The following is a 57,369-nucleotide window of genomic DNA, read 5'->3' as shown; positions in this document are numbered from 1 at the left end:
CGACGGCAGCAGCACGTCGCCGCACCTGCGGCGGGCTGCGACGACGGACGAGGGCGGCCGCGGGCTGTTCCTGGTCGCGCAGTTCGCGGAGCGCTGGGGGACGCGGTATACGGCCGAGGGGAAGGTCATCTGGACCGAGCAGCCGCTGCCGCAGTCGGCCGTGAACGCCTGAGCAGCCGCTGCCGTCGTGGGCAGCGGCTGCTCGGGCTCGCTCATCCGGGGCCGCGCGTACGGTTCCGCTCGTACGGTCGGCCCGTACAGCTCACTTCACCGGCTGGGGCTCCGGCTCCTCGGCCGTCTCGCCGTCGCCCTCCGGCTCTGCCGGGGTCTTCACGGAGTCCAGCAGCAGCTGGGCCACGTCCACGACCTGGAGGTCCTCCTTGGCCTTCCCGTCGTTCTTCTTGCCGTTGACCGAGTCGGTCAGCATGACCAGGCAGAACGGGCAGGCGGTCGAGACGATGTCCGGGTTGAGGGACAGCGCCTCGTCCACACGCTCGGTGTTGATGCGCTTGCCGATCCGCTCTTCCATCCACATCCGCGCACCGCCGGCGCCGCAGCAGAAGCCGCGCTCCTTGTGCCGGTGCATCTCCTCGTTCCGCAGGCCAGGCACCTTGGCGATGATCTCCCGCGGCGGCGTGTAGACCTTGTTGTGGCGGCCCAGGTAGCAGGGGTCGTGGTACGTGATGAGGCCCTCGACCGGGGTCACCGGGATCAGCTTGCCCTCGTCGACGAGGTGCTGGAGCAGCTGGGTGTGGTGGATGACCTCGTACTCGCCGCCCAGCTGCGGGTACTCGTTGGCGATCGTGTTGAAGCAGTGCGGGCAGGTCGCGACGATCTTCTTCTTGGACTTCTCGACGACGACACCCTCGTCCGCGTCCTCACCGAAGGCCATGTTCAGCATCTCGACGTTCTGCTGGCCGAGCTGCTGGAAGAGGAACTCGTTGCCCAGGCGGCGGGCCGAGTCACCGGTGCACGCCTCGTCGCCGCCCATGATCGCGAACTTGACGCCCGCGATGTGCAGCAGCTCCGCGAAGGCCTTGGTGGTCTTCTTGGCCCGGTCCTCCAGGGCGCCCGCGCAGCCGACCCAGTAGAGGTAGTCGACCTCGGTCAGGTCCTCGATGTCCTTGCCGACGACCGGGACCTCGAAGCCGACCTCCTTGGTCCACTCCAGCCGCTGCTTCTTGGCCAGGCCCCAGGGGTTGCCCTTCTTCTCCAGGTTCTTGAGCATCGTGCCCGCCTCGGAGGGGAAGCTGGACTCGATCATGACCTGGTAGCGCCGCATGTCGACGATGTGGTCGACGTGCTCGATGTCCACCGGGCACTGCTCGACGCAGGCGCCGCAGGTGGTGCAGGACCACAGCACGTCCGGGTCGATGACGCCGTTCTCCTCGAGGGTCCCGATCAGCGGCCGCTCGGCCTCGGCGAGGGCCGACGCCGGGACGTCCTTGAGCTGCTCCTCGGTCGCCTTCTCCTCGCCCTCCATGTCCTTGCCGCCGCCCGCGAGCAGATACGGGGCCTTGGCGTGCGCGTGGTCGCGGAGCGACATGATCAGCAGCTTGGGGGAGAGGGGCTTGCCGGTGTTCCAGGCGGGGCACTGCGACTGGCAGCGGCCGCACTCCGTACAGGTGGAGAAGTCGAGAATGCCCTTCCAGGAGAAGTGCTCGACCTGCGAGACGCCGAACTGGTCGTCCTCGCCCGGGTCTTCGAAGTCGATCGGCTTGCCGCCGGAGACCATCGGCTGGAGCGCGCCGAGCGCGACATCGCCGTCCGCCTCGCGCTTGAACCAGATGTTGGGGAAGGCCAGGAAGCGGTGCCAGGCCACGCCCATATTGATGTTGAGCGAGACCGTGATCATCCAGATCATGGTCGTGCCGAGCTTGATCATCGCGAAGAGATAGACGAGGTTCTGCAGCGTGGAGAGGCTCAGCCCGTCGAGGGCCGCGGTGATCGGGTACGACACGAAGTACGCGGCTTCGTAGTGGTCGACGCCGTGCAGCGCGCCTTCGAGGGCGCGCAGCATCAGGATGGCGAGGCCGATCAGGAAGATGACGTACTCGACGAAGTACGCCTGCCATGCGGTCGAGCCTGCGAAGCGCGACTTGCGGCCGGCCCGCGAGGGCAGGTTGAGCAGCCGGATCACCATGAGTGTGCCGATGCCGAGCGTCGTCATCGCCCCGATGAACTCGATGTAGAGCTCGTAGGGGAGGAAACCTCCGATGAGCGGCAGCGTCCAGTCCGCCTCGAAGAGCTGTCCGTACGCGGTGAGGATCGTCGGCGGCAGCGTGAGGAAGCCGATCGCCACGAACCAGTGGGCGATGCCGACGATGCCCCACTTGTTCATGCGGGTGTGCCCGAGGAACTCCCTCACCAGCGTCACGCTGCGCTGGTACGGGTTGTCGGTCCGGCTGCCCGCCGGGACGGGCTGGCCGAGCTTGAAGAAGCGCACGAACTGCGCGACGGCGCGGCCGAGCAGGGCAACGCCGACTGCCGTGAGGACCAGCGACACGATGATCGCGGCGAGTTGCATGGGAGGGCTCCTCGGGCCTGCGAGAGCGAGATTACTAAGCGGTAACTTATCTCTAGTCTGCCTGACATTACCCAGGATCGCAGGCCGCCTGAAGTCGCCCGGCCGGTGATCTGTGTCGCCCAGGCAACCCTTTCCCTCCATGCCTCGTCTCGCTTGACAGGGCACTGACAGGATCCAGGGCACAAGAGTTGAGCAAGGCTGACTCAGGTCTGTTGACAGGGAGATGTGGATCATGCACGCTTGAGCCTGTTCGGCTCAAGTCAGCAGTCAGCTGGAGGAAAGTAACCATGGCACGTGCGGTCGGCATCGACCTGGGCACGACGAACTCCGTCGTCAGTGTTCTCGAAGGCGGTGAGCCCACCGTCATCACCAACGCCGAGGGCGCCAGGACCACGCCGTCCGTCGTGGCCTTCGCCAAGAACGGCGAGGTGCTGGTCGGCGAGGTGGCCAAGCGCCAGGCTGTCACCAATGTGGACAGGACGATCCGTTCGGTCAAGCGCCACATGGGCACCGACTGGAAGATCAACCTGGACGGCAAGGACTTCAACCCCCAGCAGATCTCCGCGTTCGTCCTGCAGAAGCTGAAGCGGGACGCCGAGTCGTACCTGGGCGAGAAGGTCACCGACGCGGTGATCACCGTTCCGGCGTACTTCAACGACCACGAGCGCCAGGCCACCAAGGAGGCCGGCGAGATCGCGGGCCTGAATGTGCTGCGGATCGTGAACGAGCCGACCGCGGCCGCGCTCGCGTACGGCCTGGAGAAGGAAGACCAGACCATCCTGGTCTTCGACCTCGGCGGTGGCACCTTCGACGTCTCGCTCCTGGAGATCGGCGACGGCGTGGTGGAGGTCAAGGCCACCAACGGCGACAACCACCTCGGTGGTGACGACTGGGACCAGCGCATCGTCGACTTCCTGGTCAAGCAGTTCGCGAACGGCCACGGCGTGGACCTGTCCAAGGACAAGATGGCCCTCCAGCGCCTCCGTGAGGCCGCGGAGAAGGCCAAGATCGAGCTGTCCTCGTCCACCGAGACCACGATCAACCTGCCCTACATCACGGCGTCCGCCGAGGGTCCGCTGCACCTGGACGAGAAGCTCACCCGCGCTCAGTTCCAGCAGCTGACCACCGACCTGCTCGAGCGCTGCAAGACCCCGTTCCACAACGTCATCAAGGACGCCGGCATCCAGCTGTCCGAGATCGACCACGTGGTCCTGGTCGGCGGCTCGACCCGTATGCCGGCCGTGGCCGAGCTCGTCAAGGAGCTGACCGGCGGCAAGGAGGCCAACAAGGGCGTCAACCCGGACGAGGTCGTCGCCATCGGCGCCTCGCTCCAGGCCGGTGTCCTCAAGGGCGAGGTCAAGGACGTCCTGCTGCTGGACGTCACCCCGCTGTCCCTCGGCATCGAGACCAAGGGCGGCATCATGACCAAGCTGATCGAGCGCAACACGACCATTCCGACCAAGCGCTCGGAGATCTTCACGACGGCCGAGGACAACCAGCCGTCCGTGCAGATCCAGGTCTACCAGGGCGAGCGGGAGATCGCGGCGTACAACAAGAAGCTCGGGATGTTCGAGCTGACCGGCCTGCCGCCCGCCCCGCGCGGTGTCCCGCAGATCGAGGTCACCTTCGACATCGACGCCAACGGCATCATGCACGTGGCCGCGAAGGACCTCGGCACGGGCAAGGAGCAGAAGATGACCGTCACCGGCGGCTCCGCGCTGCCGAAGGACGACATCGACCGCATGATGCGCGAGGCCGAGCAGTACGCGGAGGAGGACCACAAGCGCCGCGAGGCCGCCGAGACCCGCAACCAGGCCGAGCAGCTGGTCTACCAGACCGAGAAGTTCCTCAAGGACAATGAGGACAAGGTCCCGGGCGACGTGAAGACCGAGGTCGAGGAGGCCGTCGGCGAGCTGAAGGAGAAGCTCGAGGGCGACGACACCGCCGAGATCCGCACCGCGACCGAGAAGGTCGCCGCCGTCAGCCAGAAGCTGGGCCAGGCGATGTACGCCAACGCCCAGGCCGAGGGCGCGGGCGCGGCCGGGGCCGGTGCGGGCGCCGCGGGTCCTGACGGCGCGAAGCCCGAGGACGACGTGGTGGACGCCGAGATCGTGGACGACGAGAAGCCGAAGGATGGTGCCGCGTGACGGAGGAGACCCCGGGCTTCGAAGAGCGGCCCGACGTCCCTCCCTCCTCGCCCCCCTTCGGCGAGGAGGGGCCCACCTCGCCTGCCCAGGGTCCGGGCCGCCAGGGTCCGGACGAGGCAGCGAAGGCCAACGGGTCCGCCGAGCAGGCGGGCCCGGCGGCCCGGGCCGGGGACGAGCTGCAGACAGTGGGCCTGCAGGCACAGCTGGACCAGGTGCGCACGGCGCTGAACGAGCGCACGGCCGACCTCCAGCGGCTCCAGGCCGAGTACCAGAACTACCGCCGCAGGGTCGAGCGGGACCGGATCACGGTCAAGGAGATCGCCATCGCGAACCTCCTGACCGAACTGCTTCCGGTGCTCGACGACATCGGACGCGCGCGGGAACACGGTGAGCTGGTCGGCGGGTTCAAGTCCGTCGCCGAGTCGCTGGAGACCATCGCCGCCAAGATGGGCCTCCAGCAGTTCGGCAAGGAGGGCGAGCCCTTCGACCCGCTGGTCCATGAGGCGCTGATGCACAGTTATGCGCCGGACGTCACGGAGACCACGTGCGTGTCCATCCTGCAGCCGGGGTATCGCATCGGCGAACGGACGATCCGCCCCGCGCGGGTCGCGGTCGCCGAACCGCAGCCCGGCGCGCAGCCCAAGGGCGGTGCGGCCGGTGGTGCGGAAGGTGACGACCGGGCGCCGGACGAGGAGAGCGGTGGCCCGGACGAGGGCTGACGCAGCAGCTGGTGTGAGAGCAGGAGAGGAGGGACGTCGGGGATGAGCCTGAGCAGGGACTTGCTGGAAAAGGACCTCTACAAGGTCCTCGGCGTCCCCAAGGACGCCACCGAGGCGGAGATCAAGAAGGCGTACCGGAAGCTCGCCCGCGAGTACCACCCGGACGCCAACAAGGGCGACGCCAGGGCCGAGGAGCGCTTCAAGGAGATCTCCGAGGCCAATGACGTGCTGGCCGACCCCAAGCGCCGCAAGGAGTACGACGAGGCGCGCGCGCTGTTCGGGAACGGCGGCTTCCGCCCCGGCCCCGGCGCGGGCGGCCCCGGCGGCTTCAACTTCGACCTGGGCGACCTCTTCGGGGGCACTCCCCAGGGCGGGGCAGGCGGCGCGGGCGGCTTCGGCGGCGGTCTCGGTGACGTCTTCGGCGGGCTGTTCAACCGCGGCGGTCCCGGGACCCGTACCCAGCCGCGGCGCGGCCAGGACATCGAGTCCGAGGTCACGCTGAGCTTCACCGAGGCGGTGGACGGGGCCACGGTCCCGCTGCGGATGTCCAGTTCGGCGGCGTGCAAGGCCTGCTCGGGCACCGGCGACAAAAACGGTACGCCTCGGGTGTGCCCGACCTGCGTGGGCACCGGCCAGGTCTCGCGCGGCGGCGGTGGCGGCTTCTCGCTCACCGACCCCTGCGTGGAGTGCAAGGGCCGCGGGCTGATCGCCCAGGACCCGTGCGAGGTCTGCAAGGGCAGCGGGCGGGCCACCAGCTCCCGCACCATGCAGGTCCGGATCCCGGCGGGCGTCGCGGACGGCCAGCGGATCCGGCTGCGCGGCAAGGGCGCGCCGGGCGAGCGCGGCGGCCCCAACGGCGATCTGTACGTGGTCGTGAACGTCGACCCGCACCCGGTGTTCGGGCGCAAGGGCGACAACCTCACCGTCACCGTGCCCGTCACGTATCCGGAGGCGGCGCTCGGCGGCGAGATCAAGGTACCCACCCTCGGCGGGCCGCCGGTGACGCTCAGGCTGCCGCCCGGCACGCCGAACGGGCGGACGATGCGCGCCCGCGGCAAGGGCGCGGTGCGCAAGGACGGCACCCGCGGCGACCTGCTGGTCACCGTCGAGGTGGCCGTTCCCAAGGACCTCGGCGAGAAGGCGAAGGAAGCCCTGGAGGCGTTCGCCGAGGCCACCGCGGGTCACGACCCGCGGGCGGAGCTGTTCCAGGCCGCGAAGGGAGCATGAGATGGACGGCCGAGGAATGCCAGGAGGCAGGGGCGGCAGGAGCCGGAACCCCTACGAGCTCACCGACGACTCGCCCGTCTACGTCATCTCGGTGGCGGCCCAGCTGTCGGGTCTGCATCCGCAGACCCTGCGGCAGTACGACCGTCTCGGCCTGGTCTCCCCGGACCGTACGGCGGGGCGCGGCCGCCGCTACTCGGCCCGGGACATCGAGCTGCTCCGGCAGGTGCAGCAGCTGTCCCAGGACGAGGGCATCAACCTCGCCGGCATCAAGCGCATCATCGAGCTGGAGAACCAGGTGACCGCGCTGCAGGCGCGCGTGGCCGAGCTCCAGCAGGCGCTGGAGGGCGCGGCGGCGACGATGCAGCAGCGCGAGGCCGCGGTGCACGCCTCGTACCGCCGCGACCTGGTGCCGTATCAGGACGTCCAGCAGACCAGCGCGCTGGTCGTCTGGCGCCCGAAGCGGCCGGAGTAGGAGTAGCCCGGCAAGGCCTGGTCGGCCCGCATTGCCTGGAAAGGGACCGTCAGCCCCTCCTTGGGGCCGACGGTCCCTTTGTGCCGTATGGGCCCCGAGTCGCACGATGGAGGTATGTCTTTGAAGGGAGGTACGGACATGCTGGAAGTCAAGACGATCGACAAGCCGGATGAGCGGCGCGACTTCCCCCGCGGCCACCTCGAAGCCCTACATCTGACCGGGCTGGACTTCGCCGTGGCCACCTTCGAGCCCGGCTGGCGCTGGTCGGAGTCCGTGGCACCGATCGCCGGGACGAAGAGCTGCCAGGTGCACCACAACGGGTTCATCGTGCACGGCCGGATGCGCGTCCGCATGGACGACGGCCAGGAGTCCGAGGTCGGACCCGGCGACGTGTTCGTCGCCTCGCCCGGGCACGACGCCTGGGTTGTGGGCGACGAGCCGGTCGTGGCGTACGACTTCGCCGGACAGACGGCGACGGAGTACGCAAAGCCGAGGGAAGGCGAGTAATCCCCATGACGTTCGTACAGGTCATCGAGTACGAAACGGAGCGCGAGGACGAGATGGAGCGGGTCTTCGACGAGTGGCTGCGCGCCACCGAAGGCAAGCGCACCATGACGCGCGAGGTCCACGCCAAGGACCGCGACAACCCCGCCCACTACGTCGACATCGTGGAGTTCCCCTCGTACGAGCAGGCGATGGTGAACAACGACCTGCCGGAGACGCAGCGCGTCGCCGAGCAGTTCCGGAGCCTGTGCACCAGTGAGCCCCGGTTCATCAACCTGGAGGTCCTCGAGGACGAGCGGACCTAGCCGCGGTGCCGGCTGCGGCCGGACACACCCCAGTGCCGCCCGGCCGCGATCCCCATGAGGATGCGGCCGGTCGGGGTGCTGGGGTGCATCCGTGGCGCTGTCCGGGCTTTCTTGAGCGAGGTAGACTCAAGTTACTGCAGGTTGAGTTTGGCAGGTCTGGCAGGATGGAAACCGGCCGGACGACCTGACGCAGACGAGGAGGAGCGCACACCCGTGGATGCCGAGCTGACCACCAGGAGCCAGGAAGCCATCAGCGCCGCCAGCAGCCGCGCCGTGTCCGCAGGGAACCCCGACATCACCCCGGTACACCTGCTGCTCGCCCTGCTGGAAGGCCAGGACAACGAGAACATCCAGGACCTGCTGGCCGCCGTAGAGGCCGACATGGCGGCCGTACGGTCCGGCGCGGAGCGGCTGCTCGGCGCGCTCCCCAGCGCCCAGGGCTCCACCGTCGCCGCCCCCCAGCCCGACCGCACCATGCTCGCGGTCGCCGCCGACGCCGCACAGCGCGCCAAGGAGCTGGGCGACGACTACATCTCCACCGAGCATCTGCTCATCGGCGTCGCCGCCAAGGGCGGCCAGGCCGGTGCACTGCTCGACCAGCAGGGCGCGAGCGCGCAGAAGCTGCTCGACGCCTTCGAGAAGATCCGCGGAGGACGACGCGTGACCACGCCCGACCCTGAGGGCACGTACAAGGCCCTGGAGAAGTTCGGCACCGACTTCACCGGCCTGGCCCGCACGGGCAAGCTGGACCCGGTCATCGGCCGGGACACCGAGATCCGCCGTGTCATCCAGGTGCTGTCCCGGCGTACGAAGAACAATCCCGTCCTCATCGGCGAGCCCGGCGTCGGCAAGACCGCCGTCGTCGAGGGGCTGGCGCAGCGGATCGTGAAGGGCGACGTACCCGAGTCGCTGAAGAACAAGCGGCTTGTCGCGCTCGACCTGGGCGCGATGGTCGCGGGCGCCAAGTACCGCGGCGAGTTCGAGGAGCGGCTGAAGACCGTGCTCGCCGAGATCAAGGCCAGCGACGGCCAGATCATCACCTTCATCGACGAGCTGCACACGGTCGTCGGCGCGGGCGCCGGCGGCGACTCGGCGATGGACGCGGGCAACATGCTCAAGCCCATGCTCGCCCGCGGTGAGCTGCGCATGGTCGGCGCGACCACGCTCGACGAGTACCGCGAGCGGATCGAGAAGGACCCGGCGCTGGAGCGCCGCTTCCAGCAGGTCCTGGTCGCCGAGCCGTCCGTCGAGGACTCCATCGCGATCCTGCGCGGCCTCAAGGGCCGGTACGAGGCCCACCACGGCGTGCAGATCGCCGACTCCGCCCTGGTCGCGGCCGCGACCCTCTCCGACCGCTACATCACCTCCCGCTTCCTGCCCGACAAGGCCATCGACCTCGTCGACGAGGCCGCGGCCCGCCTCCAGATGGAGATCGACTCCTCACCCGTCGAGATCGACGAACTCCAGCGCGCCGTCGACCGGCTGCTGATGGAGGAGGAATCGCTGCTGGCGGCCCAGGCCGGGGAGAAGGAGCGCAAGCTGCTGAAGAAGCAGGACCGCGAGAAGGACCTCTCCCCGGACGCCCGCGAGCGGCTGGACCGGCTGCGCAAGGATCGCGCCGAGAAGGAGGAGAAGCTGCGCGGCCTGCGCGCCCGCTGGAACGCCGAGAAGGAGATCCACACCCGGGTCGGCGACCTGAAGAAGCGCCTCGACGAGCTGGAGACCGAGCTCGAACTCGCCGAGCGCAAGGCGCCCGAGACCGGCGACTGGGTCACCCCGGGACGGCTGCGCTCCGAGGTCATCCCGCAGACCCGTAAGGAGCTCGACCAGGCCGTCGCCGAGCAGAAGGCCCTGGAGGGCATGGTCGGCGAGGAGGTCGGCCCGGACGACATCGCCGACGTCGTCTCCTCCTGGACCGGGATCCCCGCCGGGCGGCTGCTGGAGGGCGAGACCGAGAAGCTGCTCCGCATGGAGGACGAGATCGGCAAGCGGCTGATCGGCCAGGCCGAGGCCGTACGGGCCGTGTCCGACGCCGTACGCCGCTCGCGGGCCGGCATCTCCGACCCCGACCGTCCGACCGGCTCCTTCCTCTTCCTCGGCCCGACCGGCGTCGGCAAGACCGAGCTGGCCAAGGCGCTCGCCGACTTCCTCTTCGACGACGAGCGGGCCATGGTCCGCATCGACATGAGCGAGTACAGCGAGAAGCACTCCGTGGCCCGGCTGGTCGGCGCCCCGCCCGGCTACGTCGGTTACGAGGAGGGCGGCCAGCTGACCGAGGCCGTGCGCCGCCGCCCGTACAGCGTGGTGCTGCTCGACGAGGTGGAGAAGGCCCACCACGAGGTCTTCGACATCCTGCTGCAGGTGCTGGACGACGGACGGCTCACGGACGGCCAGGGCCGGACCGTCGACTTCCGTAACACCATCCTCATCCTCACCTCCAACCTCGGCTCCGCCTATCTGGTCGACCCGGCGCTCAGCGAGGACGTGAAGCGGGACAAGGTGCTGGAGACCGTACGGGCCTCCTTCCGCCCCGAGTTCCTCAACCGCCTCGACGACGTGGTGGTCTTCCACCCGCTCGGCACCGGCCAGTTGAAGCGGATCGCCCAGCTCCAGATCGACCATCTGCAGCGCCGGCTCGCCGACCGCCGCCTCACGCTCGACGTCACCGACGAGGCACTGGAGTGGCTGTCCCGGCTCGGCCACCAGCCGGTGATCGACGCGCCGGACGCGGGACCCGACCTGACGTACGGTGCCCGGCCGCTGCGCCGCCTGGTGCAGACGGCGATCGGCGACCAGCTGGCCCGCGCGATCCTGGCGGGCGAGGTCCAGGACGGCGACACCGTGCGGGTCGGCCTCGACGAGGGCGCGAACCGGCTGACCGTCGCCGCAGCGGAGCACGCCGGACAGGCCGGGGTTGCAAGCACCGGGCGGGTGTGAGGGAGGATGGCAGGAACCGTACGAAGGGAAATCCACGGTGACTATCGACCCGTCCTCGATTCCGAATTTCGGGGGCCAGCCCGAACCGCAGCCGTCGGGGCCGGTGGGCCCCGTCATTCCAGATCAGGACCTGGTCAAGCAGCTCCTCGACCAGATGGAGCTGAAGTACGTGGTCGACGACGAGGGCGATCTCGCCGCGCCGTGGGAGCAGTTCCGCACGTACTTCATGTTCCGGGGCGAGGACGAGCAGCAGGTCTTCTCTGTCCGTACGTTCTACGACCGGCCGCACCCCATCGAGTCCAAGCCGCTGCTGCTGGAGTCGATCGACGACTGGAACCGCCGCACGCTGTGGCCGAAGGTTTACAGCCACACCAACGACGACGGCACCGTCCGCCTGATCGGCGAGGCGCAGATGCTGATCGGCACCGGCGTCAGCCTGGAGCACTTCGTGTCCAGCACGGTCAGCTGGGTGCGGGCCTCGATCGAGTTCGACCGGTGGGTCGTGGAGCAGCTCGGCCTGGAGAAGGAGATCGACTCCGCAGGTCCTGATGAGGACAAGGACGGCGACGGCGAGGACTGACGCCGTCCGATGTCATGACGTGATGCGGGTGATGCCGCTGATGCCCGGCGCCGCTAGGGCGCCGTGGCGGCGATCGCCAGCAGATACGTCCCGTAACACCAGGAGAGCCCGGCCAGCGCGCCGACCGTGACCACGACGGTGCGCAGCCGGGCTCTCGCCATGCCCACCGCCAGCGGCAGCAGCAGCGGGAAGGCGGGCAGCAGAAAGCGCGGCTTGGAACCGAAATAGCGGGCGCCGCCGAGCGTGATGAACAGCAGCACACCGCTGTAGGCGATCAGCGCGAGCGGCGGCCGGTCCAGCAACAGCAGCACGAACAGCAGCACCGCCAGCACGACCACCGCGACCGTCATCGGGTACGTGATGTGCTCCTGGCCCAGGACCATGTTCCGCACCGACCCCCATGCGTCGGCGCCGAAGTCGAACTCCGAGCCCCAGCGCCGCTGCACCCGGAAGTAGCCGAAGAGCGGGCTGCCCTTCTGCCACCCCACCCACACGACGTAGCCGAGCCAGCCCAGCGGGGCGAGGGTCGCCCCCGCCCACAGCCGCCAGTCCTGGCGGGCGCGCAGCGAGAGGCTGTCGGGGGTCCGGTTCCGCCACAGCTGGCAGATCTGCCATGCGGCGCCCAGCGCGACCGCGGCCGCGACCGCGATGCCGTTCGGGCGGGAGAGCCCGGCGAGAACGGCGCACGTCCCCGCCCACAGCCAGCGGCCGGTCAGCGCCGCGTAGAGCGCCCAGGCCGCGAAGGCGGTCATCAGCGACTCGGTGTACGCCATCGACTGGACGATCGCGTGCGGCAGTGCGCCCCACAGGACGACGAGCAGGGTGGCGGCCCTGCGGCCCTGCAACCGTTCGCCCACCGCGTAGATCCCCCAGGCCGCGACCCCCGCGGCCGCCCAGGACACCAGCAGCCCGGCGTTGACGAAGCCGAGGGACAGCACGGCGCGGACGCCCCGGACCAGGGCGGGGTAGAGCGGGAAGAAGGCCAGATCGCTGTAGAGGCGAGTGGGGTCGTCGCTGTGCACGACGGTGCCGTAGCCGTGGTCGACGAGCCGCTCGTACCAGATGGCGTCCCAGGAGTGGCCGAGCAGCATGCGCGGGTGCTTCCCGGCGTGCCAGGACCAGATCGCCATGGAGAGCATGCCGCCCAGCCGGAGAGCGGCGTAGAGCGCGAGCGCCGGCGCGGCCCGCAGCAGCGCGCTGCGCACCCGGGTGCGCCACCGGGGCCGCAGCCGTGCGGGGGGCCGCGGTCTGCTGGCGCGTACGGGCAGGTGGGTGTCGGCTGACACGGGGGCACCTCCGGTGCGGCGCAGCGGGCGGAAGCGGACCCTCCCCCATAGCCTGAACGGCATGGGGGGACCCCCATCGCCGCCACGGGAGGAGGGACCCGGCACCTCCGACCTTGCGCGGCACCTCCGCCCGCAGCGACTGCTGACGCCCGGCGGTGGCGCGAAGTGCACCCACTCGGCCGCGACGTCCGCACCCACTCGGCCGCATGCGCGTGCGGCCGTCGGCCCCGGCCCCGAAAGAACGTCCCGCCGCGCCAGGGCAGAGCCTCGTGGGCTGCGGCTCGCTCTGGACCGCCGGTTGCCGCCGTCGTGGTCGGCCGCCGCGGCGGCGGGCAGTTTCTGTCGCCGCGACGGCGAGTGACCACCATGGTGGAGAGCGGCGGTGGTGAACCAGCCGTACCGGGCAGAGCTGCGTGGGTTGTGGCTCGTTCGGCGCCGCCGGTTGCCGCCGTCGTGGTCGGCCGCCGCGGCGGCGAAAGACGTGCGGGCGGCCGGAACGCCGGAGCGCGTTACGCCGCGAGGCTCTTCAGGCGGCCGACCGCTTCCTCCAGGACGTCGGCCCGCTTGCAGAAGGCGAAGCGCACGAACGGCGCGCCTTCGCCCTGGTGGTCGTAGAAGACCGCGTTCGGGATGGCGACGACCCCGCAGCGCTCGGGCAGGGCGCGGCAGAAGGCGAAGCCGTCGCCGCCCTTCGACTCCCTCTCGCCCAGCGGCCGGATGTCGGTGGTGACGAAGTACGTGCCCGCCGGGCGGAACACCTCGAAGCCCGCCTCGGCGAGGCCACCGCTCAGCAGGTCCCGCTTGGCGCGCAGGTCCTCGCGCAGGGAGTCGAAGTACGCGTCGGGAAGGCGCAGCGCCTCGGCGACCGCGTACTGGAAGGGCCCGGCCGACACGTAGGTCAGGAACTGCTTCGCGGACCGCACGGCCCTGACCAGCTCGGCCGTCGCCGTCACCCACCCCACCTTCCAGCCCGTGAAGGAGAAGGTCTTCCCGGCCGAGCCGACGGTGACGGTGCGCTCGCGCATGCCCGGGAAGGTCGCGATCGGGAGGTGCTCGCCGCCGTCGAAGACGAGGTGCTCGTAGACCTCGTCGGTGACCACCAGCAGATCGCGCTCGCAGGCCAGCTCGGCGACGGCGGCCAGCTCGGCGCGGGTGAGCACGGTGCCGGTGGGGTTGTGGGGGGTGTTGAGGAGGATGAGCCGGGTGCGGTCGGTGACCGCGCCGCGCAGCTCGTCCAGGTCGAGCCGGTAGGTGAGGGACGCGGCGTCGGGCCGCAGCGTCACCGGCACCCGGGTGCCTCCGGCCATCGCGATGCACGCGGCGTACGAGTCGTAGTACGGCTCGAGCGCGATGACCTCGTCACCCGGCTCGAGCAGCGCCAGCAGGGACGCCGCGACGGCCTCGGTCGCACCCGCCGTGACGAGGACCTCGTGGTCGGGGTCGAAGCCGAGCCCGTAACGCCGCCGCTGGTGCTCGGCGACGGCCGTGCGCAGCTCGGGGATCCCGGGGCCCGGCGGGTACTGGTTCCCGCGCCCGTCCCGCAGCGCACGCACCGCGGCCTCCCTGATCTCCTCGGGCCCGTCGGTGTCGGGGAAGCCCTGTCCCAGGTTGATCGAGCCGGTGCGGACGGCGAGCGCGGACATCTCGGCGAAGATCGTCGTACCGAATTCGGCGAGGCGGCGATTGAGGAGTGGTCGTCCCATGCGGGACATCCTGCGCGGACCGGATGGTTTCCTCAACCTTGGAACCTTGGAACCTTGGAACCTTGGAAACCTTGGCCTGCGCCGAATTGGGCCGGCCGTCGAATGCGGGCATGCTGCGCGGACCAACTGCCGGCCGCACCGCCCCGAGGCGGCCGCCTCTCCTGCGCGCCGCGCCCAAACCTCTGGACTTCCTCAACTCTGCTTTGGGCCTTCGGGACCGGGGGCATCAGGTCCCCACGCAAGGAGCGGAGCCTCGCTTCGGGGGGATTTGAAAGGAGAGTGAGGACGATGGAGATCTTCTTTTTCGCGGTTTTCGCGGTCATTGTGTTCGCCGGCGTCGTCGGTGCGGCGAGCGGCCGGGGCCGCTCGAGGAACCGGCGCGGAGGCAGGGGCAGCAGCGGCAGCTGGTGGGCGGGTGGCGGCGGGGGCGCCTCCTGTGGCGGTGGCTCCTCGTGCGGAAGCAACTCGTCCTGCGGCGGGGGTTCCTCCTGCGGTGGAGGCGGCGGGGGCGGCGGGGGATGCGGCGGCGGGGGCGGCGGCAGCTGATCCGGGCGGCCGCCGGGAACGGGGGGCTCGGTGGCCGCATCTGACCGGAGGTTGTGCGGCTGTCCCATGCAACACCGCATATGCGCCCGGCGGGCCCAACTCCCGCCGGGCGCTTCAGTTTTGAACAGTTGAACCGCGTGGCCCTCTGAAGGATGGAAACCCGGCGAAGTTGGGTAAAAGCGCTGTGGGCCCCGAGCATCTCATGATTTCGTATCCCCCCGGACCCCACGCTGGCGCGAGCCGCCCAGCGTTGCTCCCCCGCACCCTTCTGCCGGGGCGGGCCGGCCCACCCATTTTCCTTGCGTGATTCCACTGCGTGCTGTTTGCGGAGCCGACCCATGCTCACCACCCTCAAGACTGCATACACCGATACCCGCGCCGCCGACCTGGCCTGGGCGCTGAACAGAGAGCCGCTGCCCGCCCTCGCCGAAATGAAGCTCCAACTGGGGTCCGCCACCGTTCAGTTGAGGCTGCTCGGCGCCTCTCACCAAGTACTCGTCGAGGAGGAGCGCGGCCAGTGCTCGGAGACGGTGGCCTGCATGCCCGGCAGCGCGACCCCGCTGCCCCTGGGCGTCGCCAAGCGCATCGGGGCCTGGGAGTACGAGTTCGCGGCCCACGTGGAGACCCTCTCGCAGTCCTCCTTCGCCGGGCGCGCCCAGGACCTGCTCGCGCTGGTCGCCGACCATCCGTACGGCCTCGCCGGGACCTTCCCCGGCAGCCCGTACGCGTTCACCGCCATGCTGGCGCAGTTCCGCGAGGGCCAGTTGGGGTGGCGGACCTGGCACTCCTATCCGCAGGAGGGGAGGCTCGTCACGACCTGGACGCAAGTCGCCGGGTACGGCTGCCGGGGCACACGCCGGGACAAGCCCGCGCACGGGTAGCGCGCGCGGCCGCAGCCCATGCCCCCATCGCACCCGTGTGGGTGACATGTCCGACGATTCGCCTCACGTAGCGTTCTTCGCATGATCGATCCGCCTGTGGCCGGCGTCCGTCCAGCCGTGCGGCCGCGGGAGCGGCAGGGCCCGGCGCCGCTCCCCGTACCGGCAGGCCTCGGCCGCTTCCTGGTCCTGGCCGCGGTCTTCGTCTGCGCGGCCTGCGGACTGGTCTACGAGCTCGAACTCGTCGCCCTCGCCTCGTACTTGTCCGGCGACTCCGTCACCCAGGCGTCCGTCGTGCTGTCCGTGATGGTCTCCGCGATGGGCGTCGGCTCGCTGCTCGCCAAGCGGCTGCGGTGCCGGCCCGTCGCGGGCTTCGGAGGTGTCGAGGCGGTGCTCGCGCTGGTCGGCGGCTCGTCGGCGATGGCGTTGTACGCCGCGTTCGCCTGGCTCGGCCAGTCCCGCGCCGTGATGGTCGCCTTCTCCGCCGCCATCGGGGTGCTCATCGGCGCGGAGGTGCCGCTGCTGATGACGCTCATTCAGCGGATCAGGAAGCAGGATGCGGGCGGCGCGGTCGCCGACCTCTTCGCGGCGGACTACGTGGGCGCGCTGGCCGGCGGTCTCGCCTTCCCCTTCCTGCTGCTGCCGGCCCTCGGGCAGCCGCGCGGCGCGCTGCTGACGGGCGCGGTGAACGCGCTGGCGGGCGGCGCGGTGGTGCTCTGGCTGTTCCGCCGCGACCTGACCGTACGGGCGCGGTGGCTGCTGCTCGGCGCCAACGTGCTCGTGCTGGCGCTGCTCGCTGCCGGGACGGTCCTCACCGAACCCTTCGAGCGTGCGGCGCGGCGCGCGGTGTACGGGGCGGACGTGCGCGTGGCCGTGGGGACGGGGGTGCAGGAGGTCGTCGTCACCGGGGGAGCCGGGCGGTCCGTCTTCGTCGACGGCCGGCTGCGGGTCAGCGGCCGCGACGCGCTCCGCTGCCACGAGGCGCTGGTCCACCCGGCGATGGCCGGACCCCACCGCCGGATCCTGGTGCTCGGCGGCGGCGACGGGATCGCGCTGCGCGAGGTGCTGCGCCACCCGGACGTCGCCGCGGTGACGCTCGTCGAACCCGACCCGGAGCTGGTCCGGCTCGCCCGCACCGACCCGGGTCTCTCCGCGCTGAACGGGGACGCCTTCGGCGACCGGCGGGTGCGGGTGGTGGCGGCCGACCCCTTCGACTGGCTGCGGGAGGCGGTGCGCCAGGGACAGGGCCCGTACGAGGCGGTGCTCTCCGATCTGCCCGATCCGGACCTCACGCCGAGCACGAAGCTCTATTCGCAGGAGTTCTACGGGCTGGTCCGGCGCGTCATGGTCCCGGACGGCCGGTTCGCCGTCCACGCGGGGCGGACGTCCGTACGGCCGCGCGTCTTCTGGACGGTGGACGCGACGCTGCGGTCCGCGGGCCTGCGGACGGCGCCCTATTGGACGGCGGGGCCGCGGGGCCGGGGATTCGTCATGGCGTCGGCGGGACAGCGGCCGGTGCGGCTGGAGTTGGCACGCCACGGACCCCGGCTGCGCTCGCTGACCGCGGCCTCGCTGCGGGCGGCGGGGCGGGCCGCGGAGCGCGAGCGGGTGACCGGGCTGCCCGCGTCCACGCTGATGCACCCGCGGTACCTGGACTGACGGCCCGTCGGGTGTAGAAACGGGTGGCATGCGACACATGCCAGCAATCCGGACGTACGACCGCTTTCACGGCGGCGCGATCGGGCCGGCCGCCGCGGCCGCCGTAGCCGTCGCGGCGGCCGCGGCCGTCCTCACGGGCTGCGCGAGCTCCGGCACCTCCGACTCCGGCGGCGATTCCGCTCCGCGCGCGTGGGACCGCAGGGCGGACCGCGCCCCGCGCACGATGCCCGCCCCGGAGGCCACGCCGGAGTCGGTGCTGACCGCCATCAGGGCGCTGAACACCGCCGACCTGGCCGTGCCGCGCGGCGCGTCCTTCGAGGTGGAGGGGGAGCGCGACGCACGGGGCGAACGGATCTGGGAGGTCGTCGTCGCGTCCAAGCGCAACGACGAGTACGCGGACGAGTACGAGGTGACGGTCTCCGGGGACGGCTCGAAGCTCCTCAGCAGGCACCGCGATCTGACGCCCGACGACGACGTCGCCAAGCTGCGGTTCTCGAAGACGACCGCCCAGCAGGCCGTACGCCTCGCCTACGCTTACCGGCCGTCGGAGCTGGACTCCCTGGAGATCGACACCCGCTCCGACGGCAGGATCGTCTGGCAGGTCACCCAGACCACGCCCGGTGCCGGCGACGACGACGCGGGCCGCGAGGTGATCCTCGATGCGACCACGGGCAACGTCCAGACGTCCGGGGCGGACGGCTAGGGCGTACCCGACTTCCCGGCAGGTCTTACGGCCCGGCCTCACCGGCTGCGGACGATGTGCGGCTCCGCCGCGTGTGGACAGGATCCATGCGGGCGGCTGAGCGTGCGGGGCGCACGGTACGTACGAGAGGGCGGACGGGAAGGCGGAAGTCGCGTGGCGGATGCGAACGGAAGTCGTCGGGCAGATGTCGGACGGATGAGGGTGCCGGACGGGGATGGCTGGGTAGGCTCGGTCCCCATGGAGCATGAGGTGTTCGTTCCGTTCTCCGCCGACACCGTGCGGCAGGCCCTCGCCGATCCCGCACGCGTCTCCCGCTGCATCCCGGGCTTCCAGAGGGATTCCGACGAGTCGTCGGACGCGCCGGACGCCCTCGCGGGGCCCGTCGCTCTCGCGGGCCGGCTGCGGCTGCGCATCGGCAGCTCGACCATCACCTATCGCGGCCGCCTCCGTATCACCGAGCAGGACGGCGGCGACCTCGCGGTGGAAGGCGAGGGGACGGAGGCGCGCGGCAGCGGCTCCGTGAAGGTCGCGATGAACGTACGGCTGTCCGCGGCGGACGGCGGGTCGCGGCTGGCGTGCACCGGGACGGTACGTAGTGAGGGCCGCCTCGCCGACCTGGGCGAAACGGCGGCCGCGACGGCAGGGCGCCGTCTGCTGGACCGTTTCGCCGCGGAGCTGGCCTCGGGCCTCGAATCGGCGCCCATCGGCACGGGCGACCCGGAGGACGACAATCAGCGCGTCATCCCCGGGATCCCGTCGCCGGAGAAACCGAAGAACGACCGGCCGGGCGACACCACCTCTACCACCTCTGCGGAGGCCGCCGCACCGGAGGCGGAAGGGGCGGAAGGCGCCGAAGGCGGCGCGGACACGGGGCCGGGCCCCGGGCCCGAGCGGCCCGAGTCGGCGTCCGTCTTCGAGACCGAGGTGCCGCCCCCGTCGCTGGACCCGCACTCCGGCACGGACGACGAGCTCGGCCTCGCCGACGACGAGGTGGACGGCGGCCCGGAGGGCGACACCGCGGCCGGCGGCTTCGACGAATCGCTCGACGGCGGGCTGGACGAGGAGCTCGACGGCGGGATCGGCGCCGAGCCGCCCGCCGAGGCCGCGCACGCCCGCCGCACGATGATCGGCCGCAGCGCCGAGGAGGTCGACCACGCGCCCCCGCGCGGCCGGTACGCCCCGGTCCCCGCCCCCGAGGCCACCGCCACCACCGTCCCCCTCCGCTGGGCCGCACCCGCCGCGGCCGCGCTCATCGCCTCCGCCGTCGTCGTCAGCCGTATCCTGCGCCGCCGTCGCTGACCACCGCCACCGCCCGCGGCTAGGGTCAGGGGTGTGAGCACCCAGGACACGACGGACACCGGCTCCGGCACCCGAGGCATCCGACTCGAGGCCGGCGAAGCCGAGTTGACCCTTCTCCCCGCCCTCGGCTGCCGGATCGGTTCGCTGCGCATCGGCGGTACGGAGCTGCTGCGGCAGGGCGCGAAGTACGGCGCGTTCCCGATGGTGCCGTGGTGCGGCCGGGTCGACCACGGTCGGTTCCTCGACGGCGCCGTGCAGCACCAGCTGCCCGTGAACAACCCGCCGCACGCGATTCACGGCACCGGCCGCGACACCGCCTGGCGCACGGCCCGGACCGAGAAGGCCTCCGCCGTCTGCACGTACGACCTCGCCGACCCGTGGCCGTACGCGGGCCGGGTCACCCAGCTCGTCGAGCTCGCCGAGGACTCCCTGACCCTCACCATGGGGATCGAGACGATCGACGACTCCTTTCCCGCGCAGGCGGGCTGGCACCCCTGGTTTCTGCGGAATCTGGGGGGCGGCGGCGCCGATGTCGAGATCGCCTTCACGCCCGCGTGGCAGGAGGAGCGCGGGGACGACCACCTGCCGACCGGCCGCCGTATCGAGCCGCAGCCCGGGCCGTGGGACGATTGCTTCGGCATGCCGGACGGGGTGGACGTCACCCTCACCTGGCCCGGGCAGCTGGAGCTGAAGGTCACCAGCCGCGCCGAGTGGGTCGTCGTCTACGACGAGCAGGCCGAGGCGGTGTGCGTCGAGCCGCAGTCAGGACCGCCGAACGGCCTGAACACGCTGCCGCGCCTGGTGACCCCCGTCGATCCGCTGGAGGTCTCGACAACCTGGAGCTGGCGCAGGCTGTAGCGCGGAGCGCCGGGGCGGGGTTGCTGGGGGGCGGGGGGCGGAGCGCCGGGGCCGGAGCACCGGGGTCCGTGGACCGCTTAGGCTCAGGGGCATGAGCGATGCGCGTGACGCCCTGCTGCAGCAGATCAAGGACAAGGCCGTGGTCCACGGCAAGGTGACCCTCTCGTCCGGGCTTGAGGCCGACTACTACATCGACCTCCGCCGGATCACCCTCGACGCGGAGGCCGCGCCGCTCGTCGGCCAGGTGATGCTGGACACCACGGCCGACGTGGACTACGACGCCGTGGGCGGGCTGACGCTCGGCGCGGACCCGGTTGCGGCCGCGATGCTGCACGCCGCCGCCGCGCGCGGCCGCAAGCTCGACGCCTTCGTCGTACGGAAGGCGCAGAAGACGCACGGCATGCAGCGCCGTATCGAGGGCCCGGACATCAAGGGCCGCCGGGTCCTGGTCGTCGAGGACACGTCGACGACGGGCGGCTCGCCGCTGACCGCCGTCGAGTCGGCGCGCGAGGCGGGCGCCGAGGTCGTCGCCGTCGCGGTGATCGTCGAGCGGGGCGCCGCGCCCGCGATTGCGGAGGCCGGGCTTCCGTACTACCAGGCGTACGGGCTGGTGGACCTGGGCCTCGGCTGAGTCGGTCGGTCACGCTTCTGACCTGCAGGTTTCCCGAGGGGTGGAGAGTTTCACGTGAAACTCTCCACCCCTCGGTGCGTCTGCCGGGGCGGTTTCGCGGCGGTTCGAGGCCGGGCCGGGTGGACCAATCGTCCGCGTCTGGGAAGATGGGGCCGACGATGACGTCGCCCCCTAGGTCAGGGCCACTATCCGGAAACCCCGCACATCACAAGGAGCGGACAGATGCCCATCGCAACCCCCGAGGTCTACAACGAGATGCTCGACCGGGCGAAGGCAGGCAAGTTCGCCTACCCGGCCATCAATGTGACCTCGACCCAGACGCTGCACGCGGCGCTCCGCGGCTTCGCCGAGGCGGAGAGCGACGGCATCATCCAGATCTCCACGGGTGGCGCGGAGTTCCTGGGTGGCCAGTACAGCAAGGACATGGTCTCCGGCGCGGTCGCGCTGGCCGAGTTCGCGCACATCGTCGCCAAGAAGTACCCGGTGAACGTCGCGCTGCACACCGACCACTGCCCGAAGGACAAGCTCGACGGGTACGTACGGCCGCTGCTCGCCATCTCGCAGGAGCGCGTGGCCGGCGGCCAGAACCCGCTCTTCCAGTCCCACATGTGGGACGGCTCCGCCGAGAAGCTCGACGAGAACCTGGCCATTGCGCAGGAGCTGCTCGCCGAGGCCGCCAAGGCCAAGATCATCCTCGAGGTCGAGATCACCCCGACCGGCGGCGAGGAGGACGGCGTCTCGCACGAGATCAACGACGAGCTCTACACGACCGTCTCCGACGCCGAGCGGACCGCCGAGGCGCTGGGCCTGGGCGAGAAGGGCCGCTACCTGCTGGCCGCGTCCTTCGGCAACGTCCACGGCGTCTACAAGCCGGGCAACGTCGTGCTCCGCCCCGACCTGCTGCGCGAACTCCAGGACGGCATCGCGGCGAAGTACGGCAAGGCCGACCCGTTCGACTTCGTCTTCCACGGCGGCTCGGGCTCCACGGAGGAGGAGATCCGTACGGCGCTGGAGAACGGCGTCGTGAAGATGAACCTCGACACGGACACGCAGTACGCGTTCTCGCGGCCGGTCGCGGACCACATGTTCCGCAACTACGACGGCGTGCTGAAGGTCGACGGCGAGGTCGGCAACAAGAAGATGTACGACCCGCGCAGCTGGGGCAAGCAGGCGGAGGCGGGCATGGCCGTGCGCGTGACGAAGGCCTGCGCGGACCTCCGCTCCACGGGCACGAAGCTGAAGTAACGCGCTTCGCGCGTCGTATGTCGGGGGCGGTCGGCCTCCGGGCCGGGCACGGGGGGCGCCAGCGGTGCCCGCCGCAGGCGCAGGGGCCGATTGGGCCGCTGACCGTGGGGTTCCTCTGCTGGGCCCGGCACCTCATATGGGGTGCCGGGCCCAGTGCGTTGCGTGGTGTTGAGCGGGCGGGTCGGCGCGCGGACCTCCGTTCCACGGCATGAAGCTGAAGTGACGCGCTCCGCGCGTCGGCGCCGACCGCGCCGTTGATCGCGGGGTTCGCCTGTTGGGCCCGGCACCTCATGCGGGGTGCCGGGCCCGGCGTGTTGGGTGGTGTTGAGCGGCCGGGGTGGATGTGTTGTGGGCGTCCTGCTCGGCGCGGGTGGCCGTCGCTGGGGGCGGCCGGGTCGCGGTTTGGGCGGCTGGGCGCGGTGTGGGGGGCGGGGTGGCCTCGTTGGGGTGAGGCGAGGATGATCCAGGTATGAGCGACTCCTCGCGCGGCGCGGCGAGCGAGCCCGGCCGCGAGCGGCCCCGTGCCGGGCCGGAACCCGGTCCCCGAAACCCGCCGGAGGCGGGCGGACCGGGCCCGGAGCCCCGGCCGACCGCCGGCGCGGAGGAGCCCGCGGCGGAGGAGCCCCTGGTGGCGGGGCCGCTCGCGACCGTGCCGGGGCGGGCCGGGACGATCCGGCTGTCCGAGGCGACCGGGCGCTGGGTGGTGCTGACCACCGTCCTCGGCTCCGGTATGGCCCTGCTCGACAGCACGGTCGTCAACGTCGCCCTCCCCCGTATCGGCGCCGATCTCAACGCCGACCTGGCGGTCCTGCAGTGGACCGTCAACGCCTACTTGCTCACCCTCGCCGGGCTGATCCTGCTCGGCGGTGCGCTCGGCGACCGGTTCGGCCGGCGCCGGGTCTTCGTCGTAGGGATCGTCTGGTTCGCGCTGGCGTCTCTGGCGTGCGGGCTCGCGCCCAACGCCGTCATGCTGATCGCCGCGCGCGCCCTCCAGGGCATCGGCGGTGCGCTGCTCACGCCCGGCTCGCTCGCCCTGATCCAGTCGACGTTCCACCCCGATGACCGGGCGCGGGCGGTCGGCGCGTGGTCCGGGCTCGGCGGGGTCGCAGCGGCGGTCGGACCGTTCGTCGGTGGCTGGCTGGTCGACGGGCCCGGCTGGCGCTGGGTCTTCCTGCTGAACGTGCCGTTGGCCGCCATCTGCGTGCCCGTGGCGATGCGGCACGTCCCAGAGACGCGCGATCCGCAGGCGCACGGGCGGTTCGACGTGGCTGGTGCTGCGGTCGGCGCGCTGGCGCTCGGCGCGATCACGTACGCCCTGATCGACGCGCCCGAGCAGGGCGCCTCCCCGGTCATCATCGGCGCGGCAGTCGCCGGGCTGCTGCTCGGCGCCGTTTTCGTACGGATGGAGCGACGGCGCGCCGACCCGATGGTGCCGCCGCAGATCTTCGCGTCACGCCAGTTCACAGCCGTCAACGCGGTGACCTTCTGCGTGTACGCCGCCTTCGGCGGGTTCTTCTTCCTGTCCGTGCTCCAGCTGCAGGTCGTCCTCGGGTACTCGGCGCTCGCCGCCGGAACGGCGCTGCTGCCCACGACCCTGCTGATGCTGCTGCTGTCCGCGCGCTCCGGGGAGCTGGGGCAGCGGATCGGGCCGCGCATTCCGCTCACCGCGGGGCCGCTGCTGTGCGCGTGCGGGATGCTGCTGATGCTGCGGGCCGGGCCCGGCTCCTCGTACTGGGCCGATGTGCTGCCCGCGCTGCTGGTCCAGGGCTTCGGCATGGTGCTGCTGGTCGCGCCGCTGACCTCGACCGTGCTGGCGTCGGTCGTCGTGGAGCGCGCGGGGCTCGCGAGCGGCGTCAACAACGCGGTGGCGCGCGCGGGCGGGCTGATCGCGGTGGCGGCGCTGCCGCTGCTCGCGGGGACGGGCCCGGAGGCGTACCGGTCGGCGACGGAGTTCGACCAGACCTTTGAGCGGGCGATGACGATCTGTGCCGGGGTGCTGGTGGTGGGGGCGCTGATCGCGTGGCTGGCCGTACGGTCCGATGTCCTGGCGCCTGCGGCGCCGGGCGAACCGCAGGTCTGCCGCGCGGAGTGCCGCACCCACTGTGCGGTCGCCGCACCCCCGCTCGACCCCGGCGAACCCCGCCCCACCCCGGCGCCGGGCACGGTGGGCGCCTAGGGCACGCGTGGCCGGCGACCCCAGGCCTTGGGTGCCGGCAGGGCCCGCCCCGGCGGGTCCGGCGCCTCGTCGCGCGTGACGGCCTTCCGTTGTCGGTCCAGTCTCGGTCCAGCAGCGTGACCTGCAGGTACGAGATCGGGACCGCACGGCCCCGACGGGCTGAGGTAGGCGTCGCGGACCCGGAAGGTCTGCCGACTGCCTGCTCCTTGGGAAGGGGCGCGTGGGTCGGAATTCCCGGGGTGGAGGCTTCGCGTTCGCGGCGCGCTGATCCGACTGCCCGCTCTTGAAAGGGGCGGGCGGGTGGGGATTGTCGGGCGCGGGGCGCCCGGGGTCCGTGGCCGCAGCAGGGGTCCGGGCACCTGGCCGAGCGCAGCCGCCGGGTGGTGGCCTCGATCCGTGTGGCTGAGTGGGGACGCCGGCGTGGTGGGCGCGGCAGGGCGGTACCTGCTCGACCGGCCGCCGTCGGTGGCCGGCCGTGGTCGCCGGGCCTGTGCTGGGGGCCTGCGCGGTTGGTGGTCGGCAGGGTGGCGTCCGCTCGAGCGCACGCCGTCGCGGCTGGGCACGCGGGAGCGGCATCCGGGTCGGCCGATCCGGCAAACTTGGGGGCATGGCCATTCACGAAGACCTCCTCGGGGGCCCGCCCCCGACCCACCTCCCCGACGACCCCGAGCCGCGCGACCTGCTCGCCTCAGGCGCAGCGCCGGCCGACGTGGCGGCGAAGTACCCGGCCTCCTCTCTGGCCTGGGCGCAGCTCGCCGACGACGCGTTCGAGGCCGGTCGGGTCGTCGAGTCGTACGCGTACGCCCGTACCGGCTACCACCGCGGGCTGGACGCGCTGCGCCGCAGCGGCTGGAAGGGACACGGCCCGGTGCCGTGGGAGCACGAGCCGAACCGCGGCTTCCTGCGGGCGCTGCACGCCCTCGCGCGCGCCGCACAGGTCATCGGTGAGCAGGACGAGTACGAGCGCTGCACCACCTTCCTGCGCGACTCGTCCCCGACGGCCGCCGACACTCTCTCCTGATCACGCGGCCGGGCGCGCGGGTACCCGCGGTGGTACCCGGGCGGCCGGCCCAAGGGCCCGCCTGCGGTAATCGCCCAGGCGGGCCCTTGCCGTACCGCGCGGGTGCCACGGATGATGCCCTCGTCGATGCGGCGAATCCGGATCGACGAGGGGACCGGGGCTCCGATGCCGAGAGGAAGGAGCGGACCGCTACCCGGTAGCTCGTACGAGGAGACAGCGATGTCGCAACAGCCCGACGCGCGCAGAACCGGTCCGGAAGCGAGTCCCGTAACGGGTACCGAAGTCGGCCCCGGGGCCGACCCCGGAGCCGGCCCCGAAACCGGTGCCGAAGCCGGTGCCGAAGCCGGACCGGAGACCGGGTCCGAAGCCAGTCCTTGCACCCCGAATCTGGACTTCGCGGGCACGACCCCCTACGAGGACTACGTCCAGGCGGACGTCCTCACCCACCTCCAGCACCCGCTCTCCGACGACCCCGGCGAGATGGTCTTCCTGGTCACCACCCAGGTCATGGAGCTGTGGTTCACCGTGATCGTCCACGAGTGGCGGACCGCGGCCGAGGCGCTGCGCCAGGACGACCTGCCGGTCGCGATGGCCGCACTCCGGCGCTCCACCTACGAGCTGGAGTCGCTCAACGCTTCCTGGAAGCCCCTCGCGCACCTCACCCCCGCGCAGTTCAACTCCTATCGCAGCGCCCTCGGCGAGGGCTCCGGCTTCCAGTCCGCGATGTACCGCCGGATGGAGTTTCTGCTCGGCGAGAAGTCCGCGTCGATGCTCGTCCCGCACCGGGGCGCGCCGCGCGTCCACGCCGAGCTCGAGAAGGCGCTCACCGAGCCGAGCCTCTACGACGAGGTGCTGTGGCTGCTCGCCCGCCGCGGGTACGGCATCCCGGCCGCAGTCCTGGAACGCGACCCGGGCCACCGCCACCAGCCCGACCCGGCCGTCGAGCGCGCCTGGCAGGAGATCTACTCCGGGCCGCAGGACGCCGAGCTGGTCCAGCTCGGCGAGGCGCTGACCGAGGTCGCCGAGCTGGTGTGGCGCTGGCGCAACGACCACCTCGTCGCGACGCGGCGGGCCATGGGCGCCAAGGCCGGGACCGGCGGCTCGGCGGGGGTGGCCTGGCTGGAGAAGCGGGCGCAGAAGTACGTCTTTCCCGAGCTGTGGACGGCGCGCAGCCATGTCTGATGCCCACTCCGAGCCCTACGCCGAGACCTCCTCCGGACCCTGCTTCGAGGCTCGCTCCGAGGCCGGCTCTGCACCCCGCTCCGAGCCTCGCGCGGAGTCCCTTGAGGCCGAGGCCGCGCGGCGCGACGCCGCGGACGAACTCGCCACGGTGCGCGACCGCTTCGCGCTCGACGACGGCGTCACGTATCTGGACGGCAACTCGCTGGGCGCACTGCCCCGCGCCGTGACGGCGCGGATGGCCGACGTCATCGAGCGCGAGTGGGGCCGCCTGCGCATCCGCTCCTGGGAGGAGAGCGGCTGGTGGGCCGCACCCGAGCGGATCGGCGACCGGATCGCCCCGCTCATCGGGGCCGCGGCCGGGCAGGTGGTCGTCGGGGACTCGACGAGCGTCAACGTCTTCAAGGCCGTTGTCGCGGCCGTCCGGATGGCGGGCGACGTACGCGCGGAGGGGCGCGTGGAGGGACGCGCAGAGGGGCGCGTCGCGGGGGGCGCCGAGAAGCGCGACGAGGTGCTGGTGGACGCCTCGACCTTCCCCACCGACGGCTACATCGCCGAGTCCGCCGCCCGGCTCACCGGCTGCCGCATCCGGGCCGTCGAGCCCGGCGCCGTGCCGGACGCGGTCGGGCCGCGCACCGCCGTCGCGCTCGTCAACCACGTCGACTACCGCACCGGGCGGCTCCACGACCTGCCCGGCACGACGGCGGCCGTGCACGAGGCCGGGGCGCTGGTGGTGTGGGACCTGTGCCACAGCGCGGGCGCGCTGCCGGTCGGACTCGACGCGCACGAGGCCGACTTCGCGGTCGGCTGCACGTACAAGTACCTCAACGGAGGACCTGGCGCACCGGCGTATCTCTACGTGCGCAGAGACCTGCAGCCGCGCTTCGACTCCCCGCTCCCCGGCTGGAACTCGCACGCCGACCCCTTCGGCATGGCGCCCTCCTACACCCCGGCGGACGGCGCCGTTCGCGGCCGCGTCGGCACGCCCGACATCCTGTCGATGCTCGCTCTCGAGGCGGCGCTCGAGGTCTGGGACGGCGTCCCGATCGAGGCGGTGCGGGACAAGAGCCTGGCGCTGACGGACTTCTTCCTGCGGTGCGTGGGGCGGTACGTGCCGCTCGGCCGGGTCGAGTCCGTTACTCCGGCGGCGCACGCGGAGCGCGGCAGCCAGGTCGCTCTGCGCTGTGCAGGGGCGGGCGAGGTGATGCGCGAACTGATCGCCCGCGGCGTCGTGGGCGACTTCCGCCACCCGGACGTCCTGCGCTTCGGCTTCACCCCGCTCTATACGACCTTCGCGGACGCGGAGCGGGCGGCACGGGTGCTGGCGGACGTCCTCGCCGAGGACGGGGGTGCCTGACCCGTGCCGGTACCGGACGCACCGGGTCTCCCCGCCCACCCGCCCCGCGAAGGGCGGGTGGGCGCGGACGGCCGCGCCGAAGCCGGTCCCGGCGCCGGGGCCGCCGGGCCGTCCGCGCCGGACCTGCGGCCCGCCGGTCCGGGCGCATCGGACGCGGGCGCAGCGGAGCCGATGGGCGCAGCTGCTGAATCTGCCGGTCAGCAACTGCCGGATTCTGGGCAAGATCGCCCAGCCGAAGGCTCCGCCCGAACCGCCCGAACGGCCAGAACCGCTCGAACCGCCAGAACCGCTCGAACTGGGCTGACCGCCCCGAGCGGCCGGACCGCCCGGACCGGAAAGACCGGCCACGCTGCCCAGGCCGGCCACGCCGCCCAGGCCGGCCACGCTGCCCAGGCCGGCTACGCCGAGCACAGCGCGGCAGCCGCAGGTGGCCAACAGGGTCCGGATGACGCGGAGATGGCGGCTGTGATGTCGCTCCCGCCCGTGCCCGCGGACGCCACCGTGGCGTACGGCGAACACCCCGACCAGCTCGTCGACTTCTACGCGCCGCGCGTCGGTGAAGGACCTGCCCCGCTCGTCGTCGTGCTCCACGGCGGCGCCTGGCGCGCCCCGTACGACCGGCAGCACATCTCGCCCTTCGCCGCCCACCTGGCGGCGCACGGCTTCGCCGTCGCCTCGGTGGAATACCGCCGCGGCCCGGCCGACGAGGCATCGGACCTCCACCAAGAGATGCACCAGGCGGCCGAGTCGGCGCCCTTGCCGGGGGGCGGCCGCGCCTCCTCTGCCGACTCGCTGCGGAGCAGCGGAACCGGGGCTCCCCCGGACGTCGCGGCCGTTCGGCGAGCGGACCAGACCGCTCCGTCCGCCGGCCGGTGGCCCGAGACGCTGGACGATGTGGCAGTCGCCATCGACCGAATCCCCGAGTCCATCCACGCCTTGACCACCACCGAGGCCGCCGAAGCCGCCCAAGTCTCCCGGCATGCCCGCCCGGACCAGGTGCGGGCGGGTTGGGGCCGCGTCGATACCGCGTGCGTTGTGCTCGTCGGGCATTCCGCCGGTGGGCACTTGGCGTTGTGGGCCGCCGCGCGGCATCGGCAGCCCGTCGGGTCCCCCTGGCATCGGACATCGCCTCCCCCCGTCCGCGGCGTCGTCGCCCTCGCCCCCCTCGCGGACTTTGCGTCCGCCCGGGCGCTCGGTGCGTGCTCCGACGCCGTCGTGCAGTTCCTCGGCGGGCCGGGGGAGTACGCGGCGCGGCAGCCGTACGCCGACCCCGCCGCTCTGCTGCCCACCGGCATCGCCACCACCATCGTGCAGGGCGCCACTGACAACGACGTCCCGCCGCAGGTCGCGCGTGCTTTCGCCAGTGCGGCGGAGCGGGCGGGTGAGCCGGTGCGGCTCGTGGTCCTCGACGGGGCCGGGCACTTTCCGCTCATCGATCCGGCGCGGCCCGAAGCCCGTACCGTCACCGAGGAGATCGGGCGGCTCGCCCGCTGAGTCCGCCCAAACACGTCCGCTGAGCTCGCCCGCCGCACACGCCCGCCGCACACGCCCGCCGCACACGCCCGCCGCACACGCCCGCCGCACACGCCCGCCGAGCAACACTCGCCGAGCACACTCACCGAGCCCGCCCGCTCAGCACACCCGCCGTCCCCCGAGTCATCCCTGAGAAGGACACCGAAAAGTCGGCTGCACCGGTGACGACGTGGCCCCGCCCCATGCGTAGCGTTCTTCGCGTGAACGAGACGACGACACCCACGTGGACCGAGTCCCGCATAGCCCGCGCCGCCTGGCAGGCCCTGCGCGAGGATCTGCTGCAGTCACCGTGGGCCTTCCGGCCTCTGCCGCCGCTGCGCGCCGAGCGGTTCGCCCGCTGGCCGCGGATCGAGCGGCTCGGCGGGCGCTGGCTGCCGCATGCCGCCGTGGGCGCGTGGGCGCTGTTGTTGTGGCTGGTCGATGTCGCCACGTCCAGCAGCTGGTCGCCGTTCGGCGACCTGATCGCGATGGTGGTCGCGGCCGTCCACATCGTCCCGTTGTTCGTGGTTCTCTTCCGGCCCGTGGGCGCGTGGTGGCTGTCGCTCGCCATCACCACCGTCACCGCCTTCGCCGGGGGGTGGCCGGGCGCGGACGCCGTCACGCACCTGACCGTGATGATCCTGGTGACGCTGCGGTCGAAGCCAAGGGTGGCTGCCGAGATGTGGCTGATCTCGCTGATCGTCGTCGGCACGGTGCAGGCCGTCCTCGGCAGCATCAACAGCGGCGAATTCGTCCCCGGTCTTGCGGTCTTCTCCGGATTCACCCTCGCCATCGCCGTCGCCGTACGCGGCTGGTGGCTCGCCCGCGGCAAGGTCGTCGAGCAGGAGACGCTGGTGGCCGACGTGCGCGGCCAGCACACGCTGCTGGAGGAGCGCGCCCGGATCGCCCGTGAGCTGCACGATGTCGTCGCGCACCACATGTCGGTGATCGCGATCCAGGCGGAGGCGGCCCCGTACCGCGTGACCGACCCGCCCGAGGAGCTGACAAAGAGCTTCGCCACGATCCGCGGGAGCGCGGTGGAGGCGCTGGCCGAACTGCGCCGCGTGCTCGGCGTCCTGCGTTTCGAGAGCCCCGAGGCCGACGGCATCCCCGACGCCCCGCAGCCCGACCTGTCCCGGCTGGACGAACTCGTTGACGGCGTACGGGCCGTGGGCCTGGACGTCCGCATCGCGCGCACCGGCGCCGAGCGGCCCCTGCCGCAGGGCGTGGAGCTGTCGGCGTACCGGATCATCCAGGAGGCGCTGAGCAACGCGCTGCGCCACGCCCCCGGTTCGCAGGTCCGCGTCGAGGTGAGTTACGTCCTCACCGGCCTCGGCCTGCGCATCGTCAACACGCCCCCGACCGAGGCCGTCCAGCCCTCCCCCGGCATGGGCCACGGCGTGATGGGCATGCGCGAGCGGGCGTCGATGCTCGGCGGCGAGCTGACGGCCGGGCCCACGACGGACGGCGGCTACGAGGTCGCGGCCTTCCTCCCGGTCGACCAGCCCGCCGACCGGCCCGCCGACCGGCCCGCCGACCGGCCCGCCGACCGGCCCGCCGACCGGCCCGCCGACCGGCCCGCCGACCGGCAGACCGACCGGCCCGCCGACCGGCCGACCGACCAGCCCGCCGACCGGCCGACCGATCGACCTGCCGCCCACGAGGAGTCCGCATGACGATCCGCGTGCTGATCGCGGACGACCAGCTGATGGTCCGCGAGGGTTTCTCCGTACTGCTGGGCGCCCAGCCGGACATCGAGGTGGTCGGCGAGGCCCTGGACGGCCGCGAGGCGGTCGCCCAGGTCGCGGAACTGCGCCCGGACGTCGTCCTGATGGACATCCGGATGCCCGGCATGAACGGCCTCGAGGCCACCCGCAAGATCGCCGCCGACCGGGAGGAAGGCGAAGGCGCCCGAGTCCTCATCCTCACCACCTTCGACCTCGACGAGTACGTCTACGAGGCCCTGCGCGCCGGTGCGTCGGGCTTCCTCCTCAAGGACGCCTCCGCCCGCCAGCTCGCCGACGCCGTGCGCATCGTGGCGGCGGGCGAGGCGCTGCTCGCGCCGACGGTCACCAAGCGGCTGCTGTCCGAGTTCACCCGGCTCGGCGCACCCCGCGCCCCGCGCATGGACCGGATCGAGGCGCTGACCGAGCGCGAGACGGAGGTGCTGGCCCTGATCGCGCAGGGCCTGTCGAACGGCGAGATCGCCGCCCGTCTCGTCGTGAGCGAGGCGACCGTGAAGACCCATGTGAGCCGCGTCCTCGTGAAGCTGGGCCTGCGGGACCGCACTCAGGCGGCGGTGTTCGCGTACGAGATCGGGCTCGTGACCCCGGGCGGATGACGGAGGGTGCCGGGCCGCATGGGGCCGGGGGCTCGCGGGGGCTCGCGGGGAGTACGCCCGGAGCCCTCGGCGGTAGCGTCTGCGCATGAATCCAGCGGTTTCGTGGTTCGATCCGTGGTCCCCCGCATTCGTCGCGGACCCCTACCCCGCGTACGCGCAGCTCCGGGCGGCCGGGCGCGCGCACTGGTTCGAGCGCACCGGCCAGTGGCTGATCCCGCACCACGCCGACGTCAGCGCGCTGCTGCGCGACCGCCGCCTCGGCCGCACGTATCTGCACCGCTTCACGCACGAGGAGTTCGGGCGCACCCCGCCGCCGCCCGAGCACGAGCCGTTCCATGTCCTCAACGCATACGGCCTGCTGGAGCTCGAGCCGCCCGACCACACCCGTATCCGCCGCCTGATCTCGAAGGCCTTCACGGCGCGCACGGTGCAGCGGCTGACGCCGACGGTGGAGCGGCTGGCGGGGGAGCTGGTCGAGGACCTGTGCGAGGCGGGCGGCGGGGACCTGATCGCGGGGCTCGCGGAGCCGCTGCCGGTCGCGGTGATCGCCGAGATGCTCGGGGTGCCGCGCGAGGACCGGCGGCTGCTGCGGCCCTGGTCGGCGGACATGGTCGCGATGTTCGAGATGAATCCGGGCGAGGAGACGGCTCGCAGGGCGGTCCAGGCCTCCGTCGAATTCTCCGCCTACCTCCGTGAGTTGATCGCCGAACGCCGGAAGTCGCCAGGCGAGGACCTGGTCAGCGCGCTGATCGCGGCGTACGACGATCAAGGGGTGGGGCGCGAAGCGCCTCGTTGGAAGGGTGGCGGTGGGCGACAGGCGGGCGAGCGGCTCAGCGAGCAGGAGATGATCTCCACCTGTGTGCTGCTGCTGAACGCCGGCCACGAGGCGACGGTCAACACCACGGCCAACAGCTGGCTGACGCTCTTCCGCCACCCCGAGCAGCTGTCCTGGCTCCGCGCCGCCCCGGCGGCGCTGCTCCCCCGCGCCATCGAGGAGCTGATGCGGTACGACACCCCGCTGCAGATGTTCGAGCGCTGGGTGCTGGACGACATCGAGGTCGGTGCAGCCGGGTCCGATTCGCGCGCCTCCGGCACGACGATCCCGCGCGGCTCGGAGGTGGCGCTGCTCTTCGGTTCCGCGAACCGTGACCCCGCCCGCTTCACGGACCCCGACCGCCTGGACCTCACCCGCGCGGACAACCCGCACATCACCTTCGGCGGCGGCATCCATTACTGCCTGGGCGCGCCGCTCGCCCGGATCGAGCTCGCGGCCTCCTTCGGGGCGCTGCTCCGACGGGCGCCCGGCCTGCGGCTCGCGGCGGAGCCGCGGTGGAAGCCGGGGTATGTGATCCGGGGGCTGGAGGAGCTGGTCGTCGAGGTCTGACCCCGACGAGCGGTCATGGAGATCAGACCTCGACGACCAGCTCGTCGGCGGTCCCTGCCAGGCCGTCTCGAGCCTTCGGCGGGAATTCCGGGCGCGCAATGCCCGGGTGGCGTCAGTTCAGGTCGCGGCGGCGGAAGACCGCCACGCCCGCGGCCGTCAGGAGCGCGGTGAGCACCAGCAGCCACCCGTAGGGCGCCGCCGTGAACTCGCCGCCCGGCAGCTTCGGCAGGTGCCCGAAGGGCGAGATGTTCATGACCGGCTGCGGCAGCTTCAGCGCGGGGCCGATCCACCCGATCGCCAGGCAGGTCCCGACCGCCGCCCAGGCCGCCACCGACGCCTTCGGGAAGGCGCCGAAGAGCAGTGCCGCCACCGCGGCCGGCGCCCACACCGCGGGCAGCTGCGCGAGGGCCGCGCCCAGCACCGGCGGCAGCTGCCCGCCGACGTCCTCGGCCGCGATGCCGTAGCCGATGCCCATCCCGAGCCCGCCGACGAGCATCACGACCGCCGAGCCCGCGAAGGCGAAGACCAGGTGGCTCGCGGCCCAGTGGAACCGGCTCACCGCGCCCGAGAGGACCGGTTCCGCGCGCTCGCCCGTCTCCTCGCCGCGCATCCGCAGCACACAGCCCACCGCGTAGATCGCGGCGACCATGCCGAGCATGCCGGTCATCGAGGCGAGGAAGGCGTCGGTGAGGCCCTCCTGGCCGCCCATCCGCTCGAAGATCTCGCGGGTGTCCTCGTTGCCGCCGACCAGGTCGGCCACGCCGTCGGTCATGCCGCCGAAGACCACGCCAGAGACGGCGAAGCCGAGCGACCAGCCGAGCAGCGTGCCGCGCTGCAGCCGCCAGGCGAGGCCGTACGCGCTGCTGAGGTAGCCCGGTGCGAACGGGACTCCCGGGCGGGCGGGCAGGAAGCTCGCGCCGATGTCGCGCCGCCCCGCCAGGACGTACGCGGCCCCTGCAGTCGCCGCCGCGGCGGCGTACAGCAGGAGCACCGCCCACCAGCGGTCGCCGGCGAAGGGGCGGACGTTCTCGGCCCAGCCGATGGGGGAGAGCCAGTTGAGCGGGGACGACGCGTCGGTGGTCGCCGCGTCACCGGCCGCGCGGAGCAGAAAGGCCAGGCCGATGGCCGCGCCCGCCAGGCCCTTGGCGAGCCGTGCGCTCTCGGTGAGCTGCGCGGTGACGGCCGCGATGCCCGCGAAGCACAGGCCCACACCGGCCAGGGTCAGGCCGAGGGCCAGTGCGCCGCCGCCCGGCAGGCCGAGGCCGCGCAGCCCGAGGGCGACGAAGAGGGCGACCAGGCCGTTGGCGGTGAGGCCCGCGAGCAGCGCCGAGGTGAGCGGTGCCCGGCGGCCCACGATGGCGGAGGAGAGCAGCTCCTGGCGGCCGGTCTCCTCCTCCTCGCGGGTGTGCCGGACCACGACGATCAGGCTCATGACCGCGGCGAGCACGCTGACGAAGGGGACCATGCGCCAGCCGACGATGCCGCCGAGGGAGTCGCTGAACATCGGCCCGTACAGTGCGCGGAGCGAGCCGGTGGTGGTCACCGAGCGCGCCAGGTCGGCCCGTTCGGCTGCGGTGTCGTAGAGCGTCCTGAAGGAGTTCGCGGAGCTGACGACGGAGACGGTCAGGGCGAGGACCCAGACCGGCAGCATCACCCGGTCGCGGCGCAGCGCGAGCCGCAGCAGCGCGCCGGTGCCCGCCAGGTTGTGCGCGCCGCCCGCGCCGCGGGGCGCGATGCCCGCTTCGGCCACGGCGGTCATCGGGACACCGCCCCTTCCGTGGCTTGCGCCCCTTCCGCGGGTTCCGCCCTGTTCGTGTCCGCGCGGACGTCGTCCTGGTAGTGACGGAGGAACAGCTCCTCCAGGGTGGGCGGGGTGCTGGTCAGACTGCGCACCCCGGACTCGCTGAGCTGCCGCAGCACGGCGTCGAGCTTGTCGGTATCGACCTGCAGCCGGACGCGCTTGCCCCGGTCCCCCTGAATCGGGTGGATGGCGAGATCGTGGACGCCCGGGAGCCGGGACAGGCCGTTGGGGGCGCCTGCCAGCTCGGCGCTCACGGACGTACGGGTCAAGTGCCGCAGGTCGGCCAGCGATCCGGTCTCGACGGTCACGCCCTTGCGGATGATGCTGACCCGGTCGCAGAGCGCCTCGACCTCGCTGAGCATATGGCTGGAGAGCAGGACCGTACGGCCGCGCTCGCGCTCCTCATCGACGCAGCCCTGGAAGACCTCCTCCATCAGCGGGTCGAGGCCGGAGGTCGGCTCGTCGAGGATGAGCAGGTCGACGTCGGAGGCGAAGGCGGCGACCAGGGCGACCTTCTGGCGGTTGCCCTTGGAGTACGTGCGTCCCTTTTTGGTCGGGTCGAGCTCGAAGCGCTCGAGCAGCTCGGCGCGGCGGGTCCTGTCCAGCCCGCCGCGAAGGCGCCCGTAGAGGTCGATGACCTCGCCGCCTGAGAGGTTGCGCCACAGGGTCACGTCGCCGGGGACGTACGCAACGCGGCGGTGCAGTTCGACCGCGTCGCGCCAGGGGTCCATGCCCAGCAGCTGGGCGGCTCCGCGGTCGGCCCGGAGGAGGCCGAGGAGGATGCGGATGGTGGTGGACTTCCCGGCGCCGTTGGGGCCCAGGAAGCCGTGGACCTCGCCGGCTTCGACGCCGAGGTCGAGGCCGTCCAGCGCGTGGGTGCGGCCGAAGGACTTGTGGAGGCCGGATACGGTGATCGCCTTCGTCATGCTTCAGAACGTACGCTGATTTCAGAAACTTGTGAAGATTGGGGGAGCTATAAATTGGTCCTCGGGCTCCGGTCGGCGTTCTGAGCAGGGGAGATGACGAAGCGATGGGCGATACGGGCGAAACAGTGGAGAACGGCCGCGAACGGGACGACGACGCGGTGTCCCGCTTCATCGAGCGCTTCGCCGCGGAGCTGACGGACGCGGGCATGCAGCGCATGGCCGCCCGGGTCTTCGCGGCGCTCCTCGCCTCGGACTCGGGCACGATGACCTCGGCGGAGCTCGCGGAGCGGCTGCGGATCAGCCCTGCGGCGGTCTCGGGCGCGGTCCGCTACCTCTCGCAGGTCAACATGGTCGGCCGCGAGCGCGAGCCGGGATCGCGGCGGGACCGCTACCGGCTGCACAACGAGCTCTGGTACGAGACCTTCACGCGCCGCGACCAGCTTCTCGCCCGGTGGGAGAAGCTGCTGCGCGACGGGGTGGAGTCGCTGGGGTCCGGCACGCCGGCGGGCGAGCGGGTGGCCGAGACGGCGGAGTTCTTCGGGTTCCTCCAGAAGGAGATGCTCGGAGTCATGGACCGCTGGCGCACCCACGTATCCGCTCGCCACGACGGCCGCTCCACGCCGCAGTAGCCAAACGGCGCCGCGCGGTTCGCGCCCCGAGGCCGGGTCGCGCGCTCGCGACACCCGCGGCCGGGCCGCGCGCCGTTCGCGACCCTGCGGCAAGGCCGCGCCGTAGGCGCGGGCCCTCGGCCGGGCCTGGCGGAGCCCGGCTTCGGCCGGGACGTCAGTCGCGGGGGAGCGTCAGGCGCCAGGCGGCCGACTGGAGGGTCCAGGTGCGCGTGCGGACCGGGCCGCCGACCCGGGTGTCCGCGTGGTAGCGGAAGTCCGGCCCCGACACCGTGACCGCGCGGGCCCGCGCAGTACGGGGAGCGCCTCCCCCACCCTCCGCGCTGGGCTGTACGACGACCCGGGCGAGCCCGTCGTCGTCCGAGTGCGCCCCAGCGGTCGTCACCGACACCGCCTCGACCGGCTGGTCGAGGTCGGCCAGCAGCACCCCGTCCGCCTCGACGCGCAGCCGGTGCCCTCCGCGCTCACCCCTGCCCGGCCGCTGGCCCGGCCGCTGCTCCTGGCCCCGGCTCTGGCCCGGCGGTGCGCCGGCCACGGACGGCGAAGAGTCCGGGCCCGTCGCCGTCAGGGACCGCACCAGCGTGCGGCAGGTCCGCAGCCCCGGCTCCCACCACCGCCCCCGCCCGCCGGTCCCGCCTCCGCCTCGCGCGGCCGGAACCGCCGGAATGCGCAGCCCCCCGAGCACGATCCCATCGCTGTCGTCCACCAGCAGGTCCAGCTTCCGGTCCACCCCGTCCAGCACCGCACGGGCCGCCTCCACCGGCCCGGCCGGCACCCCCAGGGCCCGTGCGAGCGCCACCTCCGTGGCCGACTCGCCCACCGGGACCAGCGCCAGCGCCGAAGCGCTCAGCGCCCGCTCCCGGTGCAGCAGCGCGACGATCCGCAGCAGCGCCGCGTCATCGCCCACCACCACAGGGCGGCGGCTGCCCCGGCGGGACAGCGCCCGCGCCATCTCCTCCGGATCCTCCGGCAGGCAGATTTTCGCGGTCGCGCCCGCGCACAGCACATCCTTCGCAATCCGCACGGCCTCGCCGTCGATACGACGGGCGGTCGGGTCGATGACCACGAGCAGCTGGTGCTCGGTGGGTGCTGGAGCCGACACCTCGGTCCTTCCTCAGGTAATCTCTCGGTGCAAGAGCCCCTGTCGCTGTTGCGTCAGGGGCTTCGTCTATCCGGGGCACCGCTTCGACGGCTCCCGGGCGGCCGCGTCATTGCGGCGAGCCGTCCGGCACGTTGGACATGCCCCGCCCGGAAGGGGTGTACGCCTGTGCCCGCACTTGTGCTGCTCGGTGCTCAGTGGGGTGATGAGGGCAAGGGAAAGGCCACCGATCTGCTCGGCGGTTCCGTGGACTACGTGGTGCGCTACCAGGGCGGCAACAATGCCGGCCACACGGTGGTCGTGGGCGACCAGAAGTATGCCCTGCACCTGCTCCCTTCCGGAATCCTTTCGCCGGGGTGCACCCCGGTCATCGGCAACGGCGTCGTCGTCGACCCCGCGGTCCTGCTCTCCGAGCTGAGCGGGCTGAACGAGCGCGGCGTCGACACGTCCAAGCTCCTGGTCAGCGGGAACGCCCACCTGATCACGCCGTATCACACCACCATCGACAAGGTGACGGAACGCTTCCTCGGGAAGCGCAGGATCGGCACCACGGGTCGCGGCATCGGCCCGACCTACGCCGACAAGATCAACCGCGTCGGCATCCGCGTCCAGGACCTGTACGACGAGTCGATCCTGGCCCAGAAGGTCGACGCGGCCCTCGACTTCAAGAACCAGATCCTCGCGAAGCTCTACAACCGCCGCGCCATCGAGGCGGGGAAGATCGTCGAGGAACTGCTGGGCTATGCCGAGCAGATCAAGCCGTACGTCGCCGACACCACGCTCGTCCTCAACAACGCGCTCGACGAGGGCAAGGTCGTCCTCTTCGAAGGCGGCCAGGGCACGCTGCTCGACGTCGACCACGGCACGTACCCCTTCGTGACCTCCTCCAACCCGACGGCGGGCGGCGCCTGCACGGGCGCCGGAGTCGGCCCGACCAAGATCAACCGGGTCATCGGGATCCTCAAGGCCTACACCACCCGCGTCGGCGCAGGCCCCTTCCCGACGGAGCTGTTCGACGAGGACGGCGAAGCACTGCGCCGCATCGGCGGGGAGCGCGGTGTCACGACGGGCCGGGACCGCCGCTGCGGCTGGTTCGACGCGGTGATCGCCCGCTACGCGACCCGCGTCAACGGCCTCACCGACTTCTTCCTGACCAAGCTCGACGTGCTCACGGGCTGGGAGCAGATCCCGGTCTGCGTGGCGTACGAGATCGAGGGCAAGCGGGTCGAGGAGCTGCCGTACAGCCAGACCGACTTCCACCACGCGAAGCCGGTCTACGAGATGCTGCCCGGCTGGTCCGAGGACATCACCAAGGCCAAGAGCTTCAGCGACCTGCCGAAGAACGCCCAGGGCTACGTCAAGGCGCTGGAGGAGCTGTCGGGCGCCCCGATCTCGGCGATCGGCGTCGGCCCCGGCCGCACCGAGACCATCGAGATCAACTCGTTCCTCTAGGGCGGGTCAGGGGAAGAAGCCGACAAAAGCCGACGAGGTTCGCGCCCGTGCCCCGGCCGGGTGCCCGTCCGTGCCGGGGCGCGTTGCGTTTGACATCAATCAAAGTCGAGGTTCTAGCGTCGTAGGCATGGAACACTCCGACGCCGGCTTCGGCTGGGACGGCGAGGTGCTCGACCTGGACGCCTACCTCGCCCGCATCGCCTTCGACGGGGACCTCGCCCCGACGGTCGAGACCCTGCGCGCCCTGCACTTCGCGCACGTCTCGACCATCCCCTTCGAGAACCTGGAGATCGTGCTCGGGCGGCCGATCCCGCTCGACGTCGCCACCCTCCAGGACAAGATGGTCCGCAGGCCGCGCGGCGGCTACTGCTACGAGCACACCAAGCTCTTCGCGGCAGCGCTGGAGCGGCTCGGCTTCGGCGTCACCGGGCTCGCCTCGCGCGTCAGCATGGCCACGGGCAAGCTCCGGCCCGCAACACACGCGCTGCTCCAGGTCGAGACCGCCGAGACCGCGGACACGGGGCGGCTGTGGCTGTCCGATGTCGGCTTCGGCGGAAGCCCGCTCTGCCCGATCGAACTCCTCGACGGCGCCGAGGCCTCGCGCGGCGGCTGGCACTACCGCCTCGAGCGGCAGAACCCCGCGCCCGGGCTGGTGCAGTGGGTGCTGCACACGCTGCGCGAGGACGGCTGGTTCGATCTGCACGGCTTCACCCTCGACCCGCGCTACGCGGTGGACTACGAGGTGATCAACCACTACGTCTCCACGCACCCCGACTCCCCCTTCGTCGGCCGCGCGATCGCCCTGCGGATGCGCCCGGACGTCCGCTACGAGCTGGACGGGACGGTGCTGACGACCGTGCGCCCCGACGGCTCGGGCGAGGTGCAGCACCTCGGACCGGGCGAGGTCCCCAAGACGCTGGAGGAGGTCTTCGGGGTCGTGCTGGAGGCGGAGGATACGGCGCGGCTCGTCGCCATGCTGCGCCCCTGAGCGCCCTGGCCGGCGTTCCGCCGGCGCTTTCATCCGCACCAACAGCGGCGACTGGCGCCGGCTCCTCGACATCACCCTCGACGGACTGCGGCCCCGCTAGCGTCTGTCGGTCAATTGATCACGAGTGGCGGATCATGGTGGTGCGATACGCGCCTCTTGTTCGAAGGCCGGTAGCAACGCCCGGGCCACCGTGTCGACAGGCGGCAGGAATCGCGTGGCGGCGGTGCCGAGCAGGTAGCGGTGCAGGGCTCGCTGGTGGGCCGCGCCGATCAGCAGGAGGGCGCCCGCGGTCGGGTCCAGTGTGTCCCGTACCCGCCCTGCCGATTGTTCGGCGCTCAGAAGGTCGGCGACCGGCTGGAGCGCCAGGTGCGGACCCACCTCGCCGTCGCGTTCCGCGAGCAGTTCACGCAGCCGGCTGTCGGACTGCAGGGCGCCCAGGATCGGCATGATGCGCAGATAGAACCGCTCCAGACCGGTCACCACCGCCGTCAGGTCGGCCGTCAGGTCCCCGCTGGGCGTACGGCGCCCCAACACCACGGTGGCGTCGGAGAACACCGGCAGGTGCAGGCTGATGACGGCCTGCAGCAAGCCCAGCCGGTCGCCGAAGTGGTAGAAGATGCTCGACTCCGCCACGCCCGCTCGACGCGCGATCTCCTTGGTGGACAGGGCCAAGCCCGCCTCGCCCAGCACCTCTTCGGTCGCCTTCAGTACCGCCTCCCGCACTCCGGTGGAGGGCCGTCCCCGCCGTGTGTCCGCCATGTGTTCGTCCCGCCTTATTGAGTAATCGCTCAGGAATAGGTTAACTTACTGATGGATCACTCAATAATCCGGACCAGAGGGGGAGACCTGATGAGTACCCAGTCCCGCAAGGACGCCGTACGACGGCTCTACAAGGCACTCGAAGCCGGCGACCTCGATGCGGCCGACGAGCTGTTCACCCCGGACTTCGTCACCAGCGAAGGCGCGCACCAGAACGTCATCGGACCGCAGGGCTTCAAGGACGCTGTTCGCCAAGTGCACGCCGCGTACACCGGCCCGACCTTCGAGATCCTGGACATGGTGGCCGAGGACGACCAGGTCATGGTGCGCTGGCGCATGCGGGCCATCCACTCCGGCGACCTGATGGGCATGGCGGCCACCGGTCGGCAGGTGAGTATGGAGGCTTTCGCCTTGTTCCGCTTCAAGGGCGACCGAATCAGCGAACGGCACGCCGTCATAGACCGGCTCGGTCTGCTCCAGCAACTGCAGGCCGAGGCCGGCTAGCCGGCCGCCCGGGAGGGGCCGGGACTCAGGGTTCCCCCACGGCGTCCAGCGCCCGCGACAGCCGCTCCAGAACCCGTACGGACTCCGCGAACCCGGCCGGTCCCAGCTCCTCCGCCAGCCGCCTGGCGAGCTGCGCGTGGGCCGGGCCGATGCGCTGTACGGCGGCGTAGCCCTCCTCGGTCGGGCGGAGCAGCTTGGCGCGGCGGTGGGCCGGATTCGGTACGTACTCGGCGAGGCCCTTGCCGACCAGGAGGTCGGCGATGCGCTGCACGCTCTGCCGGGTGATGCCCATGGCGCGGGCGATGCCGGACACCGGGAGCGGCTCGCGCAGCACGGCGCCGAGCACCTGCCACCAGGCGGCGGTCAGCCCGGCCGGCCGGGCCAGGCGCTCGGCGGCCGACAGGAACTGGCCGTTGAGCCGGAACACGCCGAGCGCCGCGCCGGACAGCATCTCCTGCTCGGTCATCTCCTGCTCGGTCATCTCCCGCCGGGCGCCGTCGTGTTCGGCCGCCTTCCGCTCGGTCATGGGCTGGTCCGTCACGCCGCGGCGCTCATCAGGACGGGGAAGGCGGCGGCGTCCGAGTGTCCGTACAGCCGGAACCAGGCGTCGAGAATGTGCGGTTCCATCACGTCCAGCTCCGCGAGGATCTCCCGGGCGAAGGCCACGGGCTCGGTCGGCCCCGCGGTGATCAGTCCGCGGTCGTTCACCGCGTCGGCGTCGCGGTAGCGCTCGGCCCCCTTATAGCCGGGCTGCGGGGCGAGGTACTCGGGGACAGCGCTGGTGTGGTCGCGGTCGTCGAACAGGCCCTCGCGGGCCAGACCCGCGGTGGCCCCGCAGATCGCTGCGACCGGCACTCCGGCGTCCAGGAACTCCCGCGCCTTGCGGGCGAAGGGCGCGAGGTCGTCGCCGATGAGCCACAGCTGGGCGCCGGTCAGGATCAGCATCGCGCTGTCCTCGGGCCGCAGGTCGTCGAGGGCGAGATCGGGCTGGATGCGCACGCCGCCGAGTGTGGTGACGGGCTTCCCGCCGTCCGCCGAGACCGTGGCGACGGGGATGGGCGCCTTGGGGGCGCGGTGGTACGTCGTGTCGTTGATGTGGGCGGTCGCGTAACCGAACTCCCAGTCGGCGAGGGTGTCGTAGACGGCCACGTGCACGGTCCTGCGGTTCATGGCGCTTCCTCCTCCGGGGAGCCGGGTCAGGCTCCCGATGGGCAGCATACTGTCAAGAACGCAGCATGCTGTCAACCGCGCGGGCGACGCCGGCCCGCTTTTCTCCGCGCAGGACGGGGGGAAGGCGGGCCAATCAGGGGAGGAAAGCGGCGCGTTCCCCGGAGGGCCGGAAGGCCGGAAGGCCGGAAGGCCGGAAGGCCGGAGGGCCGGAGGGCCGGAGGGTCAGTACGGCCTGCGCGGGGCGCGCTGCTCCTGGAGGGAGGTGAGCCGCTGGATGACGGCGAGCGCGAGGATGCCGGCCATCAGCGCCGCGAAGTCGGACAGGATGGTCCAGGCAGTGGCGGCCTTGTAGTCGTCGTTCGTCGTGGCCGCGATCTCCACGAGGGTGGCGAGGAAGCCGGTCACGAACATCGTGCAGTACATCCCCCACCACCAGTTGAGGAGCGAGCGGGACGGGACCGCGGCGGGCCCGCCGTATGGTCCTGGGACGGGGTGCGAGGGGACCGCGGCGCTCCAGATGTCGTTCGCCATCTGCTTGGGGAACCACAGCTGCACGATGGGCGTGAACCAGGAACCGACGGCCCAGCCGCGGCTGAACCGCTGGCGGCCCGGGGCGATCAGCTCGGTGTTCACCGCAAGGCGCCGGAACCAGACCAGCCACAGCACGACGGCCGTGAGGGACGTGAGACCGCCGAAGATCCCCACCGCGTCGACCGAGTCCCTCCGGTCGGCGATCTCCCAGCTGAGCCCGCGCTCGTAGGTCCCGTAGAGCGAGAAGCTGAGGAGCAGGTCGATGAGGGCGAAGACGAGCGAGAGCGCGAGGAGGATCGAGAGCGCGGTCGCCAGGCCGCGCAGCGGCTGCCAGACGGCGGGCGGGCGGGGCTGCGGCTGGTACGGGGAGGGGCCAGGCGCGGGTGCGGGCGCGGGGCCGAACGCGGCGGTGGTCCCGTTCCCCCACGGCTGGGCGGTCGCGGCGGGCGGCGGCGGGGTGGAGGGGCCGGGGGCCGGGGGCGGAGGGGTGGAGAAGGCGGCAGCTGGTGGCGGTGGGGTGGACGGCTGCGGCGCCCCGCCGGGTGCCGGACTGGCTGCTGAGCCGGGTGTCGCGCCGGGTGTCGCGCCGGGTGTCGCGCCGGGAGCCGCGCCGGGAGCCGCGCCGGGTATCGCGCCGGGTGCCGGGCTCGGCGTCGCCCCCGGCGCCTGGCCAAGACCCGTAGCCGGACCGGCCGTTCCGAGAGGGGGCGGAGTCGCGGGCGCGGCCTGGGCCGCTCCGGTGCGGGCCAGCCGCGAGGTCTGCGGGTTCTCCGTCTCCAGCAGTTGCAGCGCGTCCCGCCCGAGCCGGGCCAGCAGCCCGCCCGGCAGCCACGGCTCGTCACTGGCCCCGGCCCCGGCCGCGCCGCCGGTCCGCTCCAGCACCTGGTCGACGGTGAGCCGCTGCCCGGGCTCCTTGGCGAGGCAGCCGAGGACCAGGTCCATGAGCCCGTCCGGCAGCCCCGTCAGGTCCGGCTCCTCCTGGGCTATGCGGTACATCAGCGCGTGCAGACCGCTGTTGGCCGTACCGAAGGGCTGGCGCCCGGTGGCCGCGAACGCGAGCACGGAGCCGAGGCAGAAGAGGTCGCTCGCGGTCGTGACGCGCTCGCCGCGCACCTGCTCGGGCGACATGAAGCCGGGCGATCCGACGACCGCGCCCGTCATCGTGAGACCGCCCCCGGCGAGCGTCTCCGTGGCGCGCGCGATGCCGAAGTCGATGACGCGCGGCCCGTCGATGGTGACCAGGATGTTGGAGGGCTTGAGGTCGCGGTGGACGAGGCCCGCGGCGTGGATGTCGCGGAGGGCGTGCGCGAGGCCGTCGGCCAGGACGCGTACGGAGTGCTCCGGCAGCGGCCCGAAGTCCTCGGCGACGACGGACTGCAGGGAGGGACCGCCGATGTAGCCGGTGGCCACCCAGGGGGTGTCCGCCTCGGTGTCGGCGTCCAGCACGGGCGCGGTCCACCGGCCGCCGACCCGCTGCGCCGCCTCCACCTCGTGCGCGAACCGCCGCCGGAAGTCGGACTGCCGGGCCAGCTCGGCCTGGACGAGCTTGACCGCGACCGTACGGCCGCGCTCCGACCGCGCCAGGTACACGCACCCCATGCCACCGGAACCCAGCCTGCCGAGCAGCCGGTACGCGCCGATCCATTGCGGATCCTCGGCTCGCAGCTCTTCCATGCCGGTGGTCTCCCCCGATTTCGCCGTTTGCGGTGCGACAGAGGATAGAGCCCCTGCGAAACGGCATCCCCGGCGGTTCTGTAGCACCTTGGTGACGTTGTCGGCCGCGCCCCCAACTCGACGTCCGGATTCCGCCGGAATGGGCCGCCGTGCCCCAGGAGCATGGAGCCATGTCTCCAGCAGATCAGACCGAGTTGACCACAGAACTGACCGGGCCGGCGGACCTGACCGAGCGGGCGGACCTCACCGAGCGGGCGGACCGGGCCGGGTCGGTGGCCGCGGCCCCCGGCACGGCCCTCGGCGGACGGGCCGCGCTCGTCACCGGCGGCAGCCGCGGCATCGGCGCCGCGGTGGCGCTCCGGCTCGCCGCGGACGGCGCCGACGTCGCCATCACGTACCAGCGGGCCGAGGAGCGGGCGGCCGCGGTCGTCGACCGCGTCAAGGCCATGGGGCGCAGGGCCCTGGCCGTACGGGCCGACAGCGCGGACCCGGCGGCGGTCCGCGCGGCCGTGGACGCCGCGGCCGCGGAGTTCGGGCGGCTGGACATCCTCGTCAACAACGCGGGAACCGGGGTGCTCGGACCGCTTGAGGACCTGACCCCGGCCGACGTCGACCGCGTCCTCTACGTCAACGTCCGCGCGCCGTTCGTCGCCGCCCAGGCAGCGGCCCGGCACATGACCGAGGGCGGCAGGATCATCAGCATCGGCAGCTGCATGGCCGAGCGTGTCGCCTTCCCCGGCGGCTCCCTCTACGCCACCGGCAAGTCCGCCCTGACCGGTCTCACCAAGTCCCTCGCCCGCGAGCTGGGGGAGCGGGGCATCACGTCCAACCTGGTTCACCCCGGACCGATCGACACCGACATGAACCCGGCCGACGGCCCGAGCGCGGAGATGCAGCGCGGCTTCACGGCCCTCGGCCGCTACGGCCACCCGTCGGACGTCGCCGCGACCGTCTCCCACCTCGCGGGGCCCGCGGGCCGCTACATCACCGGGGCGGCGATCGCGGTGGACGGCGGCTTCGCCGTGTGAGTTCGCCGTGTGAGCGGGGGGCGAACGGCGCGGCCACGGCCGCCCGGCGACCCGACAGGGTGCCGGGCGGCGTGGCCGAAGCCATACACGATGACGGTGTCGGCCGCGGTACGCCGCTCCTTACGCTGAGCCGCATGACCCCTCATGCAGATCCCCAGGCCGGGAAGGCCGTCAAGGCCGCCGACCGCGCCCACGTCTTCCACTCCTGGTCCGCGCAGGGACTCATCGACCCCCTGGCCGTGGCCGGTGCGGAAGGCTCGTACTTCTGGGACTACGACGGCAACCGCTACCTCGACTTCTCCTCCCAGCTGGTCAACACCAACATCGGCCACCAGCACCCGAAGGTCGTCGCCGCCATTCAGGAGCAGGCCGCCAGGCTGTGCACCATCGCGCCCGGCTTCGCCGTGGACGTACGGTCCGAGGCCGCGCGCCTCATCGCCGAGCGCACGCCCGGCGACCTCGACAAGATCTTCTTCACCAACGGCGGCGCGGAGGCGGTCGAGAACGCGGTGCGGATGGCCCGCCTCCACACCGGCCGTCAGAAGGTGCTGTCGGCCTACCGCTCGTATCACGGGGCCACCGCCGCCGCGATCAACCTGACCGGCGACCCGCGCCGCTGGCCCTCCGACACCGCCTCGGCCGGTGTCGTGCACTTCTGGGGTCCGCATCTCTACCGCTCGAACTTCCACGCCACGACTGAGGCCGAGGAGTGCGAGCGCGCGCTGCTCCACCTCGAGCAGACCATCGCCTTCGAAGGCCCGCAGACGGTCGCGGCGATCATCCTGGAGACGATCGTCGGCACGGCGGGCGTGCTCGTGCCCCCGCCCGGCTACCTCGCGGGGGTCCGCGAGATCTGCGACCGCCACGGCATCGTCTTCATCCTCGACGAGGTCATGGCGGGCTTCGGCCGTACGGGACGCTGGTTTGCCGCCGACCACTTCGGCGTCGTCCCCGACCTGCTGACCTTCGCCAAGGGCGTCAACTCCGGCTATGTGCCGCTCGGTGGCGTCGCGATCTCCGCGGAGATCGCCGCGACCTTCGACCAGCGGCCGTACCCGGGCGGCCTGACGTACTCGGGGCACCCGCTGGCCTGCGCCTCGGCCGTCGCGACGCTCAACGCGATGGAGGAGGAGCGGATCGTCGAGAACGCGGACCGCATCGGCGAGCGGGTCCTCGGCCCCGGCCTGCGCGAACTCGCGGAGCGCCACCCGTCGGTGGGCGAGGTGCGCGGCCTCGGCGTCTTCTGGGCGCTCGACCTGGTCAGGAACAAGGAGACCCACGAGCCGCTGGTCCCGTACAACGCGGGGGGCGAGGCGAACGCGCCCATGGCGGCCTTCGCCACCGCCTGCAAGGCGAAGGGCCTCTGGCCCTTCGTCAATATGAACCGCACGCACGTGGTCCCGCCCTGCACGGTCACCGAGGCCGAGGCCAAGGAGGGCCTGGCGATACTGGACGAGGCCCTGTCGGTGGCGGACACCCACACGACGGCCTGAGTTCGGGGGGCGGAGCCCTCAGTGCGGCGCCCTATCGGTTTGTGGGCATTCGTCCGCCCCGCGGAACGGCGGCACAAACAGCCATCGGTGCCAGGGGCCGTCCGGCGCGGCAGCGCATAGGGTGTGCCCGCGGGCCGACCCCCACCTGCGGGCCCGCGGAAGGAGGCGGTCGGATGCGGGGCACGGGCAGTGGCCGCGACCACCACGGCGGCAGCGGAGACCGTTCCGCGGTCACCCGCAACACCCTGCGCCAGCAGATCGCCGAGGCGCTCCGGGACGAGATCCTCGCCGGCCGCCTCCCGGTCGGCCGGCACGTCACCGTCAAGGAGATCGCCGACCAGTACGGCGTCTCCGCCACCCCCGTCCGCGAGGCGCTCGTCGACCTCGCCGCCCAGGGCCTGGTCGACATGGAGCACCACCGCGGCTTCCAGGTGCACCCGTTCACCCTCGACGACTTCCGCAGCATGGTCGAGGCCCGCGCCCTCGTCATCGACGGCATCTTCCGGAGCGACCCCGAGCGCCTTCAGGGGCCGACCGGCCGCGCCCTCGCCTCCGTACGGCGCAGGGCCGAGGAGGCCGCGCGGGCGTCCAGGGCCGGGGACCTGGACATCCTCATCGGGTACGACCTGCGGTTCTGGCGCGAACTCGGCTCCCTCCTCGGAAACCCGTACATCTCCGACTTCCTGGACCGTCTGCGCGTGCAGTGCTGGGCGTTCGCCGTGCCGTATCTGCGCCGCGAGCCCGACCTCAAGGGGCGGCTGTGGAACGGGCACAACGCGCTCGTCGACGCGGTGGAGCAGCGTGACCCTGCCGCCGTTCAGCGCCTGATCGCGGACTATAACGACCACGCGCTCCAGCTCCTCGAGAAGGTGATGCACGACGGCTGACCGCCGGCGTCGAACGGGCCCGGCCCAAGGCCCGTACAACCAGCGGGCGCCGGTCGGGCCGCCGGGGGGCCGGTACCGTACACACGGTCGACCACGAAGGGGGAAGGCAAGGCATGGACGCCGTACACCGGGCGGCGCTGCCCGCGCCCAGGCCGCAGCCCCATGCCGAGGCGGAGACAGCCGTCATCGACCTGTCGGTGGTCATCCCGGCCTACAACGAGGAACAGCGGCTGCGTCCCGGCATGGACGAGGTGTGCCGCTATCTGCGCACCACGGGCCGCCGCTGGGAGCTGATCGTCGTCGACGACGGCTCCACCGACCGCACCGCGGAGGTCGCCGCTGAGGCCGCGGCCGCCGAGCCCCGCATCCGGCTGCTGCGCGCCCCGGCCAACCGCGGCAAGGGCCATGCCGTACGGATCGGGATCCGGGCCTCGCGCGGCCGCCGCGTGCTGTTCTGCGACGCCGACGCCGCCACGCCCATCGAGGAGTTGGCCCAGCTGCACGACCGCCTCGACGACGGCTACGCCGCGGCGATCGGCTCCCGCGCCCGCCCCGGCGCGCGCATCGAGGTCCGCCAGCACGCGCTGCGCGAGCTGCTGGGCAAGGCGGGCAACCGGCTCATCCAAGCGGTGGCGGTGCCCGGGATACGCGACACCCAGTGCGGCTTCAAGCTCTTCGACGGCGACAAGGCGCGCAGGGCCTTCGCTCTGGCCCGTACGGACGGCTGGGGCTTCGACGTCGAGATACTGCGGATCTTCCATGCCAACGGCTGGCCGATAGCCGAGGTCCCGGTGCGCTGGTCGCACCAGCCGGGGTCCAAGGTCGGCCCCTTCGACTACGCCAAGGTGCTGGCCGAGATCGTGCGGGTCCGCCTGCGGGGCGAAACGAGGACGAAGTGACGGCGGACGCGAACACCACGCAGCCGGCGGACCGTACGGATCGCGGGGGCGGAAGGGACCGTACGGGCGCAGAAGCGCCGGAAGCGCCGGGAGCGCCGGGAGCGCCGGGAGCGCCGGGAGCGCCGGGAGCGCCGGGAGCGCCGGGAGCGCCGGAATCGGCCGCCGCGACCTCCGGCCGGCCCCGGCGTCGGCGCATACGCCCCGCCGTCCTCGCCGTACCGGCCGGATACCTCCTCGCCGCCCTCCTCCTGTACGTCAACCTGTGGGCCGACCTCGACCGCGCCTACCTCGTCGACAGCATGCGCGACCAGAACCAGTGGGAGTGGTTCTTCGCGGTCACCGGGCACAACGTCCTGCACGCCGACAGCCCGCTCTTCACGACCCTGCAGAACTTCCCGCTGGGCGTGAACCTGATGGCCAACACCGTCATGCTCGGGCTCTCCGTCCCCCTCGCCCCCGTCACCGCTCTCTTCGGCCCGACCGTGACCTGGGCCGTCGTCCTCACCGGCGGCCTCGCGGCGACCGCCACCGCCTGGTACTGGCTGATCCGCAAGCACCTCACAGGGAACCGGGGCGCCGCCGCCCTCGGCGGTGCCTTCAGCGCCTTCGCGCCACCGATGATCTCGCACGCCAATGCCCACCCCAACCTGGTGGTGCTGTTCGTGATCCCGCTGATCATCGACCGGGCGCTTCGGATCGCCCAGGGACGCAGGGCCGTACGCGACGGTGCCGTCCTCGGCCTGCTGCTCGCCTGGCAGATCTTCCTCGGCGAGGAGACGCTGCTGCTCGCCGCGACCGGCATGGTCGCCTTCGCGGTCGGCTACGCGTGCGTGCGCCCGGCCGTCGCGCGCGCCGCCGTACCGCCCCTGCTGCGCGGGCTCGCGGTCGGCGCCGCGGTCTGCCTGCCGCTGGTCGCGTACCCGCTGTACTGGCAGTTCTTCGGCGACCAGAGCTACAAGAGCATCCTGCACGGCCCGACGGGCAACCCGCCCCGCGCGCTCGTCGAGTTCTCGTCACGCGCCCTCGCGGGTGACCCGGACCGGGCCGCCGCGCTGGCCCTCAACCCGACCGAGCAGAACGCCTTCTACGGCTGGCCGCTGGTCTCCCTGCTGCTCGTCATCGCCGTCGTCCTCTGGGACCGGGCCGCCGTACGCGCCCTGACCTGGACGGCCGCCTTCGCCGCGCTGCTGTCGCTCGGCGCGCGGATCCCGCTGCCGGGGACGGACGCCACCACGCCCGGGCCCTGGTGGGTCTTCGACCGGCTGCCGCTGTTCGAGTCGGTCATCGAGTCGCGGTACGCGATGGTGTGCGCCCCGGCGATCGGCATGCTGCTCGCTCTGGCGTGGGCGACGGTCGCGGAGTCGGCGGCCGAGACACGCGCGCGTGGGGAGGGCGAGGAACTGGACCGGCGGCACCGGGCCCTCGTCATCCGGGTGGCGGGCTGCCTGGCCCTCGGCGCGGCCCTGCTGCCCATCACCCCCAAGCCGCTGGAGACCGTCGAGCGGCCCGCCGTGCCCCGGCTCGTCGCCGACGGCACCTGGCGCTCGTACGTCGAACCCGGCCAGTCCCTCGTACCCGTCCCGCTGCCGTCGCCCGCCGAGGCGAGTGCGCTGAAGTGGCAGATCGACGCGGACTTCGGATTCCCGCTGCCCGGCGGCTACTTCAACGGGCCCTGGGGACCCGACCGGCTCGGCATCTACGGTGCCCCGCCCCGCCCCACCAACGACCTCCTGCGCGACGTCCGCTACTCGGGGCGCATCCCGTATATCGGCCCCGACCAGCAGCAGGCCGCCCGCAAGGACCTCGGATTCTGGCGGGCCGGCGCGGTGGTGCTCGCGCGGCAGCCGAACGACCAGGCGCTGCGGATCACCCTGGAGCGGCTGCTGGGGCAGCCGGGCCGGCCGGTGGGTGACGCATGGCTGTGGGACGTCGGCTGACTGTGGGACGCCCGGCTGACGCAGGGTGCGTGGGGCAACTACCCTGGCCCGAAGATCGCACCAACGCGACGGACCGAGCGACCGAGAGAGCGACCGAGAGTGAGCGCCTGTGGCCTGTGACCTGTGGCTGGTCCCCCTCGTCGATGTGCTGTGCCACAGCCCCGACAATCCGTTCGCCGACGAACTCGCGACCTACAACCAGGCCCTGAACGACGCGGGTCTGCCGCCCGTTCCGGTCTTCGGCTACATGCCGGGCCTGTCCGGCGACGTCGCCCCGGTCGCCGGTTTCGACTACGACGCGCTGCACTTCCTGCGCCGGGCCTACCTGCTGCAGATCTGCGGGCTCCCCGTGACCCCGGTCGACGAACTGGGCGGGGACTACGAGCAGTTGCTGGAGATGTTCGAGGCCACGGCGCAGCAGTCCCATCTGGTCTGGCACTACGACCACGCGGGCGCGTACGTGCCGGTGGACTTCGGGCAGCCGCTGACGAACGAGGAACTCATGGCGGGTGGCGGTCCGTTGGGGTCCAGCAACGGGCTGCTGCGCGAACTGGAGGCGGTGGCCCCGTCGATCGGGCTCGACCCGTCCAACCCGCCCGCGGCCCCCGCCGCGCCGGCCCGCCCCACGTCCCTGGAGGAGCCCGCGGCCACGGTCCCGTACGACGAAAGCCCGTACGCGCGGGAGCGGCACGTCTGGCTGGGGCTGCACGCGGCGGCGACGCGCAGCCTGGGCCAGGGATCGATGATCGTCTTCAGCTGAGAGCGGGAGGGCCGGGCGGAGAGTGGGTCCTGGCTGAGAGCGGGGGGCGGGGGGCGGCCCCAGCTCAGCGAGGGGACTCGGTAGGCGAGGGGACTCGGCTCAGCGAGGGGACTCGGGAGGCCGCTGGCGCGGCATGTTGGGGCGGGCGCCGGGCGGCGGGACGGGGTGACGGCTCACCGGAGGCTGCCCGTTCTGCTCGGGCCGCGCCACCCACGGCACGAGCGACTGGGTGACCAGCGGCGCCGGGCCCGCCCGGAACTCCACCATCCAGTCCGCGGTCTCGGACCGTACGAGCTCCGACACGTCCTCCGAGAAGCGCCGCAGTACGGTCAGACAGCGCTCGGCGGCCTCGCTCGCGGTGCCCTCGGTCGGGCCGAGCACCTCCCGTACGCTCTCCGACGCCCAGTCGAACTGCAGCGCCTCCAGTCGCCGCTGCACCGCCTGGGCCGTCGCCAGGTCGCGCATCCAGCCGGACGTCAGCCCGAAGAAGCGGTCGGAGCCGGTGCACACGGCGGCGAGGAGGAGGGCGAAGAAGCCCCAGCCGGTTCCGTCGTCGAGGACTCCGGTCAGGTCGAGCAGCGGCAGCGCGCCGCCCACGGAGCCGGTGACGGCGGTGGCGAGGCGCAGCGCCCGGGCCCCGCGCCGCTTCCACTGACGGTCGGCGAGGTACCAGTCGACGGTGCCGAGCGCCCGGTTCTCGACCCACAGGTACAGCTCTTCGAGGCGCTCTGCGGGCTCGCCCCAGTCGCCGAGCGGGAAGGGCCGACCGAGCAGGTCTCCCTGCCCCTTCCCGCCCTCCTCCCGAGGAGGCCCCTCGGGCTGCATCTCCGGCTGGCTCACCCGTGTGCTCCCTCTGCGATGGCGATGCAATGCGAATCCGATCCGATGCGGCGCGATGTGATCCGTTGCTGTGCGGTGCGGTGGTGCGGTGGTGCTGTGACGTGCGGTGCGGTGCCGTCGCGTGGGGTCTCCGGCCTCCGGCCTGCGGTACCCACGTGACGCCTGATGCGCTGCGCGGCCCTCCTTCCTACCGCCGAAAGGCTGGCCTCGCGGCCAAGATCGCAAGATTTCCGCCCAGAAGTGGTGAGCCCTCCTGTATAGGCAGCTCCGAAACCTCACTCGAAAGAGTGTCCCCACACCTACCGCCTGTTGATCACTACCTAGGGGAGGCCCGGCCGCCCCGCCGCAGCCCCTCACCCGCCGCGCGGCATCCTCCGCCCCGCCCGCGGCGTCTTCCGGCCCGGACCTGCCGTGTCTCCCGCTCTGGGTCTGCTGCGGGGCCTTCCCGCCCCGGGCCTGCTGCGGGGCGTCCCGGCCCCTCGCCCGCCGCGCGGCATTCCCACCCGTCCCTCCGTTCAGGGGCGGGCGTGTGAGAAATCCGGCGCGAAGCGCCCAGGGCCGGGGCGTCCGGGCTGGGCCCGGGAGGGCGGCCCGGAGGGGCGGCCGGACGCGACGCGGGCGCGGGCGTCTACCCTGAAGCCCGTGAAGGTCCTCGTCATCGGCGGCGGCGCCCGCGAACACGCCCTGTGCCGCTCCCTCTCCCTCGACCCCGACGTCACCGCGCTCCACTGCGCCCCCGGCAACGCCGGCATCGCCGATGTCGCCGAGCTGCACCGCGTGGACGCGCTCGACGGCCCCGCCGTGGCCGGCCTCGCGGCCGAGCTCGCCGCCGACCTGGTGGTCGTGGGCCCCGAGGCGCCGCTCGTCGCCGGTGTCGCGGACGCCGTCCGCGCCCGCGGCATCCCGGTCTTCGGCCCCTCCGCCGAGGCGGCGCGGCTCGAGGGCTCCAAGGCCTTCGCCAAGGACGTCATGGCCGCGGCCAACGTCCCCACCGCCCGCTCGTACGTCTGCACCACCCCGGAGGAGATCGACCAGGCCCTGGACGCGTTCGGGGCCCCGTACGTCGTCAAGGACGACGGCCTTGCGGCGGGCAAGGGCGTCGTCGTCACGGACGACCTGGAGATGGCCCGGCGGCACGCGCGCGCGTGCGAGCGCGTGGTCATCGAGGAGTTCCTGGACGGCCCAGAGGTGTCGCTCTTCGCCGTGACCGACGGCGAGACGGTCGTACCGCTGCAGCCCGCCCAGGATTTCAAGCGGGCCTACGACGCCGACCAGGGCCCGAACACCGGCGGCATGGGCGCGTACTCCCCGCTGCCCTGGGCGGACCCGAAGCTGGCCGACGAGGTCCTGGAGACCGTCCTCCAGCCCACCGTGGACGAGCTCCACCGCCGCGGCACCCCGTTCTCCGGCCTGCTGTACGCCGGTCTTGCGATCACGTCCCGGGGCGTGCGGGTCATCGAGTTCAACGCGCGCTTCGGCGACCCGGAGACCCAGGTCGTCCTCGCACGTCTCAAGACGCCCCTGTCGGGGCTGCTGTACGCCGCGGCGACGGGCTCGCTCGCGACTTTCCCGCCTCTCCGCTGGAGCGACGGCGCGGCGGTCACGGTCGTCATCGCCTCCCACAACTACCCGGGGACGCCGCGCACGGGCGACCCGATCGAGGGCCTCGAGGACGCCGCGCGGCAGGACGAGCACGCGTACGTGCTGCACGCGGGCACCAAGCGGGGCGCCTCCGGCGAGGTGCTGAGCGCGGGCGGCCGCGTCCTCTCGGTCACGGCCACGGGCCCCGACCTCTCGACGGCCCGCACCCGCGCCTACGAAGCGGTCTCCCACATCCATCTGGCCGACTCCCACCACCGCACCGACATCGCCGCCGCAGCCGCCGCCGAGTCCTGACGCTGCGCCCCGCCGGAACTGCCGCGAAAGGCGCGGAACCGGGCCGATGCCCGCCGCCACCCGGGCCCATCCGCCGGGCTGCCACGGCGCCGCGGCAGCCCGGTGGGAGCCCGGCGCCGCCCGGCCCGCGGCGGGCGGGCAGCCGCGGCGGTGGGCTGCGCGCCCTGCGTCAGCGGGGGCGGGTGCGGTGACGGCGGGTCGCCGAGTGGACCCGGAGCCGCAGATTCCGTGCAGGGGGCCGGGCCCGGTGGAGCGCGCCGGATCGGCTGGCGCCTGCCTGACCCCGCGGCGCACTCAGCCTTCGCGCAACGCCCCCCGCGCTGCCTGGCCGGCGGCGGGCGGGCGGCCGTGGCGTGGGCTGCGCGCCTTGCGTCAGCGGGATCCGGGCCGCGGCGCGGTGGGGTGTCGACTGGGGCTGGAGCCGCAGGTTCCGGACAGCGGCGGACGGGCGCCTCGGCGCGTCGAAGGCCAAGCGCAGCGGAACCGGCTTTGACCAAAGCCATTCCATCGAGTGACCGCTGCGTCATACGGCTGACGCACGCGAACCCCCCAACTAGGGTTCCGCGCAGGCGGAGCCCCACGGTCTCCGCCGCATGTCCGGCCGCACGTCCAGCCGCGCGTCCGGCAACTGGCCCACCGGCATTGCGATGTCGGTGCCCGGTGCCACAGTGGGGGAAAGCGGGCAAGCCGCAAGAGGCAGTAGCCAGTGAGCCAGAAGCCAGCAGGGGGTGACTTCCGATCGTTTCCGAGCCGTCCGGCGCCGAGCCGGGCTTGCACTTCGCGCGCTCCGGCGCCCTCGCCGTGCTGCGCACGCGCGGGGCCGCGCTGGCCGTCGCCCTGCTGCCCACGGCAGTCGCCGTCGTGCTGCTCGTCGCCGACGCCACGGGCCGGATCGGCGGCTCCGGATGGGACGCGGTCCGCTGGACCTTCGTGGCGGTGGCCGCCGTCGTACTCCTGCTGGCCGTGGCAATCGCGGCCGTCGTCGTCAAGGCCAGGCCCGCGGTCAGCCCCACGGTGCCGATCCCGGAGGAGGCCGCGCCGGACCTCTACCGCCTCGTACGTGATCTCGCCGACCGCCTCGACGTCCCCGCGCCGTCGGCGATAGCGCTGACCCCCGACTGCGACAGCTGGCTGGAGGACCGCACCCACCCGGCGACCGCGCAGCCGCCCGAGCCTGCCCGCGGGGCCGCGGCGACCCCGGCGGGTCAGGCCCGGTCGGCTCCTGCCGAGGGCAAGCGGCGCGGGCAAGGAGCGCCGGTCCTGGTCATCGGGTCGCCGTTCATGTGGTGGATGCGGGTGGCCGAGCTGCGGGCCATACTCGCGCCAGTCGTCGCCGGGACCGGGCCCTCCGCGCACCCGGATATAGCGGCGGCCCGCCGCTTCGTACGGGGCCTGGACGCCGCCGTCGCCGTCGCGGCCCGCCGCCCGCACCTGGCCTTCGTCGGCTGGACCGCCCGGCTGCTCCTGCGCGGCTGCCGCGACCACGCGGCCGAGATGGAGCGGGGCGTCGCCGCGGCCGCGTCCGCCCGTGCACAGGCTGTGGACTACGGCCTGCGGATCGTCGCCCAGGAACAGGTCGGCCTGGCCTACGCGGGCTGGGACCGGCTGCTGACCAGGGTGGCGCTGCCCGCCTGGCGGATGGGGCGCTGGCCGTCCCGCCTCGACGCCGGCGTGGTGTCGGCGCTCACCGAGCTGTCCCGCCGCGACCGGCTCGCCGAGGGCTTCGCCACTCGGCTCGGAGAGCGGCCCGCGTGCGACCTCCTTGAGGAGCCAGGCCTGGTCGACGAGGCGGCATCGCTGCTCGCCGCCCGCCTCTTCCACGGTGGCCCGGCGACCCCTGGACCGGACTGGTCCCCGGTCGACTGGGCGACGTACCCGGAAGAAGTCGTGGACCGCAAGTGGCGCCGCGAGGCGGCCCGTCTCCACCGCATCCTCGACGAACTCCCCCCACAGCCCCGCGCACGGCCCCACGGGCCCACCGAAACGGCCGCCACCGCATCGTCGAATCCCTCGAATCCCTCGAATCCGTCGCATCCCTCGAAACCGACAAACGGGCCCGCCGGCACCGGCGCGCTCCCGGGCGGGGCGGCGGAGCCCCCACCGCGTACGCGGGAGGTACCCGCCGATGTGGCGGATCCGGCCGCCCTGAACGGGAGCCCCGGGACCACGGGTGCTGCCCTGGGCGCGGAGGCCGGTGACGCCCGGGAGCCCGACCCGGCCGACCCCGCTACTCGGACCAACCCGCCGGCCGGGCACGTCGCCTCCAGCGGCCCCAGCAGCAGCCCCAGTGCCTCCAGCAGCCCCAATAGCCCCAGCGGTTCCAGCGCCCCCAGCGGCGAGCCGCCCGCGGCGCCGACTCTCGCGCGCGTGGTCGACCGGCTCGCGTCCGCCGACCGGGTCCGGCTGGGGGAGAAGCTGGCCGCGCGGCTCAGCGAGGAAGTGGCCCGCGAGGAGGCGGCCGCCCGCGCGGCCGCGGCCCCGCCAGGCGCGTCAGGCGCCGAAGGAGCCGAGGGCGCCAACGGGCATGACACCGAAGCCACGGACTCCGCCCTGTGGAGCGACACGGCCGCGTCCGTCCCGCTCTTCCCCGTACAGGCCCCGCGTACGGGCCGGGAGTTGCTCGCCGACCACATCACCGCCATGGTCTGCTGCGCGGCCGTGGACACCGCAGGCGCCGCACCCGGTCTCGACTGGCTGGACGGGCCCGTGCTGCTCGTCGCGGGTAAGCGCGGTGCGGACCTCGGCACACCCGTGCTGAACCTGCTCGAGGACGGCGACCCCGAACCGCTCCGCGACTGGCTCACCGCCGCCGGCGTACGCCCGGAGAAGCCCGTCCGCCTGGTCTAGCGCTGAGCCGAGCCCCGGTCGGCCCAGGTCCAGCCCACCCGATCCCTACCCCCGCC

General features: G+C 72.5%; 46 protein-coding genes and 2 pseudogenes (1 of these 48 only partly in view). 37 read left to right on the top strand and 11 right to left on the bottom strand.

The features are described 5' to 3' along the window. Positions 1 to 172, top strand: partial view of a SpoIIE family protein phosphatase gene (locus tag ACTWQC_RS26335; protein WP_443318284.1) — the final stretch only. The gene continues 2,573 nt to the left of window position 1, outside the view; the window shows 172 of its 2,745 coding nt (coding positions 2,574-2,745); its start codon lies beyond the left edge, outside the window; the stop codon is at positions 170 to 172. Positions 173 to 262: 90 nt separating this feature from the next. Here the strand turns inward: ACTWQC_RS26335 and ACTWQC_RS26330 are convergent, their stop codons facing one another. Then, complete coding sequence (locus ACTWQC_RS26330; protein WP_443318283.1) at positions 263 to 2,527, bottom strand: heterodisulfide reductase-related iron-sulfur binding cluster; 2,265 nt, start codon at positions 2,525 to 2,527, stop codon at positions 263 to 265. 287 nt (positions 2,528 to 2,814) lie between these two features. Between ACTWQC_RS26330 and dnaK the strand changes: the two genes are divergently transcribed. The 9 genes and pseudogenes from dnaK to ACTWQC_RS26285 all read left to right on the top strand — a co-directional run bounded on the left by dnaK (position 2,815) and on the right by ACTWQC_RS26285 (position 11,418). Next, the gene (dnaK, locus tag ACTWQC_RS26325) at positions 2,815 to 4,674 is read left to right on the top strand and encodes a molecular chaperone DnaK (protein ID WP_443318282.1); all 1,860 of its coding nucleotides are present in this window, start codon (positions 2,815 to 2,817) and stop codon (positions 4,672 to 4,674) included. Further along, positions 4,671 to 5,393 carry a nucleotide exchange factor GrpE gene (gene grpE, locus ACTWQC_RS26320; RefSeq protein ID WP_443318281.1) on the top strand — a complete coding sequence of 241 codons (723 nt, stop codon included), beginning with the start codon at positions 4,671 to 4,673 and terminating at the stop codon, positions 5,391 to 5,393. The genes dnaK and grpE overlap by 4 nt, the downstream gene beginning before the upstream one ends. Before the next feature lie 42 nt (positions 5,394 to 5,435). After that, positions 5,436 to 6,620 carry a molecular chaperone DnaJ gene (dnaJ, locus tag ACTWQC_RS26315; protein WP_443318280.1) on the top strand — a complete coding sequence of 395 codons (1,185 nt, stop codon included), beginning with the start codon at positions 5,436 to 5,438 and terminating at the stop codon, positions 6,618 to 6,620. Between the two features lies 1 nt (position 6,621). After that, a complete protein-coding gene (locus ACTWQC_RS26310) occupies positions 6,622 to 7,092 on the top strand; it encodes a heat shock protein transcriptional repressor HspR (RefSeq protein ID WP_443318278.1) in 471 nt (156 codons plus the stop codon). A gap of 138 nt (positions 7,093 to 7,230) precedes the next feature. Then, positions 7,231 to 7,599 carry a cupin domain-containing protein gene (locus ACTWQC_RS26305; RefSeq protein WP_443318277.1) on the top strand — a complete coding sequence of 123 codons (369 nt, stop codon included), beginning with the start codon at positions 7,231 to 7,233 and terminating at the stop codon, positions 7,597 to 7,599. Positions 7,600 to 7,604: 5 nt separating this feature from the next. Further along, the gene (locus ACTWQC_RS26300; protein ID WP_443318276.1) at positions 7,605 to 7,901 is read left to right on the top strand and encodes a hypothetical protein; all 297 of its coding nucleotides are present in this window, start codon (positions 7,605 to 7,607) and stop codon (positions 7,899 to 7,901) included. Between the two features lie 54 nt (positions 7,902 to 7,955). Beyond that, positions 7,956 to 9,065 (top strand): annotated as a pseudogene (locus ACTWQC_RS26295) (Clp protease N-terminal domain-containing protein); the annotation flags it as partial. 9 nt (positions 9,066 to 9,074) lie between these two features. Next, positions 9,075 to 10,838: pseudogene (locus ACTWQC_RS26290) on the top strand (ATP-dependent Clp protease ATP-binding subunit); the annotation flags it as partial. A 37-nt stretch (positions 10,839 to 10,875) separates the two neighbouring features. Beyond that, entirely contained in the window at positions 10,876 to 11,418 is a 543-nt protein-coding gene (locus ACTWQC_RS26285) for a YbjN domain-containing protein (RefSeq protein WP_443318275.1), read from the top strand. A 53-nt stretch (positions 11,419 to 11,471) separates the two neighbouring features. Here the strand turns inward: ACTWQC_RS26285 and ACTWQC_RS26280 are convergent, their stop codons facing one another. Next, positions 11,472 to 12,704 (bottom strand): hypothetical protein, encoded by a 1,233-nt coding sequence (locus tag ACTWQC_RS26280; RefSeq protein ID WP_443318274.1) that lies wholly within the window; start codon positions 12,702 to 12,704, stop codon positions 11,472 to 11,474. Positions 12,705 to 13,213: 509 nt separating this feature from the next. After that, a complete protein-coding gene (locus ACTWQC_RS26275; RefSeq protein WP_443318315.1) occupies positions 13,214 to 14,416 on the bottom strand; it encodes a pyridoxal phosphate-dependent aminotransferase in 1,203 nt (400 codons plus the stop codon). Positions 14,417 to 15,291: 875 nt separating this feature from the next. Here ACTWQC_RS26275 and ACTWQC_RS26270 point away from each other — a divergent pair. The 15 genes from ACTWQC_RS26270 to ACTWQC_RS26200 all read left to right on the top strand — a co-directional run bounded on the left by ACTWQC_RS26270 (position 15,292) and on the right by ACTWQC_RS26200 (position 33,196). Then, the gene (locus ACTWQC_RS26270) at positions 15,292 to 15,834 is read left to right on the top strand and encodes a DUF2617 family protein (protein ID WP_443318273.1); all 543 of its coding nucleotides are present in this window, start codon (positions 15,292 to 15,294) and stop codon (positions 15,832 to 15,834) included. A gap of 81 nt (positions 15,835 to 15,915) precedes the next feature. After that, on the top strand, positions 15,916 to 17,490 hold the full coding sequence (locus ACTWQC_RS26265; protein WP_443318272.1) for a polyamine aminopropyltransferase: 1,575 nt from the start codon (positions 15,916 to 15,918) through the stop codon (positions 17,488 to 17,490). Positions 17,491 to 17,527: 37 nt separating this feature from the next. Beyond that, positions 17,528 to 18,193: a hypothetical protein gene (locus tag ACTWQC_RS26260; protein ID WP_443318271.1), complete on the top strand. Its 666-nt coding sequence runs from the start codon at positions 17,528 to 17,530 to the stop codon at positions 18,191 to 18,193. 237 nt (positions 18,194 to 18,430) lie between these two features. After that, the gene (locus ACTWQC_RS26255; protein WP_443318270.1) at positions 18,431 to 19,492 is read left to right on the top strand and encodes an SRPBCC domain-containing protein; all 1,062 of its coding nucleotides are present in this window, start codon (positions 18,431 to 18,433) and stop codon (positions 19,490 to 19,492) included. Positions 19,493 to 19,525: 33 nt separating this feature from the next. Beyond that, positions 19,526 to 20,350 carry an aldose epimerase family protein gene (locus ACTWQC_RS26250; protein WP_443318269.1) on the top strand — a complete coding sequence of 275 codons (825 nt, stop codon included), beginning with the start codon at positions 19,526 to 19,528 and terminating at the stop codon, positions 20,348 to 20,350. A gap of 91 nt (positions 20,351 to 20,441) precedes the next feature. Continuing rightward, entirely contained in the window at positions 20,442 to 20,981 is a 540-nt protein-coding gene (pyrE, locus tag ACTWQC_RS26245; RefSeq protein ID WP_443318268.1) for an orotate phosphoribosyltransferase, read from the top strand. Between the two features lie 222 nt (positions 20,982 to 21,203). Then, complete coding sequence (fbaA, locus tag ACTWQC_RS26240) at positions 21,204 to 22,226, top strand: class II fructose-bisphosphate aldolase (protein ID WP_443318267.1); 1,023 nt, start codon at positions 21,204 to 21,206, stop codon at positions 22,224 to 22,226. A gap of 730 nt (positions 22,227 to 22,956) precedes the next feature. Further along, positions 22,957 to 24,402, top strand: coding sequence for an MFS transporter (locus ACTWQC_RS26235; RefSeq protein ID WP_443318314.1), 1,446 nt, complete (start codon positions 22,957 to 22,959; stop codon positions 24,400 to 24,402). A gap of 607 nt (positions 24,403 to 25,009) precedes the next feature. Beyond that, a complete protein-coding gene (locus tag ACTWQC_RS26230; RefSeq protein ID WP_443318266.1) occupies positions 25,010 to 25,423 on the top strand; it encodes a DUF3151 domain-containing protein in 414 nt (137 codons plus the stop codon). Positions 25,424 to 25,642: 219 nt separating this feature from the next. Continuing rightward, positions 25,643 to 26,605 carry a tryptophan 2,3-dioxygenase family protein gene (locus tag ACTWQC_RS26225; RefSeq protein ID WP_443318265.1) on the top strand — a complete coding sequence of 321 codons (963 nt, stop codon included), beginning with the start codon at positions 25,643 to 25,645 and terminating at the stop codon, positions 26,603 to 26,605. After that, complete coding sequence (gene kynU / locus ACTWQC_RS26220) at positions 26,598 to 27,959, top strand: kynureninase (protein WP_443318264.1); 1,362 nt, start codon at positions 26,598 to 26,600, stop codon at positions 27,957 to 27,959. Before ACTWQC_RS26225 ends, kynU begins: the two co-directional genes overlap by 8 nt. A gap of 456 nt (positions 27,960 to 28,415) precedes the next feature. After that, a complete protein-coding gene (locus tag ACTWQC_RS26215; protein WP_443318263.1) occupies positions 28,416 to 29,453 on the top strand; it encodes an alpha/beta hydrolase in 1,038 nt (345 codons plus the stop codon). A gap of 239 nt (positions 29,454 to 29,692) precedes the next feature. Further along, positions 29,693 to 31,147: a histidine kinase gene (locus ACTWQC_RS26210; RefSeq protein WP_443318262.1), complete on the top strand. Its 1,455-nt coding sequence runs from the start codon at positions 29,693 to 29,695 to the stop codon at positions 31,145 to 31,147. Continuing rightward, a complete protein-coding gene (locus ACTWQC_RS26205; protein ID WP_443318261.1) occupies positions 31,144 to 31,812 on the top strand; it encodes a response regulator in 669 nt (222 codons plus the stop codon). The genes ACTWQC_RS26210 and ACTWQC_RS26205 overlap by 4 nt, the downstream gene beginning before the upstream one ends. An 85-nt stretch (positions 31,813 to 31,897) precedes the next feature. Beyond that, positions 31,898 to 33,196 (top strand): cytochrome P450, encoded by a 1,299-nt coding sequence (locus ACTWQC_RS26200; protein WP_443318260.1) that lies wholly within the window; start codon positions 31,898 to 31,900, stop codon positions 33,194 to 33,196. 112 nt (positions 33,197 to 33,308) lie between these two features. On the opposite strand, the gene ACTWQC_RS26195 is transcribed toward ACTWQC_RS26200, so the two are convergent. Both ACTWQC_RS26195 and ACTWQC_RS26190 read right to left on the bottom strand, forming a co-directional pair. Beyond that, positions 33,309 to 34,955, bottom strand: coding sequence for an ABC transporter permease (locus ACTWQC_RS26195; RefSeq protein WP_443318259.1), 1,647 nt, complete (start codon positions 34,953 to 34,955; stop codon positions 33,309 to 33,311). After that, positions 34,952 to 35,923: an ATP-binding cassette domain-containing protein gene (locus ACTWQC_RS26190; RefSeq protein ID WP_443318258.1), complete on the bottom strand. Its 972-nt coding sequence runs from the start codon at positions 35,921 to 35,923 to the stop codon at positions 34,952 to 34,954. The genes ACTWQC_RS26195 and ACTWQC_RS26190 overlap by 4 nt, the downstream gene beginning before the upstream one ends. 104 nt (positions 35,924 to 36,027) lie before the next feature. On the opposite strand from ACTWQC_RS26190, the gene ACTWQC_RS26185 reads away from it, so the two are divergent. Beyond that, the gene (locus tag ACTWQC_RS26185; protein WP_443318257.1) at positions 36,028 to 36,552 is read left to right on the top strand and encodes a GbsR/MarR family transcriptional regulator; all 525 of its coding nucleotides are present in this window, start codon (positions 36,028 to 36,030) and stop codon (positions 36,550 to 36,552) included. Between the two features lie 154 nt (positions 36,553 to 36,706). On the opposite strand, the gene ACTWQC_RS26180 is transcribed toward ACTWQC_RS26185, so the two are convergent. Continuing rightward, positions 36,707 to 37,651, bottom strand: coding sequence for a diacylglycerol kinase (locus ACTWQC_RS26180; RefSeq protein WP_443318256.1), 945 nt, complete (start codon positions 37,649 to 37,651; stop codon positions 36,707 to 36,709). A gap of 165 nt (positions 37,652 to 37,816) precedes the next feature. On the opposite strand from ACTWQC_RS26180, the gene ACTWQC_RS26175 reads away from it, so the two are divergent. After that, on the top strand, positions 37,817 to 39,100 hold the full coding sequence (locus ACTWQC_RS26175) for an adenylosuccinate synthase (RefSeq protein WP_443318255.1): 1,284 nt from the start codon (positions 37,817 to 37,819) through the stop codon (positions 39,098 to 39,100). A gap of 127 nt (positions 39,101 to 39,227) precedes the next feature. Next, positions 39,228 to 40,088, top strand: a complete 861-nt coding sequence (locus ACTWQC_RS26170) for an arylamine N-acetyltransferase family protein (RefSeq protein WP_443318254.1) — start codon at positions 39,228 to 39,230, stop codon at positions 40,086 to 40,088. A 132-nt stretch (positions 40,089 to 40,220) separates the two neighbouring features. Here ACTWQC_RS26170 and ACTWQC_RS26165 read toward each other — a convergent pair whose 3' ends face one another. Continuing rightward, the gene (locus ACTWQC_RS26165) at positions 40,221 to 40,847 is read right to left on the bottom strand and encodes a TetR/AcrR family transcriptional regulator (protein WP_443318253.1); all 627 of its coding nucleotides are present in this window, start codon (positions 40,845 to 40,847) and stop codon (positions 40,221 to 40,223) included. A 90-nt stretch (positions 40,848 to 40,937) separates the two neighbouring features. Here ACTWQC_RS26165 and ACTWQC_RS26160 point away from each other — a divergent pair, with 90 nt between their 5' ends. After that, positions 40,938 to 41,351, top strand: coding sequence for an ester cyclase (locus ACTWQC_RS26160; RefSeq protein ID WP_443318252.1), 414 nt, complete (start codon positions 40,938 to 40,940; stop codon positions 41,349 to 41,351). A gap of 25 nt (positions 41,352 to 41,376) precedes the next feature. On the opposite strand, the gene ACTWQC_RS26155 is transcribed toward ACTWQC_RS26160, so the two are convergent. From ACTWQC_RS26155 to ACTWQC_RS26145, 3 genes are all read right to left on the bottom strand, one after another. Then, entirely contained in the window at positions 41,377 to 41,817 is a 441-nt protein-coding gene (locus ACTWQC_RS26155) for a MarR family winged helix-turn-helix transcriptional regulator (RefSeq protein WP_443318313.1), read from the bottom strand. 71 nt (positions 41,818 to 41,888) lie between these two features. Then, positions 41,889 to 42,521, bottom strand: a complete 633-nt coding sequence (locus tag ACTWQC_RS26150) for a DJ-1/PfpI family protein (RefSeq protein WP_443318251.1) — start codon at positions 42,519 to 42,521, stop codon at positions 41,889 to 41,891. Between the two features lie 222 nt (positions 42,522 to 42,743). Further along, positions 42,744 to 44,726, bottom strand: coding sequence for a protein kinase domain-containing protein (locus ACTWQC_RS26145; RefSeq protein WP_443318250.1), 1,983 nt, complete (start codon positions 44,724 to 44,726; stop codon positions 42,744 to 42,746). Between the two features lie 170 nt (positions 44,727 to 44,896). Between ACTWQC_RS26145 and ACTWQC_RS26140 the strand changes: the two genes are divergently transcribed. From ACTWQC_RS26140 to ACTWQC_RS26115, 6 genes are all read left to right on the top strand, one after another. Continuing rightward, a complete protein-coding gene (locus tag ACTWQC_RS26140; RefSeq protein WP_443318249.1) occupies positions 44,897 to 45,754 on the top strand; it encodes an SDR family oxidoreductase in 858 nt (285 codons plus the stop codon). Between the two features lie 134 nt (positions 45,755 to 45,888). Then, on the top strand, positions 45,889 to 47,247 hold the full coding sequence (locus tag ACTWQC_RS26135) for an aspartate aminotransferase family protein (protein ID WP_443318248.1): 1,359 nt from the start codon (positions 45,889 to 45,891) through the stop codon (positions 47,245 to 47,247). 173 nt (positions 47,248 to 47,420) lie between these two features. Next, positions 47,421 to 48,134, top strand: a complete 714-nt coding sequence (locus tag ACTWQC_RS26130; RefSeq protein ID WP_443318247.1) for a GntR family transcriptional regulator — start codon at positions 47,421 to 47,423, stop codon at positions 48,132 to 48,134. Positions 48,135 to 48,247: 113 nt separating this feature from the next. Next, on the top strand, positions 48,248 to 49,033 hold the full coding sequence (locus tag ACTWQC_RS26125) for a dolichyl-phosphate beta-glucosyltransferase (protein ID WP_443318246.1): 786 nt from the start codon (positions 48,248 to 48,250) through the stop codon (positions 49,031 to 49,033). Beyond that, a complete protein-coding gene (locus ACTWQC_RS26120) occupies positions 49,030 to 50,970 on the top strand; it encodes a glycosyltransferase family 2 protein (RefSeq protein ID WP_443318245.1) in 1,941 nt (646 codons plus the stop codon). Before ACTWQC_RS26125 ends, ACTWQC_RS26120 begins: the two co-directional genes overlap by 4 nt. 109 nt (positions 50,971 to 51,079) lie before the next feature. Further along, positions 51,080 to 51,730, top strand: a complete 651-nt coding sequence (locus tag ACTWQC_RS26115) for a hypothetical protein (RefSeq protein WP_443318244.1) — start codon at positions 51,080 to 51,082, stop codon at positions 51,728 to 51,730. A gap of 99 nt (positions 51,731 to 51,829) precedes the next feature. Here ACTWQC_RS26115 and ACTWQC_RS26110 read toward each other — a convergent pair whose 3' ends face one another. Next, positions 51,830 to 52,570 (bottom strand): SLATT domain-containing protein, encoded by a 741-nt coding sequence (locus tag ACTWQC_RS26110; protein ID WP_443318243.1) that lies wholly within the window; start codon positions 52,568 to 52,570, stop codon positions 51,830 to 51,832. A 642-nt stretch (positions 52,571 to 53,212) separates the two neighbouring features. On the opposite strand from ACTWQC_RS26110, the gene purD reads away from it, so the two are divergent. After that, positions 53,213 to 54,466 carry a phosphoribosylamine--glycine ligase gene (purD, locus tag ACTWQC_RS26105; RefSeq protein WP_443318242.1) on the top strand — a complete coding sequence of 418 codons (1,254 nt, stop codon included), beginning with the start codon at positions 53,213 to 53,215 and terminating at the stop codon, positions 54,464 to 54,466. A 771-nt stretch (positions 54,467 to 55,237) separates the two neighbouring features. After that, entirely contained in the window at positions 55,238 to 57,313 is a 2,076-nt protein-coding gene (locus ACTWQC_RS26100; protein WP_443318241.1) for a hypothetical protein, read from the top strand. Positions 57,314 to 57,369: the final 56 nt, after the last annotated feature.

It is taken from the genome of Streptomyces sp. 8N616, assembly GCF_052246385.1.
Classification (GTDB): domain Bacteria; phylum Actinomycetota; class Actinomycetes; order Streptomycetales; family Streptomycetaceae; genus Streptomyces.
This window is presented reverse-complemented; position numbering and strand designations above follow the sequence as displayed.

Bases quoted from the DNA above. Each gene is read 5' to 3' on its own strand.
- ACTWQC_RS26330 (WP_443318283.1), bottom strand. From the start codon at position 2,527: ATGCAACTCGCCGCGATCATCGTGTCGCTGGTCCTCACGGCAGTCGGC.
- dnaK (WP_443318282.1), top strand. From the start codon at position 2,815: ATGGCACGTGCGGTCGGCATCGACCTGGGCACGACGAACTCCGTCGTC.
- dnaJ (WP_443318280.1), top strand. From the start codon at position 5,436: ATGAGCCTGAGCAGGGACTTGCTGGAAAAGGACCTCTACAAGGTCCTC.
- ACTWQC_RS26310 (WP_443318278.1), top strand. From the start codon at position 6,622: ATGGACGGCCGAGGAATGCCAGGAGGCAGGGGCGGCAGGAGCCGGAAC.
- ACTWQC_RS26305 (WP_443318277.1), top strand. From the start codon at position 7,231: ATGCTGGAAGTCAAGACGATCGACAAGCCGGATGAGCGGCGCGACTTC.
- ACTWQC_RS26300 (WP_443318276.1), top strand. From the start codon at position 7,605: ATGACGTTCGTACAGGTCATCGAGTACGAAACGGAGCGCGAGGACGAG.
- ACTWQC_RS26275 (WP_443318315.1), bottom strand. From the start codon at position 14,416: ATGTCCCGCATGGGACGACCACTCCTCAATCGCCGCCTCGCCGAATTC.
- ACTWQC_RS26270 (WP_443318273.1), top strand. From the start codon at position 15,292: ATGCTCACCACCCTCAAGACTGCATACACCGATACCCGCGCCGCCGAC.
- ACTWQC_RS26265 (WP_443318272.1), top strand. From the start codon at position 15,916: ATGATCGATCCGCCTGTGGCCGGCGTCCGTCCAGCCGTGCGGCCGCGG.
- ACTWQC_RS26260 (WP_443318271.1), top strand. From the start codon at position 17,528: ATGCCAGCAATCCGGACGTACGACCGCTTTCACGGCGGCGCGATCGGG.
- ACTWQC_RS26255 (WP_443318270.1), top strand. From the start codon at position 18,431: ATGGAGCATGAGGTGTTCGTTCCGTTCTCCGCCGACACCGTGCGGCAG.
- pyrE (WP_443318268.1), top strand. From the start codon at position 20,442: ATGAGCGATGCGCGTGACGCCCTGCTGCAGCAGATCAAGGACAAGGCC.
- fbaA (WP_443318267.1), top strand. From the start codon at position 21,204: ATGCCCATCGCAACCCCCGAGGTCTACAACGAGATGCTCGACCGGGCG.
- ACTWQC_RS26235 (WP_443318314.1), top strand. From the start codon at position 22,957: ATGGCCCTGCTCGACAGCACGGTCGTCAACGTCGCCCTCCCCCGTATC.
- ACTWQC_RS26230 (WP_443318266.1), top strand. From the start codon at position 25,010: ATGGCCATTCACGAAGACCTCCTCGGGGGCCCGCCCCCGACCCACCTC.
- ACTWQC_RS26225 (WP_443318265.1), top strand. From the start codon at position 25,643: ATGTCGCAACAGCCCGACGCGCGCAGAACCGGTCCGGAAGCGAGTCCC.
- kynU (WP_443318264.1), top strand. From the start codon at position 26,598: ATGTCTGATGCCCACTCCGAGCCCTACGCCGAGACCTCCTCCGGACCC.
- ACTWQC_RS26215 (WP_443318263.1), top strand. From the start codon at position 28,416: ATGGCGGCTGTGATGTCGCTCCCGCCCGTGCCCGCGGACGCCACCGTG.
- ACTWQC_RS26205 (WP_443318261.1), top strand. From the start codon at position 31,144: ATGACGATCCGCGTGCTGATCGCGGACGACCAGCTGATGGTCCGCGAG.
- ACTWQC_RS26200 (WP_443318260.1), top strand. From the start codon at position 31,898: ATGAATCCAGCGGTTTCGTGGTTCGATCCGTGGTCCCCCGCATTCGTC.
- ACTWQC_RS26195 (WP_443318259.1), bottom strand. From the start codon at position 34,955: ATGACCGCCGTGGCCGAAGCGGGCATCGCGCCCCGCGGCGCGGGCGGC.
- ACTWQC_RS26190 (WP_443318258.1), bottom strand. From the start codon at position 35,923: ATGACGAAGGCGATCACCGTATCCGGCCTCCACAAGTCCTTCGGCCGC.
- ACTWQC_RS26185 (WP_443318257.1), top strand. From the start codon at position 36,028: ATGGGCGATACGGGCGAAACAGTGGAGAACGGCCGCGAACGGGACGAC.
- ACTWQC_RS26170 (WP_443318254.1), top strand. From the start codon at position 39,228: ATGGAACACTCCGACGCCGGCTTCGGCTGGGACGGCGAGGTGCTCGAC.
- ACTWQC_RS26165 (WP_443318253.1), bottom strand. From the start codon at position 40,847: ATGGCGGACACACGGCGGGGACGGCCCTCCACCGGAGTGCGGGAGGCG.
- ACTWQC_RS26160 (WP_443318252.1), top strand. From the start codon at position 40,938: ATGAGTACCCAGTCCCGCAAGGACGCCGTACGACGGCTCTACAAGGCA.
- ACTWQC_RS26155 (WP_443318313.1), bottom strand. From the start codon at position 41,817: ATGACCGAGCAGGAGATGCTGTCCGGCGCGGCGCTCGGCGTGTTCCGG.
- ACTWQC_RS26150 (WP_443318251.1), bottom strand. From the start codon at position 42,521: ATGAACCGCAGGACCGTGCACGTGGCCGTCTACGACACCCTCGCCGAC.
- ACTWQC_RS26145 (WP_443318250.1), bottom strand. From the start codon at position 44,726: ATGGAAGAGCTGCGAGCCGAGGATCCGCAATGGATCGGCGCGTACCGG.
- ACTWQC_RS26140 (WP_443318249.1), top strand. From the start codon at position 44,897: ATGTCTCCAGCAGATCAGACCGAGTTGACCACAGAACTGACCGGGCCG.
- ACTWQC_RS26135 (WP_443318248.1), top strand. From the start codon at position 45,889: ATGACCCCTCATGCAGATCCCCAGGCCGGGAAGGCCGTCAAGGCCGCC.
- ACTWQC_RS26130 (WP_443318247.1), top strand. From the start codon at position 47,421: ATGCGGGGCACGGGCAGTGGCCGCGACCACCACGGCGGCAGCGGAGAC.
- ACTWQC_RS26125 (WP_443318246.1), top strand. From the start codon at position 48,248: ATGGACGCCGTACACCGGGCGGCGCTGCCCGCGCCCAGGCCGCAGCCC.